Genomic DNA, 55,002 nt, shown 5'->3' on the forward strand with positions numbered 1-55,002 from the left:
GCGCGGTGTGCCCGAGAAGGCCGCGAAGGCGCTGCTGCGGCTCGCGGCGATGCAGAAACAGCCACGTCGGTTGCTCCTGGGGAGCGATGCCTACGCCCTCGCTGGCCTGACGCTGCGCGAGATGGGAGCGAGCGACGAGGCTCTACGGGAGCTCAGCGTCAGCACGGACGCGGAGGGGCTGCCGGACTTCGCGGACACGGAGGTGGGGCGGCGGATGCTGAAGCTTCACGGCCCCTGAGCGGCGGCGTGCGTGAAGAAGGCGGGGACGGAGCGGCCCGAGCAGGTGTTCTCGCCGGGATGCCCGGGCCGGAAGTCCGCCCGTGCCCCCAGGCCGAGTCGCTGCCGCAGCCCCTCCAGCGGCTCCTCCATCAGGGACTCGAGGCGCGCGCCCAGCAGGGCGGTGGCGGCGACGCCGCGGACGAAGTCGTGGGCCTGGATGCGCCCTTCGTAGATGTCGCGCAGGTGCTTGTACTTGTCGCGGAGGATGTCCGGGTGCACGGAGGCCGCCGCCAGGAACAGGGCGAGCGCGGAGGGCGCGAGTCCGAACACGAACGACTGGACGGCGACCTCGTCCGCGTCCGACGTCTCATAGGCGCCCAGGACGTGGAAGAAGTCGTGGCACTTGTTGAGCCGGTGGACGGCGTAGCGGGTGGGCGTCGCCTCCGGGTCGAGCTCGGCCTGGATGGGGAAGAAGTCCGGGGCCAGCCGGTAGTGCGCCATGTAGGCCGCGTAGCAGCGGCCGAACGAGCCTTCCGGCAGGGTGGAGAGGGCCTCGGGCTCGGGGAGGGCCGGGTCCCACAGCTCGGCGTGGAGCTCGCGGAACCCGGGCACCGACAGCAGCAAGGCATCACTGGCGGCGAGCAACTCGGGCTCGGTGAGGAAGGGGATGACCTCCCCCAGCGTCACGCGCTGGTTCACCAGGTCGCGGGCCTGCTCGACGAGCCTGGTCGGCTCTGCCAGAGGCGCCTCGAATGACAGACGGTCCGCACGAGTGTGCATGCCTCCCCCACTTGCACACGATAAGCCATCCCCCCAGCGCCTGTCATTCCGGGGGGATGTGGTGTGTTCAAGAGAGGGTGCTTCGGGCCTACACGTCAAAGCACCTGGCCTGACACGTCAATGGGGGCGTGTTGTCGTGTCAGCCGCGGTGGCCTGACTCTCGAGTGCGTGGGTCAACGCCAGGGACTCCCGCCGGACCTGTCGAGAGCCCACGAGCCACGGCAGGCCCGCGAAGGCATACATCATCGCCAGGAAGCCCCAGAGCCAGGCGGTCCCCCACAGGAACCGGAACGTCGCGAGCGTCCCGAGCACCAACGCGGCGAGGGGCAGGATGACCGAGTCGTGCCACACCAGGCGAGTCACCACCTGGACCTCCTTCTCAGCCACCTTCTCCACGGAGGACTCCACGTGGTTCCTCGGGCGCCACACCCAGCGCTCCCAGGCAGGGATTTGCCGGTGGATCACGAGGCGCTCGCCGCGCCGCTTGCCCGAGTACCACTGGGGCCCTCCGGCTTCGCCAGGCGCCGCGGGCAACCTGAAGGAGCCCTCCCATGCGGCCCACCGCGGGTCCGTCGTCGGGTTCACCTCGAGTCGAACAGTCCGTGTGACGCGCATGTGTGACTCCCTTGTTCGCGCTTCCTGGGCAGGTGTGGAACCCGGCCCTCACTTCGCGGCGGGGTCCAGGTCCGCCGGCAGCCGCATGGAGGACAGCAGCTCGCGGAACACCTGCCAGCGGCGCTCGGGCGAGGTGTCGGCGCCCATGTGGCGCTCGACGTACTGCTTCACCAGGTCCTGGCCCAGGTTGTAGTTGATGACATACGCGCGATACGAGTCGATGAAGGCCATCTTCTGCGTCGCCCGCTCCACGGACACCAGGCCGTAGCGCACGAACCAGTCCCGCGTCGCCTCGCGGCTGAGCTGTCCGTCCAGGTACCGGCGCGCGCCCTCGTTGCTCGCGTAGGACAGCTTCGCCGCCAGCGCCTCCACGGCCACGTAGTTGGCCGCGCGCTTCGGGTCGAGCCCCGCCAGCGGGAAGAGGACGTCCCTCAAGTACGCCTCCGCGTCCGGGAACGCCACGTCGATGCCGTAGTTCGCGCTGCCCTCGGCGATGAGCGACATGGGCGAGTAGAGCGGATACACCGTCAGCTCCACCCACCCGCGTCCGCGCACCAGGTGCTGCTCCAGCAGCGCGTTGTAGACGTGGTGCCCCGGGTAGCCCTCGTGCGCCGCCAGGTCGATGGCGCGCAGGATGTAGAAGGGCAGGTCCGTGTTGATCTGGATGACGCTGGTCGAGTTGCCCTTGTACCAGTTGTAGCCACTCCACGGCTTGTTGGTGACGTACTCCAACGTGAAGTGCTCGTTGGCGGGCAGCTCCACGTGCTGGAGCGTGCGGCGCCGGGCCTCCTGGATGGCGACGCGGAAGACCTCGTCCAGCTTGTCCTTCGGGATGACGAAGTCGTTGCGGAAGCGGTCCAGCCGGTCGACCAGCGGACCCTGGCCGGGCAGGCGCTTGTCCAACTCCACGAGCACCGCCTCGAACTCCGCGTCGGTGTGCCCCGGGTCCTTCGCGCCGTAGAGCGCCTGGCTCTCCTCGTCGAACTTCAGCTTCTCGCCGGACAGCATCCGCACCCGCGCCTCGAGCGAGCGCAGCTGGGTCAGCAGGAAGCGGTGGCGCATCGCGAGCAGCTCATCGGCGGGCACCGGCGTCGCCTCCACCGCGGCCACCATCGCGGCGGCGCGCGCGGCAATCTCGGGCAGGGGCAGCTTCGTGGCCTCGGCCTCCTTCGCCCAGGCCTCCGGCCCGTAATAGGCGTCCACGTAGTTGCCGTCGTGCTGCCCCACGGCGAGGGCCAGCTTCACGTACTGCTCGGCGGGAGCGTCCAGCGGGGAGGGCGTCGTCATGGGGGTTCCTGGGGAGGGCGCCGTGGCTCGCGTCGCGCAGGCGAGCGTCAGCGAGACGAGGACAAGAGCGGTCAGGCGGCGGAGGCTCGAGTGCATGGGGCAGTTGTAGATGGCCCGGGTCATGAGTTCCAGCGCCCGCCCTCATGAAGGCCAGGTCAGTCGGACATGTGTGCCATGCGGCTCCACCGCGCGGAGGTCCAGCGTCCACTGGAACCGGCGCGCCAGCCGCTCCACCAGCGACAGTCCGACACCAAAGCCCCTTTGCTCGGGCTCGCTCCGACCGAAGCCCACCCCTGTGTCGTCGATGCTCCACGCCTCGGGCGTGACGCGGATGACGATGCGCCCCTCTTCCGTATACGCGAGCGCGTTCTTGATGAGGTTGCCCAGCATCACCCGCGCCACGGAGCCGGGCAGCGGCACGACGACCTCGTCCGTCGCCTCGATGACGAGCGCCACGTCGCCTCGGGAGAGGTGGCCACCGTACAGCGCGAGCAGCTCGCGAGAGATGCCCACCAGTCCGCACGTCTCGTCCGAGCGCCCCGGCCGCGCCAGCCAGAGGATGCCCTCCGTCAGCAGGCCCATCTGGAGGACCGCCTGCCGCAGCCGCTCGAAGGTCGCCGAGTCCCTGGGCGGGTCCAGCTCCAGTATCTCCACCGCGCCCTGCGCCACGGCGAGCGGCGTGCGCAGCTCGTGACTGGCGTCCCGGTTGAACGCCCGCTCCCGCTCCAGCAGCTCCTGGATGCGGACATCCCGGGCACTCAAGGCCTGGGACAGGGCCCGCACCTCGGTGACGACGATGTCCTCGGCTCGCGGCGCCTGTCCCGACTGCACCTGCGCGACGAGCCGCTCCAGCGGAACCCCCAGCCGCCTCGCGACCAGCAGGGAGAGCCCGGCGGCGCCCAGCAGGGCCAGCACCGCGCTCACCACCAGCAGACCCGACGTGCGACGCAGCTGGCGCGTGGTGCCGGTCAGCTCCGTCGTGTCGAGCACGCCGTAGCGCGTGAGGCCTGTCGACACGTCCGGTCGCACCGCGACATGGAAGTGGCCGTGTCCGGGAGGAAAGATTTCGTACTCGCCACCCAGCGCGTCCGCCGGCACCTCCGCCTGGAGCCAGGACGGCAGGCTCGCGTGGCCCACATAGGTCCTGATGCCGAGTGGCATCACCCCATCGCCGCCGTGCTCGTCCATCGCGGTGGCGACGAGCCGCGCGAAGAGGGTGTCCTCGAGGTCGTAGCTGAAGAGCGTGAAGAACGCCCCCATGAGGACCAGCGAGAGCGCCGCGGACGACACCATGGCGCCCAGGAGGAGCGCTCGTATCGACCTAGTCCTCACGGGCCTCCAGGCTGTAGCCCTTGTTGCGGTGGGTGGTGATGCAGTCGTCCATCCCCAGCTCGGCGAGCGCGCCTCTCAGCGCATAGACGTGCGTGCGCAGGGCGCTGGACTCCGGCGCGTCGTCGCCCCAGAGCTGATGGGCGAGCGTCGCCGTCGACACGGGCCCGGGCGCGGACTCCATCAGTAGCTTGAGGAGCCGTGCCTCGGTCCGGTTGAGTCGCACGCCGCGCTCGCCGCGCCGGGCCTGTCCTGTGTCGGGCTCCAGGGTGAGCGAGCCCACCGTCAGACGCCGACCGCTCGGAGGGACGGGGCGGCGCGCCAGGGCCTCCAGCCGCAGCCGCAGCTCCCTCAGCGAGAACGGCTTGACGAGGTAGTCATCCGCGCCTGCTCGGAAGCCCTCCTCCTTGTCCTCGAGCGTGTCGCGCGCGGTGAGCATGAGGATGGGCACCAGCCGGGCGGCGAGCTGCCGGTAGCGCTGACACAGCTCGATGCCGCTCATCCCCGGCAGCATCAGGTCCAGCACGATGACGTCGTACTCGTGGCTTAGCGCGAGCGTGAGCCCCTGGGGCCCGGTGGCGGCGAAGTCGAGCTGGAAGTCCGCGCCGAGGAACCTCGCGATGTTGGCCTGGAGGTCACGGTTGTCTTCGACGACGAGCACTCGCATGAGCGGGCAGGGGACCTCGGGATGGCAGGACGGTCGCAGGCTACCGGAGGGAACGTCAATCGAACGTCAACCGCGGGTTGACGCCTGTCCGACACAGCGGAGGGCAGGGTGACGGTGAAGCTCACTTCCAGGAGTCCACCATGTTCCGCTGGCTGTCGCTGTGCGTGCTGCTGCTGTCCGCCTCCCTGGCCCGGGCCGATGCCCCGACGACGTCGCTGGACGTTCGCGGCGCGGATGGAGAGCGCATCCCCACGCGGGTGATCGAGCCCGAAGGGGGGCACGCGAATCCACCCATCGCCGTCCTGGTGCATGGCCTCACGCGCCGCAAGGAGGACTGGCTGTCGGACGCGGGGCCCACGCATGGCGGCGTCTTGAAGGACGAGCTCCTGCGGGCCGGCTACCGCGTCTATCTCTTCGACGCGCGACTGCACGGAGAGCGGGCGAACCCCGAGGCGAAGCCCGGGGCGCTCGCGAAGCTGGCCCACAAGGGCGAGCCCGCGCGGTACGTGAAGATGATCGCCGACACCGTGCGCGATGCCCACGCGCTGCTGTCCGCGGTGCTCGCCCAGGGCAAGCCGCCGCGCGTGCTCGTCGTCGGGTACAGCATGGGGGCCCAGGTGGGGCTCCTGCTGGCGGCGCGCGAGAAGCGCGTCACCCACCTCATCACCATGGTGCCGCCCCACATCGACCCGTCGATGGAGGAGGTCGCCCCGTCGCGGCACATGTCGACGATTCGCCAGGACTGGTTGCTGCTGACCGCGAACCAGGATGACTTCGCGCCCGTCGCCGACAGTCGCGCCCTGTTCGAGTCCGCTCCGTCCGTGCGAAAGACACACAAGACCTTCGACAGCGGGCATGCGCTCCCGAAGGAGTACCTGGACGAGGTGCGTCGCTGGCTCTCCACGAGCCACCGGGCGCCGTCGCCCTGATTCAGTCCGGGCTCGCCTCCCACGACAGCGCGAGCTCGCTCATCCACGCGGCGCCCTGGGCCGAGTCCACGCGCAGGTAGGTCTCGCGAAGCGGGACGCTCGGGGTGCGCTCCTTCGCGTGGAGGTGGGCGAAGAGACGGGCCCAGGATGGGCCCACGGAGTGGGGCGGGCCGGAGTGCGCGAGCGTGACGGCCCGCACCTCGGGCAGCTCCGAGATGGCGACGCCCTCCGGGACGGCCCCGGGGGCCAGAGGCACGCACCAGGACTGGTCCGCGTCGTCCTCGCGGTACTCCGCCTCGTGGAAGAGGCAGAAGGGGGGCCCGGCCACGTGGGGGCCACACGCGGCCAGCAGCCGGGGGAAGAACACCGACGCGTCGGAGTATCGCCCCCGGGCCCGATGCACGGCGACACGAACGGGTGGGAGCCAGCGTTCCAGCAGGGGCGGTGGCGCGCGCAGGTAGGCCTCCGCCCGGGCCTGGTTTTCGAGCAGCGTGTCCAGCGCGAGCACGGAGCGTCGCGCGCTCGCGGCCTCCTCGGCGAGTCGGGCCCGCACGCGCGCGAGCTGCTCCGCGAGCGAGGCGCCCTGTCCCAGCTGGGTGAGCACGCCGTGAATCTCCTCCAGGGAGAGCTTCAGGTCGCGCAGCGCGCGCACGGTGTGGGCGAGCGAGATGTCGTGCTCGGTGTAGTAGCGGTAGCCCGTGGAGGCGTCCACGCGGGAGGGTTCGAGCAGCCCCTTCTCCTGGTACAGGCGCAGCGCCTTCACGGTGAGCCCGGTGATGCGAGACACCTCGCCGATGGAGTACAGCAGTCCGCTCACCGCTCCTCCTCCTGGAGGAAGGCGCGCACGGTGGCCGCGAAGGCCTCGGGCTGCTCCTCGAAGGGGAAGTGCCCGCTGCCCGCCAGCTCCACGAGTCGCGCGTGGGGAATCGCTTCTACCACGCGCGTGGTGGCCGAGCGCGGCTGCAGGTCATGGGCGCCATGGATGACGAGCGTGCGCGCGCGCACCCGGCGCAGCCATTCGCTCCAGTCGTGATGGCGTCCCAGGCTCAGGTAGAGCCCGAGCGAGAGGAAGCCTCCAGCGGCACCAGTGTCGGGAGGCCTCGTGTCGGGGCGCTCGGCGTTCAGGGCCCGGGCATACAGCGGTCCGAAGGCGGCGAAGTGCTCGGCGAGGCGGGCCTCGTCGTCCTTCAGGCGGGCAGGGAAGTCGAAGGTGTGCTTCATCCAGGCCGCGAGCTCCCGCTGGGCTGCTTCGTCCAGACGGGTGCGCACCTGGGTGAACAGGTCATCGCCCTTCGAGGGCATCGTCACCAACGGGGCCGGCGCCACGAGCACGAGCGCGTCCACCCGCTCCGGCCACTCGGCCGCGTACAGCAGGGCAATCAGGGCGCCGAAGGAGTGGCCCACCAACGTGAGTCGCTCCCGGCCGAGCAGGCGCCGGATGCGCTCCACGTCCGCGAGCTGCGCGGCGAGTCCCAGGCGGGCCTCCACCTCCTGCATGGCCCGCCAGGTGCCCCCGGGAGGCGGCAGGGTGATGGGCCGCGAGGAGGCGCCGCTGCCTCGCTGGTCATAGAAGTGCCAACGCAGGGCATCCCTCGTCAGCGCCGCCGCGCGCCAGGGGTTCGCTGGAGGCAGGCCAGGGCCTCCGTGGATGACGAGGACGTCCCGCCCCTCGCCCACGGCGACGTGGTGCAACTGGACATCACCGGTCACCTGCCAGGACGAGGCGTCCGCGCGTTGTCCCGGAGGAACCTCCAGCGTCTCGCCCCGCGCGGTCAGCACCTGCGTCACGGTGCCGGGCTGGAAGAGGGCCCTCCCCATCCACCACCAGGCGCCCGCCGCCGCGCCCGCCAGCAGGATGAGGGTTCCAAGGATTGCCGCCGCCATGCGCTTCCTCCGAGACATGTCCGTGGGTGACATGCCTGGAGGGTGGCGGTCTCCCCCAGGGGGAGAGTCAAGCACGAGGGCTACTGGAGGGTGACGGGCGGCGCCTTCTGCGTCATCTGCTGGGCGTAGTCGGACGCATGGTCCCGCATGTAATCGATGGGGTTCGCGAGTACGCCCAGGCCATTCGTCTTCGAGCGTCCCGTGTAGACGAGCTCTCCGCTCTCGTTGATGTAGTGGACGAAGAGTCCCGCGGTGCCGTCGGCGCCGAAGCGGTCCGTCTCCACGCTCCCGATGGGCGAACCATCAGGGCCCAGGACATCCTTCATGATGGGCGAGCGATACAGGTGCGCGACCGGGATGATGACACCCCTGGCGCCGGACTGTTTCACGTACTCGGCCAGCTCCTTCTTCATCCGCGGCGGGACGATGAAGCGGTCCGCGGCGATGTTCGGGAACGCGTCACACCATTCGCTGTCTCCCTTCAACTTCTTCACCTTCACCTCGGAGACATCCTTGCCATACGCGCTCCAGATGGCGGGCGCGAGATGGTCCTCGAGGTTGCGATACACCTTGTCGTTGCCCTCCGCCGGATACGCGCAGGCGAGCATGGGCGTGAGGGCATACGGGCTGTCCAACGCGTTCCATTTCCCGTCGGTGAAGTAGCGCGGGTTGGACGTCGCGAGGCCTCCGCCACAGCCGGAGAGGAGGGCGAGCGCGACAGTGGCGCACAGTGAAACAGGGACCAGGGATACACGGCGAGCGGGCATGGGAACTCCTCGAGCAAGTCGATGAACTCACGAACAATTCGTGAGCTGCTTCGACGCCCCTCGTCGCGTCCGGGGTTCCATCTATCTGCTGATGACCGGTCGTTCCTGTGCGTTGCTGTTGCACCTGGAGGGCTCTGGTCATGCGATTGTCGGTGGTATCGTGACGTCCGAGGGCTCGTCGTCGGCAGGCTCTAGCAGGCGCATCCGCGCGCGAGGTCAGCGCGGCAGCTCCGCCTTGACGAAGGTGAGCTTCGGGCTGCGAAAGCCCATCCCCACCCACGCGCCGAGCAGCTTGATGAAGAACGCGACGGATTGGTGCCGGCTGTTGGGCACGTCCGTGGGGAGCGCGGGCCCGGGCGGCAGGTCGGAGGTCATCGTCCGCAGCTCCAGCGGAGGCAGGGTTCCGTCGGCCCAGAGGCCCCCATAGAGGCTGAGCCAGTGGCCGCTCTGGAACTCGAGGAACACGGGCGTGTTGCAGCACGTGGCGACGACGCGGCGGGTCTTCGACTCCGGCGTGAGCCGGAACTCCGCGAGGCGGTCCGTGCCCTGGAGGAAGTGGACGCGGTCCTTGCGGTAGAGCACGAAGCGTGACGCGTCCCGAGGCCCCAGCAGCAGCCGTGACGCGGGCAGCGTCTGGAATCTCGCGACGGCCGCGCGACAGCTGTCGCAGCAGCACTCGGCGCTGATGATGGGGGCTTTGTCCACCCGCAGGGAGACTTCCCCGCAGGCGCAGCCGAGCGATGAGGCCTGGGTCATGGTGAGGCTTTCTCCGGGGGGGTGAGCCTGAAGAGCAGGCGGATGTAGCGGTCCAGGTGGTCCAGGCTCTCGCGCGCGAGGGCCGCGTCGTTCCCCGCCTTGGCGAGCACGAAGGCGCCTTGAATCACCGTCTGGGTGTGGCGTGCCAGGCTCGCGGCCGTCCAGCCTCCGGAGACGCGGCGCTTGCGCATGGCGGCGGCGATGTCCGCCTCGAGCGTCTGGGCATGACCGAAGATGCTCGCGGCGCAGGCGTCCCGGATGTCGGGCGCGCTCGCGTGGACCTCCTGCGCCAGCGTGCCCACCAGACAGCAGAACTCGGCGGGGCTCCCGGTGATGATGGACTTGCGGAAGGCCACGTAGGCCAGGACCCGGTCGAGCGGGTCCGCGGGGGCGTGGTAGGGCGCGCTCGCGAAGAAGGCGGTCGTCGTCTCCTTCCAGTGCTCCGCGGCGGCCACGCCGAGCCCCTCCTTGCTCTTGAAGTGATGGAAGAAGGCGCCCTTCGTCACCTCCGCGACCTGGCAGAGCTCCTCGACCGAGGTCGCGGCGAAGCCCTTCGCGCGAATCGTGTCGCGCGCGGCCTCGAGCAGCCGCGTCCGGGCATCCCCGCGTTCTGGCGCGTGTTTCGGTGGGCGTGGCATGGCGATGTCATACCGTACGGTTGGTATGTATGCAAGTCCCGGAGGTCGAGCGTGGGCGGGCCGGCCTGTCGAAGAGGGCTCGCCAGGCGCTACTTTCCAGGGATGCGCGACCTGCAATCCCACCGGTGGATGTGGGTGAAGGCCATCCTCTTCGTCGTCATCGGCTGCGTCTCGTCGGCGCTGCTCCTGATGGAGCTGCCCGAGTGGCGCGTCCTGCTCCTGCTGCTGCTCGCCATCTGGGCCTTCTGTCGTGCCTACTACTTCGCCTTCTACGTGCTCGAGAAGTACATCGACCCGTCGTTCCGCTTCTCCGGGCTCACCTCGCTCCTGCGCCACCTCGTCGACAAGCGCTAGGGATTGGACGTGCTGTCGCTCCCCCCGGTCATGGTCGCGCAATTCTTGCGCGCCATGGCGCGGGTGCGCAGGAATTGCGTGTCGATTGCGCATCTTCATTCCAGGGTTCACGCATGGGCATGAGACCTGTATAGGAAAGGGAGCGAGGTTCCCGCCTGCCCACCCTCTTGATAGTGGTTGTCATCGCCGTGGCGGTCCTGGTCGCCCTGATTGCGTTCGCGGCGGGAGTCCTGACCGCGAGCCACCTGGGGCGGCTGGTGTTGCTCGCGGGTCTGGCCATCCTCCCACTGGTCGTCACCGGCGCGGGCGTCGCCGTGGGCGTGCGTGAGTCGTCGCAGACGCAGTTCTGCCTGGGCTGTCACGAGATGGAGCCGTACGGGCAGAGCCTGTTCGTGGACAACGCCGCGTCGCTGGCGGCGGTGCATTACCAGAAGCGGCTCATCAGCCGGGACACCACCTGCTATGCGTGCCACACGGACTACGCCCTGTTCGGTGACGCGAAGGCGAAGTTCAACGGGCTCAAGCACGTCTGGGTCCACTACTTCGGCACCATTCCCGAGCGACCGAAGCTCTATCAGCCGTATCCCAACTACAACTGCCTGCACTGTCACAGCGACGCCCGGAGCTTCCTGGAGGCGTCCGCGCACCAGGACATCCAGGCGGAGCTCCAGAGCGGCGCGCGCTCGTGTCTCACGTGTCACGACCTCGCGCACGACCTGGAGGGCGTGAAGGCGCGGAACTTCTGGCTGCCGGAGCCACGTCCATGAGCCACGAGAAGCGCATCCGGAGGGCGGCCCTGCTGGTGCTGGCGGGGTTGTGTGTCCAGCTCTTCACCACGCTGTTCTGGTCACCGCTCACCTTCGTGGTGTTCACGGCGGTGGGCGTGCCCCTGGTGTTGCTGGGAGTGGGCCTCTACGTGGTGTCCGTCTGGAAGATCCTCAAGGAGCGCAAGGCGCTATGAGCACTCCGACCTCGGAGCCCTGGCGCGCTCGCGCGGGGGCCGTGCTGCATCGCTGGCGCTGGCGGGTGGTGCTCGCCGTGCCGCTGCTCTTCGCGCCGCCCATCCTCGCGGTCAACGCGCCCCAGGATGTCCGGATTCCTCCCTTGAAGGAACGCAAGGCGCCGGTGCCGGCGCTGTTCTCACACTGGGCCCACGACTCGCAGCGTTGCTACAGCTGCCACCCGGGGGTGTTCCCCCAGGCCCCACTGGGCTTCACCCATCAGGACATGCGCGAGGGCCGCTACTGTGGCAGTTGCCACGATGGACGGGCGGCCAAGGCGCCGAGCTCCATGCGCTGCGAGGCCTGCCATGCGCCTCGCTGACCTGGGCCGTCTCTGCGTGGGGGTGTTCCTGCTGACGGCGGCCATGCCCGCGCGCGCGCAGACGCAGGAGGAGAAGCGCCGCCAGCTCCAGGAGCGGCTGGGCATCCAGCGTCCGCCGACGCCTCCGCCCGCACCAGAAGGCAGCGCTGACGCGGGGACTCCCGAGACCTCCGCGGCACCTGCCGCGCCCACGAAGGCGGCACCAGCACCGGTGCTGACTCCGTCGGGGCCGAGGACGGGAGGGGCGCCGAAGCCGCGCGGACCGACCTTCGCCGCCGACGCCCGGCCCATCCTCGTGGCCCGGTGTCTGTCATGTCATCGCCCGGAGGGCATGGCTGGCAGGTCGAAGTGGGTGCTGCGTGGCGATGGCACGGACTACGAGACCACGCTGCGGTTCGTGAAGCTGGATGCCGCCGCGCAGAGTCCGCTGTTGAAGAAGGGGACCGGCGCGGTCCTGCATGGTGGCAAGAAGTCGCTCGCGGCCGAGTCGCCCGAGTACGCCACGTTGCTGAAGTGGGTCGAATCCGGGGCGCTCCCAGGACAGGCCCCTGCCGGGACCGCGCCGCCCCCCTCGTCGGCGGCGGCAACGACGTTGGGGGCTCCGACTTCCGCGCGCGTGGGGGACGTGGCTTCAGCGACACCTTCGACGGTGGCAACGCCTCCGGGGGGCGCGCGCCTGGGGGAGGTGCCCTCGGCGCCACCCGCGACGGCGGCAATGCCTCCGGGGGCTCCTGCTTCCGCGCGCGTGGGAGAGTTGCCCGTCGCGCCGTCCTCGACGGGGGCAACACCTTCGGAGTCCATGGCCTCCTCGCGCGTGGGGGTGGAGTCCGTGGTGCCCTCCTCGACGGTGGCAGTACCCCCGGGGGCTCCTGCTTCCGCGCGCGTGGGGGATGCGCCGACGCCTCCTTCGTCCACGCCGCTCGCGCCAGGGACGCAGCCCGTGCCGGCGTCTGCCTCCATTTCGGACTCGCTGCGCTTCGCTCCCCTCATCCACGAGCAGCTCCTGGCGGGCTGCGCGAGCTGTCACGCGGCGGATGGGTTCGCCGGGTCCACCCGCTATGTCGCCCACTCGGAGCCCGAGCCCCACCTGCGCACGGTGCTGGCGCTGGTGACGCCCGGCTCGGCCGACACGAGCCTCCTGTATCAACGCGCGCGAGGTGACTCGCATCAGGGCGGCGCGGTGTGGGAGCCCGGGAGCGCGGAGCTCGCGCTCCTGGCCCGGTGGATTGAGGAGGGCGCGCGCGGGACGGAGGCTCCTCCCCTGGCCACCGCCGCGCCCGTTGCTCCGTCCCTGACGCCACCTGCCACCGTGGCCACCGCTGCGCCCGCTTCTCCGTCCTCGACGCCACCCACCGAGCGGCCCGCCGCTTCATCGGGTGGGCCGCCGCCGGGCGTCCAACTCGGGACCTTCCCCGTGCTCGGCTCGCTCACGCTCAACGGGCGCTTCGACCTCAACTACGAGCGCCTCGGCTACAACGACCAGCCCTTCCAGAAGGGCGCCTCGAACGCGCTGCGCAGCTACCACCACTTCCTCTTCCTGACGCGCCAGTCCACCGAGGACCCGGTGACGCTGACGCTGGAGATGTTGTCGCTCCAGTTCTGGGAGGTGGGCTATCGCGTCAGCGGCGAGGACTGGCCGGTGCGGCTCTCCGCCAAGGTGGGCAAGGTGCTGGTGCCCTTCGGCGCCGAGCCGCTGTTCCACCATAGCTACGGCGGCCTCGCGGGCTTCGACCAGAAGGTGCTTCCGCCTGTCTACGCGCGCGAGGGGCTCACGGCGAACGTGCAGCGCCGCGAGGGGCCGTTCCTGCTCTCCGCGGATGTCTACGTCATCGCGGGCTACCAGCTCCGGCGGGCCGATGCAGTACTCAACCTCCAGTCGGACTTCGCTCCGTTGGAAGCGACGCGGCTGGGCGTGGGGACGCGGCTGGGTGGCTCCTGGGGCCCGCTGAGCCTCTGGTACTCGGCCTACTACAATCCGCTGGGATACGGCCGGAGGCTGTTCCTCCAGGCCCTGGACGTCGCGTCGTGGCGCCCTCGCGGGGTGCCGGTGCTGGAGCGCTTCTCACTGGGCGCGGGTCTGCTGCGCGCGGACGTCTCTGGAGGCGAGGCCGAGGGGTACGGCGGTCCCGGCGCGGACTACTACCACTTCGCCAGCTACCTCCAGCTCCGCTTCCATCCCACCGATTGGCTCTACCTCCAGTATCGGCAGGGCCTGCGCACCTTCGGCAATCAGCGCGGGCGGATTCTCGACACCACCGCGCTCACCCGCGAGGACGCCTCCGCGCACAACGTGGGCGCGGTCGCCCGCTGGAAGGGCTTGAGCGTGGGCCTCTTCCAGTTCTGGAACCTGGAGAAGGTGGACGAGGTGCCGGACGACTTCACGCGACTGGTGGTGGCGTATGAGTTCTAGGCTCGGACTCCTGCTCGCGCTCCTGTTCGTCCCGGGCTGCGCGGACTTCCACCGCGGCGACGCGAGCCCCGACGCGGGCACGCCCTCCGGTGGTGACGGCGGCGGTGGTGGCGACGGAGGAGGTGACGCGCCCTCGTTCGCCACGGACGCTCATCCCCTGTTGCTATCGGGCTGTCAGTCCTGCCATCGCGCTGGAGGCGCCGCGGGCAACACGGGCTTCGTGTTGACGGGCGACGCGGACGCGGACTTCCAGGTGTCGAACGCGCTGACGGACACCGCGGCGCCCGCTGGCAGCCGCCTGTTGCGCAAGGCCGCGGGGGCGGGACACGGCGGCGGAGCCATCTACGCCGACGGCACCCCCGAGTATCAGACGCTCCTGGCGTGGATCGCCGGAGGCGCGCTGCCATGACCCACACATCTCCCAGGAGGGACCCGATGAGACGAACGACGTTGCTCCTGGTCGCCGCGCTGCCCTGTCTCCTCGTGGCTTGCGCGAAGCTGGAGAACGCCAACCCGGGCATCACGACCAGCGGGGCGCATTCGGTCCTGCTGGGACAGACGCTCCAGCTCGGCGCCGCCACGCGCGAGGCCACGGATGACGGCTACACGTGGGAGAGCGAGGACCCGGCCATCGCCACGGTGGACGACACGGGATTGGTGACGGGCGTCAGCGTGGGTGAGACGGCGGTGAAGGTCGTCGGGAAGCGCTCGCGGTTGGAGGGGCGTCACGCGGTGGTGGTCGTCGGGCCCTCGGCGGGGGACGCCGGCGTGGACCCGTCGCAGGTGCCCTATTACGTGGCCTGGGCGGGCTCGCCGCACGCGGACACCACGGCGGAGGCCTTCTCTCACTGGAACGAGGAGGGGATGGTGCCCGCGACGTGCGCGCGCTGCCACAGCTCGGAGGGCTACATCGACTTCCTGGGCGGGGACGGCTCCGCCCCAGGACGGGTGGACGCGCCGGGCAGGACGGAGTCCGTGGTGCGGTGCGAGACGTGCCATGACGCCGCGGCTTTGCGGCTGACGGCCGTCACGTTCCCCTCGGGCAAGGAGGTCACCGGGCTGGGCGCGGAGGCGCGGTGCATGGTGTGTCACCAGGGGCGCGCCGCGGGGAAGGACATCGACGCGCAGGTCGCCGACGCGGGAGTGGGGGAGGACACGGCCTCGGCGGCGCTGGGCTTTACCAACATCCATTACTACCCGGCGGCCGCCACGCTCTTCGCCGCCCAGGCGGCCGGTGGCTACCAGTACGCCGGGCAGGTCTACGACACGCGCTTCCGCCATGTGCCGGACTTCGACAAGTGCAACGAGTGCCATGACCCGCACAGCACCCGCGTCCGCTGGGATGCCTGCGCGACGTGCCATCCGGGCGTCACCGATGTCACCCAGGCGTGGAACATCCGGCAGATCGCCTCGCGCAACCAGGACTACGACGGCGACAACAACCGCACCGAGGGCATCTACTTCGAGATTCAGGGGCTGCGCGACAGGCTGCTCGCCACGCTCCAGCGCTATGGCGCCGAGCGGGCCCAGCCCCTCTGCTACGGCAACGCACATCCCTACTGGTTCCGGGATGCAGACGGTGACGGCGCGTGCTCCACGGCCGAGGTCGTGGGCACCAACGCCTACAAGAGCTGGACGCCACGGCTGCAGAAGGCGGCCTTCAATTATCAGCTCGCCCGCGTGGACCCGGGCGCGTTCGCCCACAACGCGAAGTACATCATCCAGCTCCTGCACGACTCGATTCAGTCGCTCAACGGCGCGCTGACGACCCCCTTCGATACGTCGCTGCTGGTGCGCAACGACCCTGGCCACTTCAATGGAGCGAGCAAGGCGGCGCGCAACTGGGACGCGAGCGAGACGGTGCAGGCGAGCTGCTCCCGCTGCCACAGCGGCGCGCAGGGCTACCGGTTCTTCGTGCAGTACGGCGTGGGGCAGGCGGTGCCGGAGACGGCCAACGGACTGGAGTGTGCCACGTGTCACGAGAGCTTCGCGCCGGACTACGACGTGTTCGTCCCCACGCGCACGTGGCTGCCGGATGGCACGACGGTGAGTCTGCCGGGCCAGGACAACCTCTGCGCGAACTGCCACATCGGACGCGCGTCGAAGGCCACGCTCGACAATGCCTTGGCGGCGGGAGGCACGCCCCGCTTCCAGAACGTCCACTACATGCCCGCCGCCGGGACGCGTGAGGGCGCGCTGGCGAAGACAGGGTACGAGTACCCGGGCAAGACGTACGCCGGGCGGCTGTCGCACCTGGGCGGCGTGCAGTGCACCAGCTGCCATGTCCCCGGCGTGAGCAACCACACCTTCCGCATCGCGGACGTGTGGCGCACGCGGTGCGAGACGTGTCACGCCGACCAGGAGTCGGCGGAGCAGATTCGCAACGTCCACCTCCAGGACTACGACGGGGACGGCAACACCACGGAGCTGCTCCGGGCGGAGGTGGATGGCATGGCCGCGCGCCTGCTGGCCGCCATGCGCACGGTGACGAGCAACGGCCTCTGCTACAACGGAGACGTCAATCCGTACTTCTTCAAGGACACGGACAAGGACGGCACGTGCAGCGCGACGGAGGCCGTCTCGTCCAACGCGTTCGCGCCCTTCACCCCGGCGCTCGTGAAGGCCACGCACAACTACCAGCTGAGTCGGAAGGACAAGGGCGCGTGGGCCCACAACTTCAACTACGTGGGCCAGCTGCTCTTCGACAGCGTGGAGGACCTGACGGGGGCTGTGCCCGTGAACATGGTGCGCCCGTAGCCTGGGGCGCGCGGTGACGGGCTGCCAGTTCCGGGGCCAGGAACTCCTGATGCGCCGCTCAGCGCGTCGTGAGCGGGACGACGCGCAGGTTCTTCTCCGCGCCTCCGAGAAGCATGGACGCGCCGTCGGGCGAGAACGCGATGGCTCGGTGCGAGCGGTTTCCCGCCTTGAAGGCGCACCAGCGCCCATCGGTTCCGATTTCGATGACCAGGCCGTTGTTGGTGCCGATGACACCCAGGCCGTCCTCGCGGAAGTGGACGGCGTCCCCGCGGGTGCTCGGCCCCGGGGTCATTCCGCGCGTGAGCTTCTCCAGGGAGTGGCGTGAGAGCTCGTCACCGCTCCTCGCATCCAGCACGAGCGTGTCGTGCTCCACGCCGCCGCCCACCGTCACCAGTCGGTTCGTCGAGGCGTCGAGCGCGATGGCGTAGATGGTGCCCTGCGTGACGAGCCGTGACGGTGGGCGCTGCCAGAGCAGTTGCCCGTCGGAGACCCTCACCGCGGACACGCGGGAGAAGGACGTGGCCGTGTAGAGGATGTCCTTGTCGGGCGACAGTACGGCGCAGGTCTCCTCATCGAGCAGGAGGGAGGGAAGCAACGGCCGACAGTCGAGGGAGGCCAGGGAGACGAGGACCATCGACGGCTCCGGAGTCACCAGGGCGGGCACCGCGGCCGCGAGCGCCGGGTCCACGCGTCGCGTCTCCGTCCGCGTCACTCCTTCCTCCGTGACGGTGGTCCTCCAGTTCGGCGACTGGGCGATGAAGTGCGCATCGTCCACCCAGACGAAGGGGCGCATGACGGGCAGGGTGTGCACGACCTGGAAGGTGTGCAGGTCGATGACCTGGCAGCACGCCGCCTGTCCCGAGAACAACGCGCCACCCGTGAGCAGCCAGCGCCCCCCCGGCGAGAGCGCGCCGGGGCCGCGCAGGCCCGTCAGCTCGGCCTCGACGTCGAAGCGGGGGCCGCTGCGTCGCACCAGCCGACCCAGCTGACTGGCGAGGTTGGGCGCCTCGACGACCAGCAGGGAGCCGCCTGGCTCGAACGCGAGGAACTCGACGTAGGGGACGGTGTCCTTCGCGATGGACGTGGACGCCGCGCGAGGCGGCGCCGGTGCGCGCTGGGGGTGCAGCTCCACGCTGTCGATCATCCGCATGCGCGGACCCTATACCACGGCGGGTCCGCGCCCCTTCCCGTGGGACACCCCGCCTCACACGGGGAAGAGCTCGACGGGCAGCGTCGTCGGCCCTCGAACGATGAGGGACGGCGTCCACTCGAGGCGCTCCGTGCGCAGCTCCATCCGGTCCACGCGGGAGACGAGCTCCTCCAGGGCGATGCGCGCCTCCAGTCGCGTGAGCCTCGCCCCGATGCAGAAGTGGATGCCGTGGCCGAAGGAGAGCTGCTGGGCGTTCTCCCGCTCGAGGATGAACTGGTCCCCGTCGGGAAAGTGCTTCTCGTCACGCGACGCGGAGACCAGCGAGAGCAGGACGGTTGCTCCCTTGGGCAAGGGGACTCCCGCCAGCGTCACGTCCTCGGTGCACGTGCGTATGACGGACAGGATGGGGGGCTCGTAGCGCAGGGTCTCCTCGATGAACCGGGGGATGAGCGTGGGCATCGCTCTCAGCCGGGGCAGCAGCTCCGGCCGCATCGTGAACAGCCGTGCGCAGTGGCTGAGCAGGCTGACCGTCGTCTCCAGTCCGCCGACGAGCAACGCGACGAAGAAGCCCACCAGCTCATCGTCGGTGAGCGCCTCCGTGCCCACCCGGGCCTGGAGGAGCTCGCTGACCATGTCCTCGCGAGGCTCGCGCCTCCGGTCGTCCAGCAGCCGCCGGGAGTAGTCATCCAGCTCTTCGACGGTCGCGCGGCACCGCGCCGTCCCCGCGGCGTCATCCGCCGCGACACCGCTGATGGTCGCGATGTCCGTGGTCCATTGCTTGAGCTGCGCGTGCCTGGATTCGTCCAGGCCGAGCAGATGCCCGATGACACTCGCGGGGATGGGGGTGGAGAGCGCGTCGACGAAGTCGACCCTGCGCTTCTCCAGCATGTCATCCACGCACTTCCGGGCGGTGGCGTGGACGCGAGACTCCAGACGCGCGAGCGCCTTCGGGGTGAAGGCCTGGGTGACGAGGGCTCGCAGCCTCCCGTGGTGGGGCGGGTCCATGAACGCGATGGAGTAGGAGAGCGGGTTGACGCGTCCGAGCCACGGCGGAGAGAAGGCGAAGCGCAGCCCCGACGAGGAGAACAGCTGCGGGGACTTGAGCACGTGCTGGACCTCGTCATGGTGGATGACGGCCCAGATGCCGCCGGGCTCCACCTGGACGACGGGGCCCTGGCGTCGCAGCTCCGCCAGGTGGGGGTGGGGGTTCTCCATGAACTCTCGCGACAGGAAGTTGATACGGGGACTCATGTGGGTGGCCTCCAGGTCCTCGGATGGATGAGGCGGTGAAACCCTGTGCGACGAGCGTCTGGAACACGGTCCTGCGGGGTGCGCCCTCGCCCGCAGGGGACATGAGGCGATGCTGTGACGAAAATTCTCGCCGGAGCCCTGCCTTGGTTGTCTGCCTGTTTGTCTTTGCAGTATTCGAACATGCTGGAGCCGCGTGAATATTGCTCGGCAAAGTGATGGCGACGAAGTCCACCACCGGACACCTTGCCGCGGGACGCGTCGTGCGGGGCGGACTGCGGGCCTCAGGAGGGGAAGAGCTCGATGGGCAGCGTCTTCGGCCCGCGAACGACGAGCGACGTCGTCCAGTCGATGCGCTCCGTGCGCAGCTCCATCCGGCTCACGTGGGGGATGAGCTCCTCCAGGGCGATGCTCGCCTCCATCCGCGCCAGCGTCACCCCCAGGCAGTAGTGGATGCCGTGGCCGAAGCTGAGGTGCTGCGCGTTCTCCCGCCCCAGGATGAACCTGTCGCCGTCGGGGAAGACCTTCTCGTCGCGGGCCGCGGAGGCGAGCGACACCAGCACCACACTTCCCTTGGGCAGCGCCGTGTCCGCCACCGTCACGTCTTGCAGACACGTGCGCAGCAGGGCCACGGCGGAGGGCTCGTAGCGCAGCGTCTCCTCGACGAAGCGGGGGATGAGGTCCGGCGTCTCCCGCAGACGCAGGAGCAGCTCCGGGTGCTGGCAGAGCATCCGGGCGCTCTGGCCGATGAGATAGGTCGTCGTCTCCACCCCGCCGGTGAACAGCACGAAGAAGAAGCTCATCAGCTCCTGTGGAGTCAGGGTCTGTCCGCCCGCGCTGGCCTGGAGCAGATCGCTCATCAAGTCATCGCCGGGCGTCTTGCGCCGCGCGTCCAGGGCGTCCTGGACATACCGCTCCATCTCGTCGAGCGTCCGGCGGCACTGCTCCATCTGCTTCGTGTCCTCCGGGTGGACACCGCCGATGAGCGCGATGTCATGCGACCAGCGCTCGAAGTGCTTCAGCAGCGCGGTGTCCAACCCCAGCAGCCAGCAGACGACGGTGGCGGGAATGGGCACGGCGAGCGCTTCCATGTAGTCCACCGTCCGCCGCTCCAGCATCCGCGCGATGCGCTCGCGGGTGATGGCGCGGATTCGCGGCTCCAATCGCTTGATGGCCGAGGAGGTGAAGTCCCGAAGGATGAGTGCCCGCAGGCGTCCGTGTTGGGGCGGGTCCAGGAAGGGGAGCGACTCCCCCAGGGGATTGGTGCGTCCGAGCCATTCCGGCTGGAACGCCAGGCGCATCCCCGTGGAGGAGAAGAGCTGCGGCGACTTGAGCACGTGTTGTGCTTCGTCGTAGCGGGTGACGGCCCACATGCCGCCCGGGTCCACCTGCACGATGGGACCCTGGCGTCGGAGCTCCGCCAGGTGGGCGTGGAGGTTCGCGATGACTTCGGGAGACAGGCAGTCAAGACGGGTCCTCATGATGCGATGGCCTCCGTATCCGCGGAGCGTCTCCACGGGTCGTGTGGGGGGGGCAGGTGTCTGGCTTGTCTTTGTGAGGGGCGAGCATGTCGTAGTTGAGCAGGAATTGCCCGGAGCGTGAAAAGGCGCGGAGTCCGCCACCGGACACCCGCCGGGCTTCCCTCCCCGCGCAAGGATTGCGTGTCGCGAGTCGCCGTCCCCATCAGTCCCAGTAGCGCAGGTCTCCGGACGGCCCCCTGTTCCGACCCGGGAGGTCCTCCCGGATTGACCCCCACCGCCACCACTGATAGGACAAAGGGGTGCGCGTCGATAATGAATATGAGATTCAATATCGAAATCGACCTGGGAGCTCCGACCCGCACCCCTTGAACATGCCCACACCTCGTCGCTGGCGGGGCGCCCTCGCGCCGACCTCTTCGTTCTCCGCACTCGTGCTCCTGTCCCTGCTGTCGGTGGGAGAGGCGCGAGCCCAGGAGGCGAGTGAGCCCTCGGGGCCCGCTGTCGCCGCGCCGGCCAGCCCGACGCCGCCCGAGGGGGCCAGCGCGCCGGCCCGCGGCGTCGTCCCCCCGGTGCTCCTGTCCAAGCCGGAGGCCGTCTATCCCCCCCAGGCGCTGGCCGCGAAGGTGGAGGGCGCGGTGAAGCTCCTGCTGACGCTGGACGAGGAGGGCCGCGTCACGCGCGCGCAGGTCGTCGAGGGGCTCGGCCACGGGCTCGACGAGGCGGCCGTGGACGCGCTGGCGAAGGCGAGCTTCACACCCGCGATGCAGGACGGCACCCCCGTCGCCTGCCAGTTCGAGTTCATCCACCACTTCGTCCTCGCCGCCCCCGCTCCCCAGGTCGCCGAGGGCCCCGCGCCCCAGCAGCCCGTGGACGAGGCGCCCGTGGCCCAGACGCCCGCGGAGGCCCCCCCGGAGCCGGAGTTGCCCTCCTTCACGTCGATTGTCCGGGGCAAGGCCACCGAGGCGCGCGTGCTGGTGCGTGGCTCGGAGGCGGTGGACGTGGTGGAGCTGGAGAAGGCCCATGAGCGCGCGGAGGACCTCGCGGAGGTGCTGACGCGCGCCTCGGCCGTGCAGGTCCAGAGGACGGGCGGCCTGGGCAGCCGCACGCAGCTGTCCCTGGGCGGCCTCTCCGGCGACCAGGTGCGAGTCCTCCTCGACGGCGTGCCCATCGAGTACTCGCCGTATGTCTACGGGCTGGGGAGCGTCCCGGTCTCCCTCATCCGGCAGATGGAGGTCTTCAACGGCGTCGTCCCGGTGCGCCTGGCGACGGACGCGCTGGGCGGGGCCATCCACCTGCGCTCGGGCCTGGCGGCCCCGGAGACGGGCGCGTCCCTGTCGCTCCAGGCGGGCTCCTTCGGCAGCTACCGCGGCACCGGCCGGGTGACGTGGCGGGCGAACGAGCAGGTCTTCGTGCGCGCCGCGGGGTTCCATGACCGGGCCCGGAACGACTACCGCGTCACCGTCCCCGTGGCCGACCCCGTCACCGGGCGGGTGGGACCTCGCGCGCTGAACCGCAGCCATGACGCCTACCGGGGCTCCGGAGGGAGCCTGGAGCTGGGCGTCGAGTCGCTGCCGGGGCTCGACCGGCTGGTGCTCACCGGCTACCTGGGCCAGTATGACAAGGAAGTCCCGCACGACCAGCTGATGATTCGCCCCTATGGCGCCGTCACCTCCGGGCAGGAGAGCTACGGCGTGGGGCTGCGCTACGAGGTGTCCGCCCACGAGCGGCTCAAGGTGCTGGCCATCGCGGGATACAACCAGCGCATCGGTGAGCTGTACGATGTCTCGGATTGTCTCTACGACTGGTATGGCGTCTGCCAGGGGACCCAGGCACGGGCGGGTGAGATTGGCTCGTCCCCGCTGGAGAACACGCAGAAGCGGCAGACGCTGTTCGGACGTGTGCGATTGCTCGGGACGCTGCTCGACGTGGAGGACCTGGAGCTGTCGCTCGGCGCCGACGACAGCGAGCGGACGGGCGAGAACGCCTACCTCACCCGGCTGGGGCAGGAGGACCCGCTGCGGATTCCGCTCGGGCTCACGTCCGGCTTCGGAGGGCTGTCCCACCGGCAGTCCCTGTGGGAGGGCCGGCTGGAGAACACGCTGTTCGTGAAGGGCTACGTGCAGCGCCTCTCCTCGGGGACGAACGCGCAGCTGTCGGAGACGCGGTGGGCGGGCGGTTACGGCGACACGCTGCGCTTCAGCGTGACGCGCTGGCTCCTGCTCAAGGCGTCCTACGAGCGCACCACGCGGATGCCCCGGGTGGAGGAGCTCTTCGGCGACGGCGGCCTGCTGGTGGAGAGCACGGCGCTGCTCCCCGAGTCGAGCCACAACGCCAACGTGGGCGTGGAGCTGCTCTCGTGGGTGACGCCCGTGGGCCGCTTCGGCGCCAACGCTTCCGCGGGCCTGCGCGACATCGAGAACCTCATCCAGCTGTTCCCCGGCGACACCACGCAGGCCTACGAGAACGTGGACCACGCCCGCTCCGTCACCGCGCACGCGGGGCTGGACTGGGACTCCCCCGGTGACTGGGTGGGGCTCACCGGCGCCGTCACCTGGCTCGACTTCAAGAACCTGGCGCAGGAGGGGCAGTTCGCGCGCTTCAAGGGCGACCGCATGCCCAACCTCCCGTGGCTGCAGGCCACCGGCACCGCGCGGTTCCAGGTGAGCCGGCTGCTCTCCCGCGAGGACGCGCTCGGCCTGGAGTGGACCACCCGCGTCGTCGGCTCGTTCGACCGCTCCTGGGAGAGCGCGGGCAATGGCGGCACGAAGCAGTCGGTGCCGACGCAGGTGCTGCACTCCACCGCGCTCACCTACCGCGCCCGGTTCGAGCGGCGCGCGTATTCCTTCTCCTTCAACCTCCACAACCTCACCGACGCCGCCGCCTTCGACCTCGTCGGTGTCCAGCGGCCGGGGCGCGCCCTGTCCGCGCGCCTCACCGTCGACCTCTGAGCCGCCCTCCGTGTCCCCTTTCAGGATGTCATCGCCAAAGGAAGCCCGATGAAGCTGAAGTCCGCACTGCTCGCTCTCGCCGTGTTCGCCACCGCCTGCTCGGATTCGGATGACCCGACGCCGACCCCGGATTCCGGCAACCCGACGGACCCGGACGCGGGGACGCCGGACCCGCTCTACGCCCTCATCACCCAGGTGCCCATCGCCGGTGGCAACACCCAGAGCTACCTGGTGACGGTGGACGACATCCAGGAGGCGAAGACCGTCGGCATCGCCAACGCCCTCGAGCTGACCGCGGACGCGTACATCGTCGCGGGCTACCCGGGTGCCGGGAAGCTGTTCGTGAGCAGCTCGACCCAGCCGACGATGACGCCCTACACGCTCAACGCCTCCGGGGCGCTCGTGCCGGAGGCCGCGCTGTCCTTCACCGGCTACGGCGTCCGCGCGACCAACGGCTACCAGTCCCAGCACTACTTCGTCAGCGAGTCGAAGGCCTATTACTTCGACCACGTGAACTACAAGCTGGTCATCTGGAACCCGAAGGACCTGTCCCTCATCGGCTCCAAGGACCTGACGGCGCAGCTCAAGGACGGCGAGTTCACGTTCCGCTATTCGCAGAGCCTGGCCGTCACCGCGGGCAATGACGTCATCATCGCCGGTGGCTGGCACGCCGCCGACGTGAAGACGATTCCGGCCAAGACAGCGCTGGTCATCGTGGATACGCAGACGGACGAAGTCACGGTGAAGACCGACACCCGCTGCGGCTGGGCGCGCGACGGCGTCAAGCACACGGACGGGAAGATCTACTACGCCACCGAGTCGCTCGCCGCCGGCGCGCACTTCGTGTCGCCCACGACGGCGGCGAAGCCGTGCATGATTCGCTTCGACCCCGCGACGGGCGAGTTCGACAACTGGTTCACCACGCTCGACGCCTTCGTCTCTCCCGGCACGGACGGAGACATCGCGTCCATGCTGCTGCCCGGCGCGCCCGGCAAGGGCTACGTGCGGGTGATGGACAAGGCGGCCGCGCAGGTCGCGTTCGACGCCGCGGTGGCGGGTGGCCGGCCCTTCCACGGCAGCCATGCCTCGACGGGCGGGTGGTGGAGCCTGTGGGAGGTGACGCTCGGCGACGCTCCGACGGCGACGGCCGTGGTGCGCGACGACCTGGTGCCCACCAACGGCCGCACCATTCCCCAGAACCCGGGCGAGTTCCTGGTGCTGCCCGAGTTCGTCAACGACAACGCCCAGACGCGCTTCCGCATCATGAGCCCGCAGACGGGCCTGGGTGACGCGAAGACCGTCGTCGAGGGCCAGGTGCGCGGCCTGCTGCGCGTCCGCTAGTCCTCGCTGTTCCTCGAGCAGGGCCTCCGCCGTGTCCCGGCGGGGGCCTTTGCTCCCGCTGTCCCTTGCTTCCCCGGGCGCCATGAATCCCTTCGTCCCCCTCGCGCTGCTGCTCTCCCTCGGGGGATGTCTCGGCCTGTACCTGTCCTCGCGCCACCAGCGCCTGCTGCGCGCCGCCTTGCCCGCGCGTCCGGCGCGCTGGGTGGGCTCGCTCCTGGTGCTCGCGGCGCTGCCGCTCCTGGGGCAGTCGCTCCAGCCCTGGGTGGCGCTCTACGTGCTCTTCGTCTGGACGACGCTGCTCCTCATGCTGCTCCCGTACGCGGCGCTGCTCGTCGGGCGAGGGGAGGCTCGGTGATGGCGGGCGGCGATGAGGAGGTCCTCCGGCCGGACTGGCTCTCCAAGACGCTCGCGGGCGTGCTGCTGGGGCTGGTGCTCGCGTTCGGCGTGAGCGGCCTGTTGTCCCTGGCCCTGGCGCCCATGGCGACGAGCCCCCGCAACCAGCTCGTCATGTGGAGCGTGGTGCCGGTGTGGATGGGCGTCGTCGGCGGCTGCTTCTTCTTCAGGACGGGGCCGCGCGCCTGGCTGTGGCTGGGCGGCGCGACGGTGCTCACCTGGGGCGCCTTCCTGCTCCTGCGCAACCCCTGACCCCCGCCGGCACTCCCATGCGCTCCGCCCTCATCAAGGTCTACAAGGTCGTCCACACCTGGGCCGGCATCGTCGCCGGACTGGGGCTCTTCATCTGCTTCTACGCGGGCGCCTTCACCGTCTTCAAGGACCCGCTGGCCCGCTGGGCCACGCCGCCCGCTGAACGCGCCTCCTCGAAGCCCAGGTCCGCCGCGGAGCTGCACGCCCTGGTGACGACCACCCTGGCCCAGCACCCCGAAGTGGCCGAGGAGTTCACCCTCACGCTCGAGGCGGCGCCGGCCCAGGCGCCTTCGCCGATGAGCTGGCACCGCAACGAGGGCGACGAGGACCACGACGTGCTCGGCGAGCGTCGGTTCCACGCCACGCTCCAGGCGAACGGCGCCGCCGTCGTCACCGAGGGACACCCCAGCAAGGTGGGCGAGTTCATCGACGTGCTGCACCGGGTGGTGGGCCTGCCCTTCGACACCGAGGTGGGCCGCGTGCTCACGGGCGTCATCTCGCTGCTCTACGCGCTCGCGCTCTTGTCGGGGCTGGTCATCGTCCTGCCGTCCCTGGTGAAGGACTTCTTCGCGCTGCGCGTGGGCAAGGGCCTCAAGCGGTGGTGGATGGACGCGCACAACGTGGTGGGCATCGCGAGCCTCCCGTTCCACCTCTTGATTGCCATCACCGCGGCGGTGTTCGGCCTCCACGACATCATCTACGACGTGCAGGACCAGCTCATCCACGGCGGGACGCTGCGCGCCGGCTTCAGGCCGGCGGCCGGTGACGTCCGGAGCGCTCCGGACCCCACCACGATGCTGCCGCCCGCGGAGCTGCTCGCCCGGGTGCGGGTCGCCGCTCCCGCGCTGGAGCCGCACTCGCTCCAGTACGTGAAGGTCGCCACGCCTCGCGCCCTGGTGCGCGTGTGGGGGCATGACCCGGCGGCGCTGTCTCCGCGCGCGCTCGGAGGGTTCGTGGCGCTGGACCCGTACAGCGGGAAGGTGCAGTCCACCGACTTCCTCCCGGGCCAGATGTCCGCCCCCGTCACGCTCATCAGCAGCTTCTTCGCGCTGCACTTCGGGACCTTCGGCGGCCCGCCGGTGAAGTGGATCTACTTCCTGCTCGCGCTCAGCGGCGCGTGGCTGTTCTACAGCGGCAACGTGCTCTGGGTGGAGACGCGCCGCAAGAAGGCGCGCGTCGCGGGAGCGCTGCCCGTCCAGCGGCGGGACGTGCGCTGGATGGCGGCCGTCACCGTCGGCATCTGCCTGGGCTGCGTGAGCGGGATTTCCTTCACCCTGGCGCTGGCGAAGTGGCTCGGCGCCCACGTGGCGGACGTGCGGGTCTTCCACCAATACGGCTACTACGCGGTCTTCTTCGCCTCCATCGGCTATGCGCTGGCGCGAGGCGCGGCGCGCGCGTCCATCGACCTCTTGTGGGGCGCGGCGCTCTGCACGCTGGCCATTCCGCTCACCACGGTGGTGGGGTGGCTCGTGCCGGGGCTCGGCCCCTGGGCGACGCTGGACGGGCTGGGCGTGGACCTCACCGCGCTCCTGGGGGCCTTCTGCTTCGCCTGGATGGCGCGGGCGACGTCCCGACGCGCGCATACGGGTCCCCAGGACAGTGTCTGGTCCCTGGGCGCTCCGGCCGCGAGTCCCGGCCAGGAGCCGTCTGTTCCCAAGGAGTGGGCCACCTGATGCGAATCCCCTTGTTCCTCGCGGCGGGGCTGTTGACCGCCAGCTGTTCCTCGGGGCCCACGCCCCGCGCCGATTCGGTGGTCCAGGTGGACTGGGCGCCGGTGACGCTGCCGGGCACGTTCCAGTTCGACCTGGCGTCGACGCACACGGGGCGGACCCACCGGATGTTCGTGGCCATCCCGGAGGGCCCCGCGCCCGCGGCGGGCCACCCCGTCATCTACCTGCTGGATGGGGGCTCGCACTTCCCCACGCTGGAGCGCCTGTCGCGTGCGCTCCCCAGGCTCGCCAAGGGCTTCGGGGTGCCGGCCGCGCCGCCCATCATCGTCGGCCTGGGCTACCCGGGCGACACGGCCGCGAGTGACCAGGCGCGCGGTGAGGACTACACGCCGCCGGCCCCGGACCTGTCGAACACGGGGGACCGGTTCTCGAAGAAGCAGGGCGGGGCGGACCGCTTCCTGGACTTCGTGAAGAAGGAGTTGGAGCCCGTGCTCGCGGCGCGGCTGCCGCTGGACACGTCGCGCACGGCGCTGATGGGCCACTCCTATGGTGGGCTCCTGGTGGTGCACGCGCTCTTCACGCGGCCCACGTCGTTCCAGACGTTCATCGCCGGCAGCCCCTCCCTCTGGTGGAACCACCGCCACGTGCTCACCGGGAAGCCGTCCTTCCTGGCGCACCACGCGGCGACGCCGGTGAGGGCGCGTGTGCTGCTCACGGTGGGGGGGCTCGAGCAGACGCCGCGCAAGAGCCAGGGTGAGCGGGGCATGCTCGCCGTCGAGCGGCGGATGGTCGACAACACCCGCGAGCTGTCCGGCGAGCTGTCCGCCCTGGGCGGCGGGCTGGAGGTGCGGTTCCTGGAGTTCCCGGGCGAGGACCACTACGGCGCCTGGATGCCCATGCTGAGCCGCGGGCTGCTGTTCTTCTCCGCGCCCCCGCTGTTGCCGGGCGCCGAGTGACGCCCAGCGGCGTGTAGTCGTGCCGTTCACGGTGGCCGCCCTCGAGGCGTGAACAAGGTCGGCCACCTTGGCGAAGAAGGACCTGGAGACCCGCGCCCTGGCGCCGTGGTCCGGTCCGTCGCGCCGGGAAATGGGACGTAAATCCGCCCCGTCGGTCATGGGGGCGAAGGGCGTGCTTCCCACGTCCCGATGCCCCGCATGGGGACACCCGCGCCCTTCGTCAGTGGTGAGTCGCCGTGTGCCCGGAGCCGTGTGTCGGCCGGGCATGGCTGCATTGCAATCATGAAGGTTCAGTGAGGTCTCGTGATGAAGACATTGGGAATGGCGGTGGCCGGACTGTTGCTGTCGGGGCCGGTCGCTCAGGCGGAAGAGGGTGGGGCGTCGCGCGAGGTGACTCGCGTGCGGGCGATGCGCGCGGCGGTGGAGCCCATGCTCGCCAAGGAGTTCGGCGCGAAGGCGTTCGTCGCCACGCTGCACGGCCGCGGCGCGCAGACGGTGCTGGGCGTCATCGAGGAGGCACCCCCGCCGGGGACGGACCTGCAGCCGAGGCTGGCGGTGCTGCGCTACGACGAGGCCCGGGGCACCGTGCGCGTGGTGGACCGCGCCTTCAAGTACGCGGAGGCCAGCGCGCTGGGCGACAAGACGCTGCTGCTCACCCCGGAGGGAGATTTGCGGCTGCGCGAGGACTCGGGCCGGGAGCGCCTGCTGGCGCAGCGCGTGCTCGGCGACCTGGCGCCGTCCGTGAAGGGCGATGGCGTGGTGGCCACCCTGTCGCGCACCGGCGCCGAGTCCCATGAGACGGCGGTGGGGTTCGTGGGCGTGGATGGCCGCGTCACCGTGGTGGCGGACGGGCCGGGTCTGGATGCGATGGGCACGATGTCCCCGGACGGGCGCACGGTGGTGTTCGTGTCGGGACGCACCACCATGGCGTCGTGGTTCCGCACCACGCTGGATGGCGCGGAGCCGGTGCAGCTCACCAACGTCGGCCTGAAGGCCGGCGCGCTGCGCGACGGCGTGCCCGCGAACTTCGTGCCGCCTCCCATCAACACCGGGGCCATGGAGTGGTTGTCCGAGGACCGGCTGCGCTACGCGGCCGGCGGCGGCGAGCAGTGGACGCTGGATGTGCGCACCGGTGTGGCGGTGCGGGAAGGAGGTGCCCGGTGAAGACGACGCTCTCGATGAAGCTGCAGGCCCTGCTGGTGGGGGCCTTGCTGGTGGCGCCCGCGTCCGCGCTGGCGGGCACGATGTTCCGCTTCCCCATGTCCATGAACCCCGGCCAGTGCGCCAGCGGCGGCTGCTATGTCGGCGCGTACAAGGACCTGGGGGGCGTGAAGGACTGGACGTGCCAGGGCTGGACCTACTACGGCCACCTGGGCACGGACTTCTCGCTGTCGGGCGGCCTCGCGGCGATGGACGCGGGCGTCTGGGTCATCTCCGCCGCCTCCGGCGTCCTGGAGAGCGCCGTCGACGGGTTCTACGACCGGTGCCTGGCCTGGAACAAGGACGACCCCAACGCCAACTGCGGCATCCGCGCGGCCAACTACATGATTCTCCGGCACTCGGACAACCGCCGCAGCAAGTACTTCCACCTGAAGAAGTTCAGCTTCCAGTACAGCGTGGGCGCGAACATCCCCTGCGGCAACTGGATTGCGAAGGCGGGCTCGTCGGGCGCGTCCACGGGGCCTCACCTGCACTTCGAGTTCTCCGACCCGACGTGGGGAACGGATGACCCGTACGCGGCCACGCCGGGCTGCGGCGGCACCATCTCCCTGTGGACGTCCCAGGGCTCCTACCAGGGCCTGCCGGGCATCACCTGTCAGTAGCCCACGCCCCGCCAAGAGGAACGGCTCATGCGAACGCTCTGGAACCGGACGGCCGCCATCGCGATGGTGGCCGCGCTCGGAGGACTCACCTCGCCCGACGCTCAGGCCTGCACCCGCGATGACTGCGGCTCGGGGGGATTGAACGCCTGCTACAACCTGTCGGGCTGGAAGTGGTGCGGAGTCACCTACAGCGGCTCCCAGCACTGGACTTCGGTCAACGTCTACAACCACTCGTCCATCAGCCAGGTGCCGCAGGCCTGGACGAACCTCAACAACCCGCCCGCGGCGCCGGGGAACACGCTGTACCTCAACACGGACGGCTCCAACCACTCCAACCACGACATCGACTACTGGGACGCCAACACCTCCGACACGTGGTGGGGTTACACGACGTACCCGGGCGGCATCGGCGCCAACAACTGCATCAACCGGGGCGGCGCGATGATCCAGTTCAACCTGAGCCGCGTCACGGCGGACGCCACCTGGCGGTTGTGGCTGGCCGAGCACGAGACGGGGCACGCGGTGGGAATGAAGCATGTCTGTGGTTGCACCCAGGGCCGGGTGATGAACCCCTGCACCGAGTGCTCCAACCCCGCCACGCTCAGCGGCTGCGACGCGCAGGGCCTCAACGCGCTGTATCCCTGACGGGCCGCCAGGAAAGGAGAACGCCATGCATGAATTCAAGAAGGCACGCAGGCTGTTGCTGCTCCCGTGCGTCTGGGGCGCGATGATGGGCTGCGCTCGCGAGGCGCCGTCCGCCGAGGTCGCGCAACCGGTGTCCCAGCCGCTCGAGTCCGTGGAGCACAGCCACCCGATGACGGTGCATTGGGTGACGCACGACAGCTTCAAGGAGATGGTGGGCGAGTCGGGCGTCATCGTCCAGGCCCGGGTGGTGTCGTCGCGTCCGGCGGTTCAGCGCGTCTACGGCTGGAACGAGAAGGCCCAGCGGTACTTCACGCCGGAGGAGGCGGGAGACCGCTACGCGGAGACGCCGCTGACGGTCTCCACGCTGGTGGTGTCGGACGTCGCCCGCGCGAAAGAGGGGCTGGTCGCGCTGGGGGGCGCGAAGCTCGGGCCCGACAGCAAGCTGGAGATCGTCGAGCTGGGGGGACTGGCGCCGGACGGCCACCGGATGGAGCCGGATGACAAGCCCGTGCTGCGGCTGGCGGAGGAGGCCATCTTCTTCCTCATCCCCGCGGCGAAGCACCCGGGCGCGTACCACGTGCTCGGGGGCTGGCAGGGGCGGCTCCGGGTGACGGCGTCGGGTGAAATCCAGGCGCTCGGCTCCGAGGTCCACCCGGGGCTCGCCGACTTCAGCGTGCATGACGGCCGCACGGCCAAGGCGCTGATGGACGAGCTGCGCGGCGCGCCCCGATGACGGCGTCACTGCACGGCTCCGAGCGACTCGCGGAGCCGTGCGATGTCCCGCGACGGCGGGGCGCCGAACATCCGGCTGTACTCGCGGCTGAACTGGGACGGGCTCTCGTAGCCCACGGAGTGCCCGGCCATCGCCGCGTCCATGGCCTCGGCGAGCATCCGGCGACGGGCCTCCTGCAGGCGCAGCTGCTTCTGGTACTGCAGGGGGCTCATCGCCGTGACGGACTTGAAGTGGTGGTGGAGCGCGGACGGGCTCATGTGGACGGTGCGCGCCAGGTCTTCGATTCGCAGGGGCGCGGCGTAGTGCGCCTTGAGCCAGTGGATGGCGCGGGCGATGGCGTCCAGGCGGCTGTCCGCCATGGCGATGCGCCGCAGCCGCGCGGTGTTCTCCCCGGACAGCAGGCGGTAGAGAATCTCCCGGGTGATGAGCGGCGCGAGCACGGGGATGTCGCGCGGGGTGTCCAGGAGCCGCACGAGCCGCGACGTCGCGTCCAGGAGCGGTGCCGCCACCGGGCCCAGCGCGAGCCCCCGGGCCACGCCGCGGTCCTCGGGCGCCTCCAGCGCCGCCTCCATCATCAGGCTGCTGAGCTGGCCGGGCTCCAGGTCCAGCCGGAAGCAGAGGTAGGGCCTGGCGGGCGTCGCCTCGATGACCTGGCCGGTGACGTGGAGGTCCATGGAGGCGACCAGGCACTGGTCCGTCCCGTAGACATAGACGTCGTCACCGAGCAGCACCTGCTTGCGGCCCTGCGCGACGATGCACAGCGCGGCGGCCTGCAGCGCGTGCAGCTCCGGGGTGGGGGCGGAGGCGCGGATGAGCGAGAGCCGGGGGATGGCGGTGGCGTGGATGCCGTCCGCGGGCGTGTGGCGCGCGAGGAGCGTCGCCAGCTCGTCCAGGCTGGGATTCGGGGCGGACGCCGAGGGTGGGGCGCGCTTCATGGCAGGCAGTCAAACGTCCCGTGCAGGATTAGGCAAGAGCCGGCGAGCATCCGGATAACGCCCCCAGGCCCTCGGTTGAGAAGGTGTGCATGTCCCCGGCGCCCTCCTGGCACCGGGCAATCCATCGAGGGACGTGCACATGACGACGAACATCCAGGGCAAGGTGGTGGCCATCACCGGAGCGAGCAGCGGAATCGGCGAGGCGGCGGCCCGCCTGCTTGCCCAGCAGGGCGCGAAGGTGGTGCTGGGCGCGCGCCGGCAGGAGCGGCTGGAGGTGCTGGCGAAGGAGCTGACGGCGGCGGGAGGCGAGGTGCGGGTGCGCGCGGTGGACGTGACGAAGCGCGAGGACGTGGAGGGCTTCGTGCGCTTCACGGTGGAGGCGTTCGGGCGGCTGGACGTGCTCATCAACAACGCGGGGGTGATGCCGCTGTCGCTGCTGGAGAAGCTGAAGGTGGACGAGTGGGACCGGATGATCGACGTGAACATCCGGGGCGTGCTGCACGGAATCGCCGCGGCGCTGCCGGTGATGAAGCGGCAGAAGTCCGGGCAGGTCATCAACCTGTCGTCCATCGGCGGGCACGCGGTGAGTCCGACGGCGGCGGTGTACTGCGCCACGAAGTTCGCGGTGCTGGCCATCTCGGAGGGGCTGCGTCAGGAGGTGGGCGGGGACATCCGCGTGACGGTCATCTCCCCGGGCGTCACCACGTCGGAGCTGGCGGAGAGCATCAGCGACTCGAACGCGCGCGACGTGATGCGCGAGTTCCGCAAGGTGGCGATTCCCGCCGAAGCCGTCGCCCGCTCCATCGCCTACGCCATCAGCCAGCCGGCGGACGTGGACGTGAGCGAAATCATCATCCGCCCGACGGCGAGCCCGTACTGAGCGCCTCACGGGGTGCCTGGATACGGCGCTGGCGCAACCAGGGCTCGAAGCGCATGAGCGAGAGCCCCAGGTCGCTGGCGAGCTCGGGCCGGGCCAGCGCGGGGGCGACGTTCATGTAGGTCAGCCCTCGCGCCACGCCGGGATGGAGGCCCGCGGCGACGGCCTCCTCGATGGTGCTGGACTGGACGGTGTAGGTCTTTGCATCGACGCGGGAGAGGACCTCCGCCATCTGCCGGGGCGTGAGCACGTCGCCCGCGAGCTGCAGCGTCACCCCGTGGAACCGCGCGGGGTTCAGGAGGGCCGCCGCGGACGCGTTGCCCACGTCCTCCGGGGCAATCAAGGGAATGGGCCGGTCCGCCTCGAGCACCGTCACCCACCGGTGCCCGTCGACGAAGGCGGACGTGTCCAGCATCGCGTGGTCCATGAAGGTGGCCGGCAGGATGAGCGTCCAGTGCCTGAACCCGGCGCTCCGGACGCGCTCACAGGTGGCGAGCTTGTTCTCCCAGTAGACCTCGTGCTCCTTCCAGCGTCCCTCCGCCCAACCCTCGATGTTCCGGTGGTCCCCGACGCCGGACGTCGCGGTGTGCACGTACGTCTCCACGCGCTCGGCCAGCGCGGCCTCGATGAGGTTCTTGCCCTGCTGGACCTCCTTGCTGAAGTCGACGCCCGTCGCGGAGACGATGGGGGACTGCATGGAGAAGACCCCCTGGACCCCCGCGCAGGCGGCGCGCAGTGACGCGAGGTCGTCCAGGTCTCCCACCACGAGCTCGGCCCCCGCCGCCGCGAGCGCCCTGGCGTTGGGCCCTTCCGGATTGCGCACCAATACACGCACCGAGGTGCTGCCTTCGGTCAGCAAGGCCCGGGCCGTGGCTCCGCCCTGTCTCCCCGTGGCGGCGGTGACGAGGACAGTCGGGTGGCGGCGCATCGGCGGCTCCTCTCGTAAGTGGGGGACCCCACCGTTTATGGTCGTTGAATACGGAGGGGCCCCCCGTTTGTCAAGGCAGCGGGATTCCGCACCTGCCTCGGCTGGCAGTGCTTGTCTGTAAACAGGGCGGCATCCTCTGGGCCGCCTCGAGCTCTGTCTCAACACGACGTCTGTCGGGTCCGTGAAGGACGGACGGGTCGAAAGCGGGGGACCCCACCGCTTGTCGGCGGATTGAACAGGGTGGGGGCCCCCAAGCTTCTGGAGTGCCCCCGAGCCTGACCTCAGTGCGCGGACTGGAGCCCCACGTCGCGGCCGTTCAGCGGCTGCACGGGGCGGTTGTTCGGGTTGAGGTGCGGCAGCCGCTCGAAGGCGGCGATCTGCGAGTCGGACATCTGGATGGGGTTCTTCATCACGAACCACTGCAGCCCCTCGCTGCACGGGGGGGTGGTGAGTGAGCCCGCGTAGTGGAAGAACGCCCGGTTGAACGGCAGGAGCGCGCTGGCGTTGATGAGCGCGCCCAGCGGCGTGCTGGTCTCACCCTCGTGACGGGGCAGGTGACGGAAGGCGGTGAAGAGCGCCGCGTTCACCAGGCCCTCCTCGATGAGCACGCCCACCACGACCCTGGGCGTCCCCGCCGCGTCGGTGTGCACCAGGTGCACCTCGAGCGGATGGTGCACGCCGTTCTGGGTGTGCTCGCTGGGGGTGTGGAAGTGGAACTGCGCCAGCTTGTACTCCTGGTCGCCCAGGCGCAGGGTGCTGCCCACGTCGTAGTTGAACTGCACCGTGTGGCCGTTGTTCACCATGCGCACCTGGCTGGTGCCGTAGTGGAAGCTGGGCGCCTGCACATTCGATTGCGTGGCCCCGGAGGTGGACAGCGCCACGGGGGATTGCTGGATGCCCGTGGAACACAGCGCGCCACCGGCGACCTCGCCCCAGTGCTCGGGGTCGACGGTCTGCGCATAGCCCCAGTGCGTCTCCTCGGCGAGGGCAGGGGCGGCGAGCAACACGGAGGACAGCAACGCGCCCCGAAGAGCGCGCACAAAGAGGGTGCGAGGGTGTGACATGAGTGATGAGTCCTTGAAGGAAGACGCCAGGAATGGGCGGACGCCCGTCATGCCCGGCGGGATGTCTATGCTAGCGGCCGAGCCGATGTTTTGCCGCAAAATCAATCTAAGTGGTACTGGTTTGGATTTCCTGAAATGAATCGAAATGAAACAGCGTGTTGACAGGAAATCCCCGGATGGATGGAACTCGTGTGTGTGTCCATGTCGAGCGCTGACTGCCATTGCGGGCGAGCGGGAGACACGGGGGGGCCTGGGTCCCGAACCGCCTGGGTGACGGCGGCCCTACGGCAGGTGGCGTCCCCCCGTGCCATTCCGTGGTTGAATGTGGAGGGCTCCCCCGGTTGTGGGGGCGCGTCGCGGTGAGGAGACAGGTGTCGTGGAGCGCGTGAAGTCATTGCGAGTGGATGGCCAGCGCAACCGGGAGCGGATCGTCGCGGCGGCCTCGGCGCTGGTCGCGCGGGATGGCGCGCAGTCGTCGCTCGAGGAGATTGCGCGGCGGGCGGGGGTGGGCTCGGCGACGCTGCACCGACACTTCCCGACGCGGCAGGCGTTGTTGGAGGTGGTGTTCCGGGAGGGCGTCGCGCAGCTGTGTGCGATGGCGTCCGCTCAGCCGGGCAGGAATCCGGCCGCGGAGCTGGCGGCCTGGCTGGAGGAGGTGACGGTCTACACGGCGACGCACCGCGGGCTCGCCGCCGCGCTGCTCGCGGGCCCGGAGGGGCTGTCACCCTGGGAGCTGTGCTGCACGGACATGCTGCTCGAGGTGTTGAACGGGCTGGTGGCGCGGGCGTCCTCGGCGGGCGCGATTCACTCTGGCGCCACGGCGGAGGACCTGCTGCGGCTCGTGAACGCCATCGCGGTCGCCAACGAGCAGGATGCCCCCACGGCGCGCCGGGTGCTGCGTCTGGCGCTTTTGGGCATCCGGCCGTGAGGCGTGACTTCGCTTGGAAGGCGTGATTGTCCGACAGGCCGTGAGGGCTGGACGCTACACTCCGGCCCCATGTCGACCCGTGGTGCAATCGCTGTGTACACGTCGGGCTCGGGGACCCCCGAGCACGTCTCCTCTCGGCCCTGGCGCGGTGTCTATCATCACTGGGATGGCTATCCCACGGGCCTCGGGCAACACCTCCTGGCGTGTGTCGAGCGCGCCCGCGGCGACCTCCAGGCCGTGGTGGCGCGGCTCATCGACGAGGCCCCCTGGGGTTGGTCCACCTGCATGGGTGGGAAGGACGAGACGGAGGAGGAGCGCTATTCGGAGGAGAGCCCGGGCCTACCGGTCGCGCCGGATGAGACCGGGAGCGTGTCCTATGTCTATGTCTTCGATGTGGAGGCGCGTCGGCTCGATGCGTTCTCGACCTACGTCGGCGGGGACGGCAAGCGGTTCAGCTCCGTGCGCTTTTCACCCGAGGGCACGCCGGACCTCCCCGCGCTCGACCTGCTGCCGGAGGAGCTCGTCAGCGAGCCGCCCCTGCCCGGCGAGGAGCTCTCGGCGGAGGCGCTCCAGGCGTTCCTGGAGGGACGGCCCAGGCTCGAGTCGGACAACAAGCTCCTCCATTGGTTCAGCACCGAGGAGCGCCCGGACCGGTCGCTCTGCATCGTCTTCCGGGTGGTCGTCTTCGAGGAGGACGCGGTCCGCGAGGTGGTGGAGCGGGAATGGCGGCTCGTGCCTGCCTCCGCGCGACGCGAGCCGGCGCGGGTCCGCAACTTCATCGAGGCGCTCGTCGAGGTGGTCGGCGAGGACCCGACGTTGTTCGACGCGTTCTGGATCGCCAGTCTGGACCCACTGCGTCGTTCCCAGGCACGTCAGCGTGAGAGCTTCGTGCGAATCCTGAAGGCGCACCGGGCCCGCGACTCCGGCTCCGGGTCGCTCTAGAGTCCTCGCTCGCTGGCTGGAACACGAGGAGGACTTGCATGCGGCACCAGGACCTGGGCTCGAGGCTGGGACTGTGTCTGGCGTTTCTGCTGGCTTCGGGAGCGATGGCCTCGGAGGCCCCCTCGAAGCCGGAGGAGGCCCAGGCACAGCTGAGGCTCCAGCGACTCAGCGCGTTGGGCGAGCTCTGGGGGCAGGTGCGCTATCGCCACCCGTGGATGCTGTCGCGGCGCATCGACTGGGACGCGGCCTTCCTGGCGGCGGTGCCGAAGGTGGAGGCCGCCACCAGCGACGAGGCGTTCGCCGAGGCCGTCCAGTCGATGCTCGGCGCGCTCGAGGACCCCGCCACCCGCGTGAAGAGCGCGCGTCCGCCCGCGGCGCTGGCCCCGCCGACGCTCCGGCCCCTCCTGGGCCTGGAGAAGGACGTGGTCGTCCTGGACCTGCGCAACCTCGCCACGCCCGAGGGCCCCCAGGCCTTCTGGGGCCTGGGCGAGAAGCTCTGGGGGCCCGTGCGCAAGGCGCGCGCCGCCGTCGTCGACATGCGCATGCGAGGCTTCGACGAGGCGGCGGCCTGGAGCGCCTCCAACGCCGCGGACTGGATGCTGCCCCTCTTCATCGACGGCGAGCTGTCCGTGCCGGGCTCGCGCTCCTCGCTCCACGGTGGCTACAAGGCCCAGACGGGAATGGACTCGCCCTACACCACGGCCTTCAACCAGGACGTCAGCTCGGTGGTGGAGGGCAACGCCGGCAAGAAGTTCGCGCGCGTCGTCTTCCTCCTGGATGCGCGGAGCGTCGTCTCGCCGAAGGTGCTGGCGCTGCGCGCCTCGGGACGCGCGCTCTTCGTGGGCGAGGGCCCGGTGACGGACGCGCTGGCCGTGGACACGCAGGAAGTGCCGCTGGGGAGCACGCTCGTCGCCACGGTCCGCACCAGCGAGACGGTGTTGCCGCTGGGGCTCGACGCGGAGGTGCCGGCGCGCGCGGACCTGTCCGCCCCGGACGCGGCCTACACGCGCGCGTTGGCGCTGGCGAATCAGAAGTCCAAGCCCAAGGGCCCGAGCGCCCCGGCGCGGCCCGAGGCCCAGTGGCGCCCGGACAACGCCTACGCGGAGTCCCCGTACCCCTCGCGCGAGCTGCGCCTGCTGGCGGCCGTGCGGCTGTGGAACGTGGTGGAGCTGTTCTTCCCCTATCGCCACCTGATGGACGTGGACTGGAGCCAGGCGCTCCCCGGGATGTTGGAGCGCTTCGAGGCCGCCCAGGACGCGAAGGCGTACGCGCTCGAGGTGGCGAAGTCCGCGCGGGAGCTGCGCGACGGGCACGTCTCGCTCAGCGGCCACCCCACGTTCAGGGAGATCTGGGGCGGCATCGCCGCGCCCGTCGAGGTGCTCGACCTCGATGGGAAGGTGGTCATCACGTCCGTGACCAATGCCTCGCTCGCGCAGGGGCTCCAGGTGGGGGACGTCATCGAGAAGGTGGACGCGGAGCTCCTCGACGAGCGCGTCCGCCGCATCGACGCCGTCCACCAGGCCTCCACCGAGGCGGCGACCCGGCTGTACCACGTCTACCTGGCGCTCGCGGGCCCCCCGGACTCGGAGGCGACCTTCACCGTGCTCAACGAGAAGGGGCGTCGGGAGGTGAAGGTGAAGCGGCCCGCCACGTTCTCCCGGCCGGAGCGCCCCCATGAGCCCTTCAAGCTGCTGGAGGGCAACATCGCCCTCGTGAACCTCTCGCAACTGGGGGCCGACGAGGTGCCGGAGGTCATGCGGAAGGTCCAGACCACCCGGGCCGTGGTGTTCGACCTGCGAGGCTACCCGCGTGGCACCGCGGGGGCGCTGGCGCCGTACCTCAACGTGAAGCGCGCGAAGACCTGGTCCCGCTTCGAGGTGCCCGTCGTCGCGGGCTCCACGTTGGTGAACGGCCGGATGGCCCTGGTGCAGGCGCTGCCCACCGCGGACGTGCCGGTGTACCGGGGCCGCACCGTGACGCTCATCGACGAGCGCGCCGTGAGCCAGGCGGAGCACCTGGGGCTGATGCTGGAGGTCACCAGCGGGACGACCTTCGTCGGGAGCCCCACCGCCGGCGCCAACGGGAACATGACGTACGCGGTGCTGCCCGGCGGCATCTGGATGAGCTTCACGGGCATGGATGCCCGGCACGCGGACGGCGGTCAGCTCCAGCGCAAGGGGCTCACGCCGCACGTGGCGGTGCGCCCCACGCTCGCGGGTGTGCGCGCGGGCCGGGACGAGGTGCTGGAGCGGGCGCTGCGCCTGCTCCAGGAGACGCCGCGCCCCGCCGCCGCGCCCATGTCCCGCCCCGTGCAGCGTCCGTAGTCCCGGGGGCCTCCGTGGAGGGGCCCCGGGCTATCGGAGGGCGGGCCGCGGCGTGGGCTCGTGGGAGAGCCGGGCCTCCAGCCGTGAGCGCCACTTCAGCGCGGGGCGCTCCACGCCGTGGTGCAGCGCGAGGGACGCGAGCAGCACCGCCGCCGCGCCGGCCAGCAACGTGAGCGGGTGGAACGCGTCCAGGCCGTAGGGCTCCAGCGCGACGCGCGCTCCGGCCTGCAGGGCCTTGTGCGTGAGGTAGATGGTGAAGCTCAAGAGCGCGAAGGTCTTCACCCCGGGGATGCGGGCGCACACGCGCGACGCGGTGGGGCTCGCCATGGCCGCGAGCAGCGCCGCGTAGCCCAGCGACGTCAGGGGGAAGGCGAGCATCGTGTGGGCGAGGTAGCGGAAGTGCTCCTCGTTCAGCCAGAACACGACGCCCAGGCACGCAAGGCCCGCTCCGGCCAGGGCGCCCGCGCGCGCCCCTCGGGTCCAGCGCTCCCAGGTCGCGGGGCGGAAGACGCGCAGCGCCGCGAGCATCGCGCCACACAAGAGGCCGTCGAGTCGCGCGTAGGTCGGGTAGTACAGCAGCGTGTCGTAGCCGCGCCACGCGGTGTCCTCGGGCGCGAGCATCGAGAAGTGCCGCTGCCACAGCCATGCCCGCAGGAGCATTCCGCCGAGCATCAACGCCCCAGCGCCCACGAGCAGGTGCGCGGCCCGGACGCGTCCTCGCAGCGCGAGCACGGTGAGCGGGAGCACCAGGTAGAAGTGCTCCTCCACGCACAGCGACCACGCATGGGAGAAGCCATTCAGGCGCAGTCCGAAGTTCTGCGTGAAGGTGAGGAAGCGCCACGCGGGCGTCTCCACCGGACGCTCGCTCCACGCGGGGACGAAGAGGTACAGCGCCAGCACGATGAGGTAGGGCGGCAGGATGCGCAGCGAGCGCCGCAGGTAGAAGCGCTTCAGGGATGGCGCCTCGCCGCGCGACACCGGCTCCATCAGCTGTGAGCCGATGAGAAAGCCGCTCAGCACGAAGAACAGCTCCACGCCCGTCCAGCCGAAGTTGGCGAGCATCCGGTAGGACTCGTGTCCCTCGGGGCGTGGGTAGTGGAAGAGGACGACGATGAAGATGGCCAGGCACCGGAGCAGGTCCAGGCCGGCCAGGTGGCGCGGTTCGGTGGTGTTCAGCGGAGTCGACCTTCAGCGGCGGGGAGGCCTGATTCTAGGCACCCTCCTGTGGGTGTGTCGCCCACATTTCTCCACCGAGCCCTGAGGCAGGTCCGTTGATTCCGTCTGCCTGCCTCGGGACGGAATCAACGGGACTGACACGGCGTGAAGGCTAGTAGCAGAGCCACTTGTTGAAGGGCGTGCGCTGACACTCGCACTCGCCCAGGTTGCCGTCGGACCAGGTGCAGGAGGTGAACGCTCCGGGGCGACAGAAGGTCCCGACGAGGGCCTCGCAGCTGCCGGCCAGCTCCGACGACGCCTGCTCGGTGGCCTCGGGCGCCATCGGCTCACCCGTCTCCACGCCCCCACAGGCCGTCAGTCCGAACGCCACCGCGATTGCCAGGATTGCTCGCATGACCATCTCCAGTTGATTCGCTAGAAATACTCGAAATGCTGGGATAGCTTAGGCGAGCCCAGGCGGGTTGACGACGCCTAGGCCCCGTACATCGACTCGATGAGCGCCGAGTGTTTGCGGGTGACGGCGTGGCGCTTGACCTTGAGCGACGCGGTGAGCTCGCCGCCATCCACCGTGAACGGGCCCGGGGAGACACGGAATGTCTTGATGCGCTCGAAGGACGCCAGGCCCGCGTTGGTCTCTTCCACCAGGGCCTTCAGGATGTCGTTGATGCGCGGGTGCGCGGGGTCGGCGGGGATGCCCTCTCGCCGGGCCACCATGGCGAGTATCTCCGGGTCGAGCGCGAACATGGCCGTGCAGTAGTTGCGTCCGTCGCCGAGCACGACGGCCTCCTGGACCAGCGGGTGTCGCTTGAGCTGCGCCTCGATTTTCAGCGGCGCCACGTACTTCCCGCCGCTCGTCTTGAGCAGCTCCTTCTTGCGCCCCGTCACCCGGACGAAGCCCTCCGCGTCGATGGAGGCGAGGTCTCCGGTCCGGAACCACCCGTCGTCATCGAACGCCTCCGCCGTGGCCTCCGGCCTGTTCAGGTAGCCCCGCGAGATGTTCGGTCCGCGCGCGAGCAGCTCGCCATCCGCGTCCACCTTGAGCTGGCAGCGGGAGAACGCGCGTCCCACCGTGCCAGGGCGCACGTCCTCCCTGGGATTGATGGTGAGCCCGGGACACGTCTCCGTCAGCCCATAGGCCTCCAGGATGGTCAGCCCGAGCGAGAGGAAGAACAGCTGCACGTCGACGCGAAGCGCGGCTGCGCCGGACAGGAGCACGGAGGCGTGGTCCAGGCCCAGGCGCGCGCGCAGCTTCGACAGCACGAGCCGGTCCGCCAGGGCCCGCTGCGCCTCCAGCCACAGGGGCCGGGACTTGCCGTGGGTCGCGGCGCGACGCCCCACGCCCAGGGCCCAGTCCAGCATCCAGCGGCGCAAGCCCTGCTCGCCCTCGATGGTGCTGGTGACCTTCGCCATCATCTTCTCGAAGACGCGCGGGGCCGCGGGGAAGAAGCCCGGGCGCGAGGCGACCAGGTCCGCCGCCAGCGTGGGCACCGACGACATCACCAGCGGCGCGCCGAAGAAGGGGCCCGCGAACTCCACCATGCGTCCGAAGGAGTGCGCGGCGGGGAGGAAGAGGAACAGGCCGTGCGTGAGCACGTTGTCATCCAGGAGCCGCGCGGTGCCGACGTCCTCGAGCATCGCCAGCATGTTGTTGTGGGTTTGAATCACCGCCTTCGGCGCGCCGGTGGTCCCCGACGTGTACGTGAAGGTCGCGACGTGCTCGCGTCGAATCAGCGACGCCCTGCGGCGCACCTCGTCCTCCAGCTCCGCCCGTCGGGTGCGCCCGCGAGCCTCGAGCGCCTCCAGGCTCTCCCAGTCATCGGCGGGAGCAAGCCCCGCCGGGTGGATGACCACCACCCTGGCGCGCGCGGCGAGCGCGTCGGGTGGGTAGTGCCGGTCGAAGAAGGTGAAGCCCGCACGGAAGGCGCGCACCTTGTCGAGCTGGTTCGCGTCGTCCACGACGATGAGCTGCGCGGCGGTGTCCACGTGCATGTAGCCCACCTCCTCGGGCAGCAGGCTGGCGTAGACGGGCACCGTCTTGAGGCCGACGCGCAGGGCCGCGAAGTCGACGAGACAGGACGCCATCGAGGTGTTGCCGACGAGGGTGATGCACGCGCCGTCGTCCACCGTGCCCGCGCTCAACAGCCCCGCGGCGAGTGCCTCGATTCGCGGCAGCAGCTCCGACCAGCGGTGGTCCACATAGGTGTCGTCATGTCTGACGCGGAACGCGACGCGATGCGGCGACGCGTTCGCCCGGTCGAGAATCATCTGGGGGAGGGACGGGTGGACCTCGGCCATGGGGCCTCCTCGGTGCGTGGCGGGCAGGGGAGCGGCTTGTTTCACGAAGCCACGCTAGGTGCGGCGCCACGGGCCGGCTTGTATGATTCTGCAGATGCGGAGCCACTTGTTGCTGGGCGGAGGTCGAGCGCTCTACGTCGGCCGCTTCCACGAGTTGCCCCGGCATCGGTTCGCCGCCAACGCCGTGCTCGTGGGATTGGATGATGCGTTCGAGCTCGTCGACGGCGACGGTCGTGTCGGGCAGCACGAGGCCACCTTCGTGCGGGGGTGGCAATGGCACGCGCTCGACTTCCAGGGTGGGCGCGCCGCGGTGCTGTTCCTGGAGCCCGGCGTGAAGCTGCGCCATCAGGTCGACGCGAGCGCGGTGCGCGCGGCCGTGGAGACCGCCCTCGGTGCGCGACACCCGCAGCCCTGGACGGAGCTCTTCCAGCAGGCGCTGCACCTGGGGCCTTGCCCGCGGGAGGTCGACGCGCGCATCGCGCGGGTCGCCGCGTGGCTTGCTGCTCCCACGCGGGAGTCGGCGCCCGCGGACGCGGTGGGGTTGGCGCGGCGGGTGGGGGCTTCGACCTCGCTCGTCGAGCACCGGTTCAGCGAGCAGGTCGGCGTGCCGATGGGGGCGTATCGCGCGTGGCACCGGATGCAGGCGGCCGCGGCGCTCGCGCTCCGGGGGAGGAGCCTCACCGAGGTCGCGCACGCCGCGGGCTTCTACGACTCGGCGCACTTCTCCCGGCTGTTCCGAGGGATGTTCGGCCTGCCGCCCTCGAAGGTCTTCACCGACGGCCTCACGGGGACCCTCTTCGAGACGCGCGTCAGCGGTGCGCCGTGAAGCGCCCTCGGGCCAGGAAGACGTGCTCGTCGTCGATGAGGACCCGGGTGCCCGCGTCCTTGCGCCACACGTCGATGAGCTCGCTCACCCGCTCGGGCGTGAGGGGCCAGACGTCGCCATGGGGTGGCTTCTCGATGAAGACCCATTCGTGGACGCGCCCCTCGTCGGGCTGGGGACCTCCCACGGCGTAGAGGTCGTCGCGGTCCGCCAGCGGCGCGACGAGGTTACTGCCGAGCAGCGCCGAGCCCTCGCGGTGCTGCTGGAGCAGGTCCACGCCCCGCGCCAGGCTCGCCAGCCGCTCCGGTGTCGCGGGGCAGTGACGCGGAGCCGTCATCGGGGAGGTGAGGGTGCTCGTGAGCTTCCGGAGGTTCGGCTCGTTGCTGGCGAGGAGGATGACGCCCGTGGAGGCGAGGACCCACGCGGGCGGCCTCCGGGCACGGAGGACGGGCAGGAAGCCCATGAGCGCCGCGGCCACGAGCGACACGCCGTAGTGGAACCGCCAGGACATGGCGAGGAAGCGGATGCCCAGCATCGGCAGGAGCACCAGCAGCCAGGCCCAGTCCGGCCTCACGCGCTCGCGCCATGCCCAGAGTCCCAGCGGGACGAACAGCAGCACCAGGGTGCCCATGCGTGACAGGTGGGGCGGCGCCAGCCGGAGCGAGAGGTAGTGCGGCCACCCTCCCTCCATTCCCTGGCTCAGCCGGAAGCCGTAGTCCACGGTGGGGCCCAGCAGCCAGGGGCGCAGCCCGTAGACGCCCGCGAGCCAGGCGAGTGACAGCGCGCCCACGCCCGCCGCGAGGCGGCGCTCGCCCCGCAGGAGCAGCGCGAGCGTCAACATGACGCCGCCGAACGCGAACTCCTCCTTGCAGGAGAAGAGGAGGACCAGCGAGGCGAGCAGCAGCCCCGGGCGTCGTAGATGGAAGGCCACGCCTGTCAGCACCCAGGGCAGCACGGACCACGTCGTGGGGTGGGCGGGGAACTTCAGGGCCTCCACCACGCTGGGGCTCAAGAGCAGGAGCGCTGTGAGCAGGACGATGGCGCGGCGGCTCAGCAGTCCCTTTGCCTGGAGCCAGAGCAGGGGCGCCACGGTGAGCAGCACGAAGAGGGCCTCGACGACCAGCGCCGCCCACATGGGCGGGAGGAGCCGCGCCAGCGGATGTGCCACCCAGAGGATGGGGTCGAAGTGGTCATTGAAGATGAACACCTGGCGCGCGCTGATCCACGGGTTGGGCTGGGCCAACGACAGACGCGCCACTGCCTGGGAATAGATGCCCAGGTCGAAGTTCGGGAAACAGGCCCGCGCGGCCTGAAGCCAGACGGGGGTGACGACGAGCAGCAGCCAGAGGAGGACCACGAGCGGCAGCGCGAGCGGTGCCAGTCGAGGTCGCGGGCGCTCGGGGCCCGAATCAGGTGTGGAGGCAACCATGGTGGAGCTGGCGCTTGCCAATAGCGCGTCATGACTGGCTCCGCCAGTGTTCACGCCCTGGGGCCCGCCTGGCCCGTGGGCAGGTCACCCACGGGCCGGAATGGAAGACAGCCGCTAACGCAGCCGTCGCCGCAGGCTCAACGGCAGGAGCAGCACGAGGAGCAGCGGCCACAGACCCGGGCTGGCGCCGCAACCGCCGCTGTCCTTGTCGGGGGAGCCCGTGTCCGGGTTCGTGCCCGCGTCCGTCACGCCGCCGCCCGCGTCCGGAGTGCCTCCGCCCGCGTCCGGGGTTCCTCCGCCCGCGTCCGGCGTGCCCGCGTCCGGCGTGCCCGCGTCAGGCTGCTGCGTGACGGGCGCGCAGTCGCCGAGCGAGTGCTCCAGCGCCCCCAGCGTGGAGTTGCCGGACGTGGGCCGGGGCCGCTGGCAGAAATCCTCGGTGACGGAGGCGCTGGGGGCGGCGGCGCCCACCAACTGCGTCACCGGGCCCTTCAGCGTCAGGTCGCCCTGGACCGGCGCCACGTACCAGGACGTCCACGTGCCCGTGGCCACGTTCGTCAGGTTCGTCCCCGCGGTGAAGCGGCCGTTGTCGCGGTTTCGGATGACGGACGACAACACGTTGCCGTGGGCCTCGCCGGTGGAGGACGCGTAGCGGAAGTCCACGCCCGTCGTGGCGATGAAGGTGTTGAACAGCACCTGCGTGCGCGCGGCCCGGTTCAGGTAGACGGCGACATCCGAGCAGTTGGCGACGATGTTGTTCCGGATGATGCCATCCGAGTGCTCGGGGTCACACGGCACCGTCGCGTCGAAGGCCGGCGCACAGAACGCCGCGCCCGTGCCTCCGCCGCCGAAGGACAGGCCGATTCGCGTGTCCGAGGCCGGCCGGTCCCGGGCGCACAGGACGCGGTTTCGCTCGAAGAGCCCCCGCTTGCCGCCGCTCTTCATGAAAGCGCCGTAGGAGATGCCTCCCTGCTTGGAGAAGTCGTGCACCTCGTTGTCGCGCACCACCCAGTCGTCGCCCGTGTCGATGTTGAGCTTGTTGACGGGCGTCCCCGTCACGCGCGGGCGGGTGTCGTAGATGTCGTTGCGCTCGATGAGCCCCCGGTGGGGCATCTCGAAGACGCCGCTGGTGTTCTTCGTCGCGTTGGCCTTGAGCTGGGAGTTGAAGTCGCGCACGCGGCTGTTGCGCAGCACGAAGCCCTCCGCGTGGCCGGTGACGTGGAACGCGTGCTCGCAGTCCTGGTCGCGGGCGCAGATGCCCTCGATGGTGAGCCCGTCGAAGACCCAGGCGCGCCCCGACACCTTGAAGCCCTCGGTGGCGTTGAAGCGGATGAGCGCCGCGTGCCGGTTCGCCGCTCGCACGGTGATGGGCTGGGCATCCGTGCCCTCCGCCGCGCAGTTGAGGTTCGCATTCACCGTGTAGGTGCCATCCGCGAGCACGATGTCGTCCCCCGCCTTCGCGGAGGACAGCGCGGCTTGCAGCTCCGCCACGGTGGTCACGTTCTTCGTGGCGGCGACGCCCGACAGCGGCAGGAGGAGGACGACGAGGGGGACGGTTCTCATCCAGGGGACTCCAAGCGAGGGGGGCTCGGAGTCTACCCCGTCACGGGGTGGGTGGCGTCGCGCGCGAACATCCGCGCGAGCCACGAGTCCCGCGCCGCGATGCACGCCCGCGCCAGCGCCGACTGGGGGGCGATGTCGTAGAAGCCGTGGAACGCGCCACCCCAGACGTGCAGCTCGCACTCGCCCCCCGCCGCCAGGATCCGGTTCGCGTAGGTGACGGCTTCATCCCGGAACGTCTCCGCGCCTCCCACGTCGATGAAGGTGGGCGGCAGCCGGCTCAGGTCGGAGGCCCGCGCGGGCGCGGAGTAGGGGGACACCTCCGGACCGCCGAGCCGGTCTCCCAGCACGGCGCGCCACGCGGTCAGGTTGCTGGTCCGGTCCCAGACGCCGACGCCGTCGTACCGATGCGCGGAGGTCGTCTCGTTGCGGTCGTCCAGCATGGGACATTGCAGCAACTGGCCGAGCAGCCGAGGCCCCTGCCTGTCCCGGGCGAGCAGCGTGGTCCCTGCCGCGAGCCCGCCCCCGCCGCTGCCGCCGAAGATGACGAGCTGGTGGGGATTGAAGCGCAGCGACTTCGCGTTCGCGGCCATCCATTCCAGGCCCGCGTAGCAGTCCTCCACCAGCGTGGGCGCGGGGTGCTCGGGTGCCCGCCGGTACTCGACGCTCACGCAGACGGCGTCATGGCGCAGCGCCCAGTCCACCAGCGGCCGGGCTCCGGCGAAGCGGGTCCCCATCACCATGCCACCACCATGGATGTGGTAGACGGCGGGCCCGGCCACCGAGTGCCCCTTGCGGGAGATGACGGAGACGACGATGTCGTCGCCTCGATATCCCGGGATGGTGTGGTCGACGCAGTCGACCTGCGCGTCCCCGATGAGCGCCTCCCGCGTCACGTCGCTCAGTCGGCGGAAGTGCTCGAGCTGCTCCAGCGTCATCTTCAAGGGGACGTACCCCTCGAGCGGGGCGAGGAGCGGGGCGAGCTGCGGGTCGAAATCAGGATGAGTCATGCGTGCTGCATACTCCGGACCGGTGCGCGCGTGGAAAGCCCGTAGCACCGTCACCCGTTCGAAGTGGGGCTTGCTCCACACTGCCTCGGCCTGGTGTTCCGGCTCACCCGCATCCCGGGGGCAATGGCAGACGTCACCTCCAGTCTCGCGTCGCCCCCAACTGGATGCACCCGACACGGCGCGGAAGAGGGCTTGTCCGTGCCGAATGGCAATCACAGCCTCTGTGCAGGGCGCACTGACGCGAACTCGCGTCCGCGAGGCGCCGAACACGCGAAAGACCGCGGAAAGGACTTCCTCCATGCATCAGCTCCCCCTCGAAGAGGCGGGGTTCCACGCCGGCCATGTCCACGAATGGCGACTGCGCCCCGCCGCGAACACGCTCGCCTCGCTCTCGGCCGGTGACCGGCCCGCCTCCTACAACCAGGAGAAGCACTTCGCGGCCGCGGTGTCGGCCCGGCAGGAGCACGTCTCGGAGGACTACTGGATTGGCCTGTCGTTCCGCATCCCCGGCCCGCTCGACCTGGCCGCGCTGGAGGCGGCGCTGCTGCACTTCGTGAAGCGGCACGAGGTGCTGCGCTGCGGGTTCGAGCAGCTCATCGCCGGGGACCTGCGCTGCGACGTCATGACGCCCGCGCAGGTCCGGCTGGAGCACACCGACGTGGGGCACCTCGCGTCGGGCGAGGCGGTGACGGCCCACATCCAGGCCACGTTCAACCGGGACATCGACACGCTGTCGTGGCCGCTGTTCGTGATGGGCGTGGTGGTGGAGCCGTCGCAGGCCACCGTCTACATGGGGTTCGACCACATCCTGTGTGATGGCCTCTCCCTGGTCTTCGCGGTGGAGGACGTGCAGCGCGACTACGCCGCCCTGGCCGCGGGCCTGACGCCGGTCCCCGAGGTGGCGGGGAGCTACCTCGACTTCGGGGACGTGCAGCGCCACCGCTATTCGAAGCTGACCGCGGACAGCCCCGAGCTGGACTACTGGCGTGCCTTCATCGCGGACGCGGGGGACCTGTTCCCCCACATCCCGCTCGACCTGGGCCTCGAGTCAGGCCGCATGTACCCGGCCCGCAACAGCACCGTGCGATTGCTCGACGACGCGGGGGCGCAGGCGTTCGAGCGCCTCTGCCAGGAGCGCGGCGTGAAGCTGTTCATCGGCATGCTGGCCGTCGTGGGCATGGCCCTGCGGGACATCTCGGGCGCCCAGGTGTACCGGGGGTTCATGCCCATTGGTGAGCGCAAGGACCCCCGCTGGCGCAAGTCCTTCGGTTGGTTCGTCAACACCCTGGCCATCCGCTTCCCCATCGCCGACGGGATGACGTTCCCGGAGGTCGTCGAGGGGGTCCAGACAAGCTTCAAGGAGCTGCTGCGCAACGTCGACGTGCCCTTCGTGAAGGTCTGGGAGCTGCTCGCGCCGCAGTACTTCCACCTGCGGACGTGGCCGTTCCCGGTCAACTTCTTCTCCTTCCTCGACTACCGGAAGCTGCCCGGCGCGGACATGCTCGACGTCTGGCGGCCGAAGACGATGCCCGAGTCCTCGCACTCCAACACGGGCAACATGTGGTTCCTCCGCAACGCGGAGGGGCTCTTCCTCCACTCCATCATCTGCGATGTGCCCAAGAGCGTGGACGCGTTCGACCGCTACCGCGCCGCCATCAGCTCCACGCTCGAGGACCTCCTCCGCGGCTCCGTCCGCGGTGGCGTCACGCCCCGGGAAGGCGGTCAGCCCTCCGCCTCGCGCTGACGGCGAGCGGGCGCGCTCACCGGGTGGCGGCGGCGTCGGGCAGCGTGGCCGGGCTGCCGCCCCGCATCGAGCGCGCCGCGACCACGGCCAGCGCCAGGAAGATGAGGATGAGCGCCCGAGGGAATGCCTGGGTGCCGAACACGTCCTGCAGCACGCCGATGGCCGAGGAGCCGGCGACACCCCCGACCCCGCCCGCCATCGTCATGGCGGCGCTGCAGCTGAGCAGCTGCGCCCCGCTGAAGCGGTCGCCGATGGACGCCAGCGCCACCGTCGTCGTGCCGTAGGCGCACGCGCCCCAGACGAACAGGAACAGGAACAGCAGGGGCGTCGCGACGCCGATGACCCACGGCAGCGCGGCGCCGCCCAGCACGGTGAGCAACGCGCAGCCCATCATCACCGGGCGTCGGCCCCAGCGGTCGGACGCCCAGCCGATGGGCGGCTGCAGCACCACGTTGCCGACGTTCAGCACGCTCAGCCCGATGCCCATCACCGCGGTGCTCGTGCCATGCGCTGCCCCGAACCGGGGCAGGAACGCGAGGGACGCGTGGTCGAACGCGCCGAACGACGCGGCCGCCAGCAGCGCCGCCGGAATCAAGCCGAGCGCCCCGAGCACCGGCGCGCGCGCCGTGCCGTGGAAGTCCGGCAGCCGCTGGCGGACGAGCAACACCCCCAGCGCGCACGCGATGAACGCGGCGCCGAGCAGCGCGAAGCAGTGGGGCGAGCGGAAGTCCACCAGCGCCACCACCAGCGGCCCACACGCGAAGCCCGCGGACAGGAACGACGTGTAGATGCCGAACACCCGGCCCCGGCGCCCCGAGGGCGTGAGCTGCGCGAGCCAGGCCTTGTTGACGATGTAGAAGCCGCCCACCGCCAGGCCCCACAGCAGGCGCGCGACAATCCACAGCAGCGGCTGGGGCACGAGCGCCATCGCCACCATCGCCGTCAGGCCGAGCAGGCAGCTGGCGACGCCGATGCGCACCGCGCCGAACCGCTCGGCCGCCCACGGAATCACGAACGACGAGGCAATCAGCCCCAGCGGGCTGCACGCCGCGGAGATGCCAATCACGCTGTCGGCCACGCCCTGGCGGGCCAGCAGCACGCCGAGCAACACGGGCGTGCCCCCCACCGCGACGGCGAACATGCCGACCAGGAACGAAATCGTGAAGATGCTCCGCCACGCGGCGGCGTCCGGGAGGGGTGGACTCATGACGCCGGGTGGCGCGCGACCAGGACCGGCAGCATCGCGCCGCCCTTGTAGAGGCTCATGATGGGACTCTGGTTGGCCCGCGACAGGAAGCCCACCGCCTTGCCGCCGAAGATGAACATGTTGAGGTCCGCGATGCGCTGGGTGATTTCGCCCGTCGTCGGGTCCGGACAGTGGACGACGTGGCCCTGGATGTACTCCTGGGCCACGTACGAGGCGTCGGACGCCGCGGTCTCGACGGCGCGCCGCCAGTCCTCCTCCCGCGCCTTGTTCCCAATCACGATGCCGTCGCCCCACGTGGCGTTGGTCGGCTTGAGCAGGAAGCGGGACCTGTTGCGCTGGAGGTAGTCGCACAGGTCCACCGCGTCGCCCTCCATGGAGATGGAGCGCCCGGGCGCCACCACGCGCGTCCACGGCACGTGGCGCTGGAACAGCTGGCGGTCCGCCGGTGAGAAGTGGTCGCCGAACCGCGGGTCGCTCAGGAGCGCCAGGATGGACTTGTCCGCGTAGAGCCACTGGCAGGCCAGCGGGTTCACGCTGACCACGTCTCCGTCCGCCACCGCGCGCAGGTAGGGGGCGGCGTCGGGGCACCGGACCAGGTCGCGCAGGTCCCACTTGTTGTAGACGAGGTCGATGCGCGTCCCCCGGTGCGTCACGTGGCCCGCCCCCGGCGCCAGCTCCCGCAGGTCGATGAACTCGCAGTGGATGCCGCGCTCGTCGAAGCCCTGGATGATGAGGTCGGTCTCGCTGGTGAAGCGGCCGTTGTAGTTGACGATGCGGACCTCGCTCGGCTCACGTCCCTTGTCCGCGCGATAGGTGTCCAGCATCTCCGAGATGAACAGGTTGCGCGTCTCCACGATGGGCTGGGGGACCCACTCCACGTCGCGCCCCCACGCGGCCAGGATGGGGTTGGGCCGCGAGCGCCACAGCCGCGTCGCCATGCCGGACGCGAACAGGTTCGCGGGACAGTCGGTGTTGGTCTCCAGGATGAGGTAGCGGCCGTCCGGCGCCACCAGGCCGTCGAAGCGGCAGATGCGCGTGAGCGGCCGGAACCCGGGCGCCGCGAGCAGGTAGTCACGCACCGGCTCATAGCCGCGATAGAGCCCGCGGACCTCGTCGTCGTGGCGGTACAGCTCCAGCACGTCGTCGAACACGCGGATGAAGCGCTCGCCGGCGAGCTTCAGCTCCGCGGCCCAGTCCGCGTCGATGAGGGTCGGCCGCAGGCACACCGGATAGGCGTGGTTGGCGTCGAACTGGAGCCGGTGGTCGAGCGCCGTCGCGCGCAGGTCGCGCTGTGCCGCCGCGATGTGCTCACGCTCGTCGGCCGAGGCCCGGGCCAGCAGCGCGTCGAGCTCCGCGTCGTAGGGACACAGCGCCAGACCGCCGCCATCTTTCTGAAAGGGAGAAGCCACCTTGGACATCGTCGACCCCAGGGTTCAAGTCAGGATGCGGATTCCCGACGGCGTGCGAATCGTCGCGGTATAGCGGAGCGCCTCGCCGTGCTTCACGGCGGGCGCGCCAGGGATGTCGAGTGCCTCGTACAGCCGGGCGATGCCGGCCGGGTCCGGGTGCTCGAGCGTGAAGGCCAGAAGCTCACAGCCCCGCTCGGTCTGGGGCGCGAGCGTCGGGCGTGCCCCCTTGCGGTCGATGAGCGAGGGCACGACGCCCCCCATCGGCAGCGAGCCGTCCACGGGCACGGCGAAGAAGTAGCTGGACGCGCCGGCGTGGAACTCGCGCGGCTCACCGAAGACGCCCGGGTGCCGGGCCAGGTCCCGGGCGAAGTGGTCGGTGCTCGCCACCCAGCCCCGCAGGCGCCTGCCGCCGTCCCACGCCCGCCGCACCGCCGCGCGGTCGTCCAGCCCGAACCACCGGGGGTGCGCGGGGGGCGGCGCCTCCTCGTCGATGGCAATCACCTCCAGATAGGCGGCCTCACCCAGCCGGAGCAGGTGATTGTGCGTGCCCATGTGGATGTGCTTGCGGCCGAAGGGGATGTCGAGGCCCAGGCACTCCCGGAGGTGTGAGATGCCTTCGACGAGCGAGGGTGCGATGACGGAGAGGTGGTCGAGTCGAGGCATGGTGTCGCGGGGTCAGCCCTGGACCAGCATCGGGTCGGTCGACTGGACGATGGCGGTCGAGAAGCGGTTGTAGCCGAACAGTCGCACGAGGATGCGCCGGTTGTCCTTGATGCTGTCGCGGCAGTGCAGGGCCTTGGTGTTGTTGATGAGGATGGCCTTGCTGGAGTCCAGCGTCACCTGGAGCCGCTCGGCGTTCGCGATGCCGGCCTGCAGCGCGGCGAGGGCCCTGTGCGCGGTCTCCGGCGCCCCGGCGCACGCGGAGAAGCGATAGGCGCTGAACCGGAACGCGTAGTCGCCGTGTGGGTTGTAGTCCACGATGGAGACGTCGCGGCCGTCCTCGTCACCGGGGACGTAGGAGTCGGGCCGGGTGAATTGATAGTGCTTGCGGGTCAACGCGTCGACCACCGGCTCTCCCAGGGCCTCCAGCACCGGCGTCACCGGGATGACCTGGGTCGGCTCCTGGAGCGGATTCCACCGCGCCGTCAGAATCAGCGTCGAGGGCGCCGGGGAGCGCCGCTGCGTCGCGTGGAACGAGCAGTAATACGGCGGCTCGGTGTGGGCGCCGAGCGCGAGCCCGGAGTGGGAGGAGAGCTCCACGTCCTCGGGCGCGGGCTCCTCTGGAATCTTGTGCTGGCCGCCCCCCTTGAAGTTGCCGACGATGCGGACCATTTCATTGTAATCCAAATCGTACGCGAAGGCGCGATTGTCACAGAGGTTCAACAGGAGCTGGCTGCGTGACGCGAGCACCTGGCAATCGAAGTCGACCTTCAAGGACTCGAGCGACGGCCTCGTCTCGGGGACGCCCTCGCCCACCTCTCGCATGCCCTCGACCACCAGCAGGGTGGTGCGATTGCTGGCATAGCCATCCACCACGGCGCGCTGCCCGGGGTCCAGCAGCTCTCGCAGCGCGCTCGCGCTGGCCTCGGCGCGCTCACGGACCCCCGCGGCTTGTGGTCCCCCTGCCCGAGCCAACCGCACGGCCTGTTGATGCAGGTATTCCGCCTGCGAAGGCAGCCATTTCAGCACCGCCACTTCGGTGTGAGGACTTGCGGATTTTCCGTCTGACCTCGCGACACGAGTCATCTCGGCCCCCGACTCAGCTTCGAGCTGGGGCGCGCAGATACTACCGGTATGTCTAGTAGTCCATATTAATCTTGAATTGATAGGGATGGGGTGCGGAGACCACCCCAGTCTCCTGGAAGCTGAAAGGAGTTGGTGGGCGCTTCAGGGCAGACACGCAACAGTCCGAGCGAAGAGTTCCACTGCACCAACCTCCTGGCGAGGCACGGAGGCGGGGGCCTCAGCCCGGGTCCTCCTCCTCGTAGCAGACGCCGATTTCGCGCAGCTCGACGGTGGACCACTCGGCCGCGGGACACTGGCTGGCGATGGCGAGCGCTTCTTCCCGGCTCGCGCAGTCGAAGAGGACGTAGCCTCCGACGACCTCCTTGGATTCGGCGAAGGGGCCATCACGCAGGGTGCGCTGGTGGTCCCGGACCTCGATCCGGACCCCCTCCGAGACGGACCGGAGGGAGTCGCTGCCCTTCCAGAGCCCGCGCGCCTGGAGGTCCTGGACGAAGCCCACCATCCGCTCCATCTCGCGGCGGCCTTCTTCCGGCGTCCGGCTCCGCTTGCGCTTGCTCTCCTCCATGACCAACAGCATGTACGTCATCACCGACTCCGTGCGTGGGGGGGGGGCGCCCAGCGTCCTCCATCCGCCGCCCGGGCTGAAGCGTTTCCTGGCGCTGGACTCGGGCGCGGCCCGAGGGCCAGGCTCGTGGGATGCCCCTCGAGAACCTCATGCGCATCCACGACCCGGAGTCCCTCGCGAGAGGAGAGCGGGCCTTCAGCCCCGAGTTCGCGGCGATGAGCCAGCGGGTGCTGCACGTCACCGGGCTGACGTCACGCCTCAACGTCCTACCGTTCGACGACGAGGCGGGCAAGGCGGCGCTGCTCGAGCAGATTCTCGGGCGGCCGCTGCCCAAGCGGGTCACCGTCTATCCGCCGTTCTACACGGACCATGGGCTGCGGCTGGAGCTGGCCGAGCGGGTGTTCATCAACCAGGGTTGCACGTTCCTCGACCATGCCGGCATCCGGCTGGGCGAAGGGGTGATGGTCGGCCCGAAGGTCACCTTCATCACGATGAGCCACCCGGTGGACCCGGGGGACCGGCGGCTGTACCTCACGGGCGCGCCCATCGAGGTGGCCCAGAACGCGTGGATTGGCGCGGGGGCGACGATTCTTCCCGGGGTCCGGATTGGTCGCGACGCGGTGGTCGCGGCCGGAGCCATCGTCTGCGACGACGTGCCGGACGCGAGCCTGGTGACGGGCCCGAAGGC

At 70.2% G+C, this 55,002-nt stretch carries 53 protein-coding genes (2 of these 53 only partly in view); 26 read left to right on the top strand and 27 right to left on the bottom strand.

Annotated elements, in window-relative coordinates:
- Positions 1 to 238, top strand: partial view of an SDR family NAD(P)-dependent oxidoreductase gene (locus tag AC6JA9_RS10985; protein ID WP_497959638.1) — the end only. Its footprint begins 665 nt before the window's first position; 238 of the gene's 903 nt are visible here — the last part of the coding sequence; its start codon lies beyond the left edge, outside the window; its stop codon occupies positions 236 to 238.
- On the opposite strand, the gene AC6JA9_RS10990 is transcribed toward AC6JA9_RS10985, so the two are convergent.
- The 5 genes from AC6JA9_RS10990 to AC6JA9_RS11010 all read right to left on the bottom strand — a co-directional run bounded on the left by AC6JA9_RS10990 (position 226) and on the right by AC6JA9_RS11010 (position 4,897).
- Positions 226 to 999 carry a Coq4 family protein gene (locus AC6JA9_RS10990; protein ID WP_223750269.1) on the bottom strand — a complete coding sequence of 258 codons (774 nt, stop codon included), beginning with the start codon at positions 997 to 999 and terminating at the stop codon, positions 226 to 228. The two genes, AC6JA9_RS10985 and AC6JA9_RS10990, sit on opposite strands and share 13 nt — an antisense overlap.
- Before the next feature lie 117 nt (positions 1,000 to 1,116).
- Positions 1,117 to 1,395: a hypothetical protein gene (locus tag AC6JA9_RS10995; RefSeq protein ID WP_223750270.1), complete on the bottom strand. Its 279-nt coding sequence runs from the start codon at positions 1,393 to 1,395 to the stop codon at positions 1,117 to 1,119.
- Between the two features lie 267 nt (positions 1,396 to 1,662).
- Entirely contained in the window at positions 1,663 to 2,901 is a 1,239-nt protein-coding gene (locus AC6JA9_RS11000; protein ID WP_473571069.1) for a hypothetical protein, read from the bottom strand.
- A 141-nt stretch (positions 2,902 to 3,042) separates the two neighbouring features.
- Positions 3,043 to 4,233, bottom strand: coding sequence for a sensor histidine kinase (locus AC6JA9_RS11005; RefSeq protein ID WP_497959639.1), 1,191 nt, complete (start codon positions 4,231 to 4,233; stop codon positions 3,043 to 3,045).
- Positions 4,223 to 4,897, bottom strand: a complete 675-nt coding sequence (locus AC6JA9_RS11010) for a response regulator transcription factor (protein WP_223750273.1) — start codon at positions 4,895 to 4,897, stop codon at positions 4,223 to 4,225. Before AC6JA9_RS11010 ends, AC6JA9_RS11005 begins: the two co-directional genes overlap by 11 nt.
- A gap of 140 nt (positions 4,898 to 5,037) precedes the next feature.
- Between AC6JA9_RS11010 and AC6JA9_RS11015 the strand changes: the two genes are divergently transcribed.
- Entirely contained in the window at positions 5,038 to 5,826 is a 789-nt protein-coding gene (locus AC6JA9_RS11015) for an alpha/beta hydrolase (protein WP_497959640.1), read from the top strand.
- A gap of 1 nt (position 5,827) precedes the next feature.
- Here the strand turns inward: AC6JA9_RS11015 and AC6JA9_RS11020 are convergent, their stop codons facing one another.
- The 5 genes from AC6JA9_RS11020 to AC6JA9_RS11040 form a co-directional block, all read right to left on the bottom strand.
- A complete protein-coding gene (locus AC6JA9_RS11020; RefSeq protein ID WP_497959641.1) occupies positions 5,828 to 6,643 on the bottom strand; it encodes a MerR family transcriptional regulator in 816 nt (271 codons plus the stop codon).
- On the bottom strand, positions 6,640 to 7,710 hold the full coding sequence (locus AC6JA9_RS11025; protein WP_267697335.1) for an alpha/beta fold hydrolase: 1,071 nt from the start codon (positions 7,708 to 7,710) through the stop codon (positions 6,640 to 6,642). Before AC6JA9_RS11025 ends, AC6JA9_RS11020 begins: the two co-directional genes overlap by 4 nt.
- Before the next feature lie 80 nt (positions 7,711 to 7,790).
- Complete coding sequence (locus AC6JA9_RS11030; protein ID WP_267697334.1) at positions 7,791 to 8,477, bottom strand: hypothetical protein; 687 nt, start codon at positions 8,475 to 8,477, stop codon at positions 7,791 to 7,793.
- 216 nt (positions 8,478 to 8,693) lie between these two features.
- Positions 8,694 to 9,233, bottom strand: coding sequence for a GFA family protein (locus AC6JA9_RS11035; protein WP_223785495.1), 540 nt, complete (start codon positions 9,231 to 9,233; stop codon positions 8,694 to 8,696).
- The gene (locus AC6JA9_RS11040) at positions 9,230 to 9,871 is read right to left on the bottom strand and encodes a TetR/AcrR family transcriptional regulator (RefSeq protein WP_473571073.1); all 642 of its coding nucleotides are present in this window, start codon (positions 9,869 to 9,871) and stop codon (positions 9,230 to 9,232) included. Before AC6JA9_RS11040 ends, AC6JA9_RS11035 begins: the two co-directional genes overlap by 4 nt.
- A gap of 102 nt (positions 9,872 to 9,973) precedes the next feature.
- Between AC6JA9_RS11040 and AC6JA9_RS11045 the strand changes: the two genes are divergently transcribed.
- From AC6JA9_RS11045 to AC6JA9_RS11075, 7 genes are all read left to right on the top strand, one after another.
- Positions 9,974 to 10,225, top strand: coding sequence for a hypothetical protein (locus AC6JA9_RS11045; RefSeq protein WP_141322985.1), 252 nt, complete (start codon positions 9,974 to 9,976; stop codon positions 10,223 to 10,225).
- Positions 10,226 to 10,413: 188 nt separating this feature from the next.
- Positions 10,414 to 10,992: a NapC/NirT family cytochrome c gene (locus AC6JA9_RS11050; protein ID WP_194868998.1), complete on the top strand. Its 579-nt coding sequence runs from the start codon at positions 10,414 to 10,416 to the stop codon at positions 10,990 to 10,992.
- Positions 10,989 to 11,186 carry a hypothetical protein gene (locus AC6JA9_RS11055; protein WP_223750280.1) on the top strand — a complete coding sequence of 66 codons (198 nt, stop codon included), beginning with the start codon at positions 10,989 to 10,991 and terminating at the stop codon, positions 11,184 to 11,186. The genes AC6JA9_RS11050 and AC6JA9_RS11055 overlap by 4 nt, the downstream gene beginning before the upstream one ends.
- Positions 11,183 to 11,548 carry a c(7)-type cytochrome triheme domain-containing protein gene (locus AC6JA9_RS11060; RefSeq protein ID WP_223785496.1) on the top strand — a complete coding sequence of 122 codons (366 nt, stop codon included), beginning with the start codon at positions 11,183 to 11,185 and terminating at the stop codon, positions 11,546 to 11,548. The genes AC6JA9_RS11055 and AC6JA9_RS11060 overlap by 4 nt, the downstream gene beginning before the upstream one ends.
- Before the next feature lie 940 nt (positions 11,549 to 12,488).
- Positions 12,489 to 13,958, top strand: a complete 1,470-nt coding sequence (locus AC6JA9_RS11065) for a hypothetical protein (RefSeq protein WP_497959642.1) — start codon at positions 12,489 to 12,491, stop codon at positions 13,956 to 13,958.
- The gene (locus AC6JA9_RS11070) at positions 13,948 to 14,367 is read left to right on the top strand and encodes a hypothetical protein (protein WP_223785498.1); all 420 of its coding nucleotides are present in this window, start codon (positions 13,948 to 13,950) and stop codon (positions 14,365 to 14,367) included. The genes AC6JA9_RS11065 and AC6JA9_RS11070 overlap by 11 nt, the downstream gene beginning before the upstream one ends.
- Before the next feature lie 26 nt (positions 14,368 to 14,393).
- A complete protein-coding gene (locus tag AC6JA9_RS11075; RefSeq protein WP_497959643.1) occupies positions 14,394 to 16,715 on the top strand; it encodes an Ig-like domain-containing protein in 2,322 nt (773 codons plus the stop codon).
- A 58-nt stretch (positions 16,716 to 16,773) separates the two neighbouring features.
- Here the strand turns inward: AC6JA9_RS11075 and AC6JA9_RS11080 are convergent, their stop codons facing one another.
- The 3 genes from AC6JA9_RS11080 to AC6JA9_RS11090 form a co-directional block, all read right to left on the bottom strand.
- Positions 16,774 to 17,865 carry a WD40 repeat domain-containing protein gene (locus tag AC6JA9_RS11080; RefSeq protein ID WP_497959644.1) on the bottom strand — a complete coding sequence of 364 codons (1,092 nt, stop codon included), beginning with the start codon at positions 17,863 to 17,865 and terminating at the stop codon, positions 16,774 to 16,776.
- Positions 17,866 to 17,919: 54 nt separating this feature from the next.
- A complete protein-coding gene (locus tag AC6JA9_RS11085; RefSeq protein ID WP_497959645.1) occupies positions 17,920 to 19,116 on the bottom strand; it encodes a cytochrome P450 in 1,197 nt (398 codons plus the stop codon).
- Positions 19,117 to 19,397: 281 nt separating this feature from the next.
- Positions 19,398 to 20,594 carry a cytochrome P450 gene (locus tag AC6JA9_RS11090; RefSeq protein ID WP_223750287.1) on the bottom strand — a complete coding sequence of 399 codons (1,197 nt, stop codon included), beginning with the start codon at positions 20,592 to 20,594 and terminating at the stop codon, positions 19,398 to 19,400.
- 371 nt (positions 20,595 to 20,965) lie between these two features.
- Between AC6JA9_RS11090 and mxcH the strand changes: the two genes are divergently transcribed.
- The 10 genes from mxcH to AC6JA9_RS11140 all read left to right on the top strand — a co-directional run bounded on the left by mxcH (position 20,966) and on the right by AC6JA9_RS11140 (position 31,355).
- Positions 20,966 to 23,542, top strand: coding sequence for a TonB-dependent siderophore myxochelin receptor MxcH (gene mxcH / locus AC6JA9_RS11095; RefSeq protein WP_497959646.1), 2,577 nt, complete (start codon positions 20,966 to 20,968; stop codon positions 23,540 to 23,542).
- 48 nt (positions 23,543 to 23,590) lie between these two features.
- Positions 23,591 to 24,883: a DUF4374 domain-containing protein gene (locus AC6JA9_RS11100; RefSeq protein WP_408891283.1), complete on the top strand. Its 1,293-nt coding sequence runs from the start codon at positions 23,591 to 23,593 to the stop codon at positions 24,881 to 24,883.
- An 82-nt stretch (positions 24,884 to 24,965) separates the two neighbouring features.
- Complete coding sequence (locus AC6JA9_RS11105) at positions 24,966 to 25,238, top strand: hypothetical protein (RefSeq protein ID WP_223750290.1); 273 nt, start codon at positions 24,966 to 24,968, stop codon at positions 25,236 to 25,238.
- Positions 25,238 to 25,528, top strand: a complete 291-nt coding sequence (locus tag AC6JA9_RS11110; protein ID WP_223750291.1) for a hypothetical protein — start codon at positions 25,238 to 25,240, stop codon at positions 25,526 to 25,528. The genes AC6JA9_RS11105 and AC6JA9_RS11110 overlap by 1 nt, the downstream gene beginning before the upstream one ends.
- A 17-nt stretch (positions 25,529 to 25,545) precedes the next feature.
- Positions 25,546 to 27,201 carry a PepSY-associated TM helix domain-containing protein gene (locus AC6JA9_RS11115; RefSeq protein WP_497959647.1) on the top strand — a complete coding sequence of 552 codons (1,656 nt, stop codon included), beginning with the start codon at positions 25,546 to 25,548 and terminating at the stop codon, positions 27,199 to 27,201.
- A complete protein-coding gene (locus AC6JA9_RS11120; RefSeq protein WP_223750293.1) occupies positions 27,201 to 28,154 on the top strand; it encodes an alpha/beta hydrolase in 954 nt (317 codons plus the stop codon). The genes AC6JA9_RS11115 and AC6JA9_RS11120 overlap by 1 nt, the downstream gene beginning before the upstream one ends.
- Positions 28,155 to 28,460: 306 nt before the next feature.
- Positions 28,461 to 29,318 carry a TolB family protein gene (locus AC6JA9_RS11125; RefSeq protein WP_223750294.1) on the top strand — a complete coding sequence of 286 codons (858 nt, stop codon included), beginning with the start codon at positions 28,461 to 28,463 and terminating at the stop codon, positions 29,316 to 29,318.
- Positions 29,315 to 29,977, top strand: coding sequence for a M23 family metallopeptidase (locus AC6JA9_RS11130; RefSeq protein WP_223750295.1), 663 nt, complete (start codon positions 29,315 to 29,317; stop codon positions 29,975 to 29,977). The genes AC6JA9_RS11125 and AC6JA9_RS11130 overlap by 4 nt, the downstream gene beginning before the upstream one ends.
- Before the next feature lie 27 nt (positions 29,978 to 30,004).
- Entirely contained in the window at positions 30,005 to 30,622 is a 618-nt protein-coding gene (locus AC6JA9_RS11135; protein ID WP_497959648.1) for a hypothetical protein, read from the top strand.
- 25 nt (positions 30,623 to 30,647) lie between these two features.
- Entirely contained in the window at positions 30,648 to 31,355 is a 708-nt protein-coding gene (locus AC6JA9_RS11140) for a hypothetical protein (RefSeq protein ID WP_223750297.1), read from the top strand.
- Positions 31,356 to 31,360: 5 nt separating this feature from the next.
- Here AC6JA9_RS11140 and AC6JA9_RS11145 read toward each other — a convergent pair whose 3' ends face one another.
- Positions 31,361 to 32,290 (bottom strand): AraC family transcriptional regulator, encoded by a 930-nt coding sequence (locus AC6JA9_RS11145; protein WP_223750298.1) that lies wholly within the window; start codon positions 32,288 to 32,290, stop codon positions 31,361 to 31,363.
- Positions 32,291 to 32,429: 139 nt separating this feature from the next.
- On the opposite strand from AC6JA9_RS11145, the gene AC6JA9_RS11150 reads away from it, so the two are divergent.
- Positions 32,430 to 33,170: an SDR family oxidoreductase gene (locus tag AC6JA9_RS11150; protein WP_223750299.1), complete on the top strand. Its 741-nt coding sequence runs from the start codon at positions 32,430 to 32,432 to the stop codon at positions 33,168 to 33,170.
- Here AC6JA9_RS11150 and AC6JA9_RS11155 read toward each other — a convergent pair.
- Both AC6JA9_RS11155 and AC6JA9_RS11160 read right to left on the bottom strand, forming a co-directional pair.
- Complete coding sequence (locus tag AC6JA9_RS11155; protein ID WP_223750300.1) at positions 33,142 to 34,095, bottom strand: NmrA family NAD(P)-binding protein; 954 nt, start codon at positions 34,093 to 34,095, stop codon at positions 33,142 to 33,144. The genes AC6JA9_RS11150 and AC6JA9_RS11155 overlap by 29 nt on opposite strands.
- A gap of 281 nt (positions 34,096 to 34,376) precedes the next feature.
- The gene (locus AC6JA9_RS11160) at positions 34,377 to 35,159 is read right to left on the bottom strand and encodes a carbonic anhydrase (RefSeq protein WP_223785506.1); all 783 of its coding nucleotides are present in this window, start codon (positions 35,157 to 35,159) and stop codon (positions 34,377 to 34,379) included.
- A gap of 385 nt (positions 35,160 to 35,544) precedes the next feature.
- On the opposite strand from AC6JA9_RS11160, the gene AC6JA9_RS11165 reads away from it, so the two are divergent.
- The 3 genes from AC6JA9_RS11165 to AC6JA9_RS11175 all read left to right on the top strand — a co-directional run bounded on the left by AC6JA9_RS11165 (position 35,545) and on the right by AC6JA9_RS11175 (position 39,353).
- Positions 35,545 to 36,087 carry a TetR/AcrR family transcriptional regulator gene (locus AC6JA9_RS11165; RefSeq protein WP_497959649.1) on the top strand — a complete coding sequence of 181 codons (543 nt, stop codon included), beginning with the start codon at positions 35,545 to 35,547 and terminating at the stop codon, positions 36,085 to 36,087.
- A gap of 93 nt (positions 36,088 to 36,180) precedes the next feature.
- On the top strand, positions 36,181 to 37,029 hold the full coding sequence (locus tag AC6JA9_RS11170; protein ID WP_497959650.1) for a hypothetical protein: 849 nt from the start codon (positions 36,181 to 36,183) through the stop codon (positions 37,027 to 37,029).
- Between the two features lie 38 nt (positions 37,030 to 37,067).
- Entirely contained in the window at positions 37,068 to 39,353 is a 2,286-nt protein-coding gene (locus tag AC6JA9_RS11175; RefSeq protein WP_497959651.1) for a S41 family peptidase, read from the top strand.
- A gap of 30 nt (positions 39,354 to 39,383) precedes the next feature.
- Here the strand turns inward: AC6JA9_RS11175 and AC6JA9_RS11180 are convergent, their stop codons facing one another.
- From AC6JA9_RS11180 to AC6JA9_RS11190, 3 genes are all read right to left on the bottom strand, one after another.
- Positions 39,384 to 40,529 (bottom strand): acyltransferase family protein, encoded by a 1,146-nt coding sequence (locus tag AC6JA9_RS11180; RefSeq protein WP_370642026.1) that lies wholly within the window; start codon positions 40,527 to 40,529, stop codon positions 39,384 to 39,386.
- Between the two features lie 151 nt (positions 40,530 to 40,680).
- The gene (locus AC6JA9_RS11185; protein WP_046712023.1) at positions 40,681 to 40,923 is read right to left on the bottom strand and encodes a hypothetical protein; all 243 of its coding nucleotides are present in this window, start codon (positions 40,921 to 40,923) and stop codon (positions 40,681 to 40,683) included.
- 77 nt (positions 40,924 to 41,000) lie between these two features.
- Complete coding sequence (locus AC6JA9_RS11190) at positions 41,001 to 42,824, bottom strand: AMP-dependent synthetase/ligase (RefSeq protein ID WP_497959652.1); 1,824 nt, start codon at positions 42,822 to 42,824, stop codon at positions 41,001 to 41,003.
- A gap of 82 nt (positions 42,825 to 42,906) precedes the next feature.
- On the opposite strand from AC6JA9_RS11190, the gene AC6JA9_RS11195 reads away from it, so the two are divergent.
- Positions 42,907 to 43,650, top strand: a complete 744-nt coding sequence (locus AC6JA9_RS11195; protein WP_223750306.1) for an AraC family transcriptional regulator — start codon at positions 42,907 to 42,909, stop codon at positions 43,648 to 43,650.
- Here AC6JA9_RS11195 and AC6JA9_RS11200 read toward each other — a convergent pair.
- The 3 genes from AC6JA9_RS11200 to AC6JA9_RS11210 are packed head-to-tail and all read right to left on the bottom strand — an operon-like array spanning position 43,634 to position 47,643.
- The gene (locus AC6JA9_RS11200; RefSeq protein ID WP_497959653.1) at positions 43,634 to 45,130 is read right to left on the bottom strand and encodes a DUF2079 domain-containing protein; all 1,497 of its coding nucleotides are present in this window, start codon (positions 45,128 to 45,130) and stop codon (positions 43,634 to 43,636) included. The two genes, AC6JA9_RS11195 and AC6JA9_RS11200, sit on opposite strands and share 17 nt — an antisense overlap.
- A 60-nt stretch (positions 45,131 to 45,190) precedes the next feature.
- Complete coding sequence (locus AC6JA9_RS11205; RefSeq protein ID WP_223750308.1) at positions 45,191 to 46,636, bottom strand: chondroitinase-B domain-containing protein; 1,446 nt, start codon at positions 46,634 to 46,636, stop codon at positions 45,191 to 45,193.
- 32 nt (positions 46,637 to 46,668) lie between these two features.
- A complete protein-coding gene (locus AC6JA9_RS11210) occupies positions 46,669 to 47,643 on the bottom strand; it encodes an alpha/beta hydrolase fold domain-containing protein (protein ID WP_223750309.1) in 975 nt (324 codons plus the stop codon).
- 298 nt (positions 47,644 to 47,941) lie between these two features.
- On the opposite strand from AC6JA9_RS11210, the gene AC6JA9_RS11215 reads away from it, so the two are divergent.
- On the top strand, positions 47,942 to 49,387 hold the full coding sequence (locus tag AC6JA9_RS11215) for a condensation domain-containing protein (RefSeq protein WP_497959654.1): 1,446 nt from the start codon (positions 47,942 to 47,944) through the stop codon (positions 49,385 to 49,387).
- A gap of 16 nt (positions 49,388 to 49,403) precedes the next feature.
- Here the strand turns inward: AC6JA9_RS11215 and AC6JA9_RS11220 are convergent, their stop codons facing one another.
- From AC6JA9_RS11220 to AC6JA9_RS11240, 5 genes are all read right to left on the bottom strand, one after another.
- Positions 49,404 to 50,594 (bottom strand): MFS transporter, encoded by a 1,191-nt coding sequence (locus AC6JA9_RS11220; protein WP_223750311.1) that lies wholly within the window; start codon positions 50,592 to 50,594, stop codon positions 49,404 to 49,406.
- The gene (locus AC6JA9_RS11225) at positions 50,591 to 52,003 is read right to left on the bottom strand and encodes an ATP-grasp domain-containing protein (RefSeq protein WP_408891276.1); all 1,413 of its coding nucleotides are present in this window, start codon (positions 52,001 to 52,003) and stop codon (positions 50,591 to 50,593) included. Before AC6JA9_RS11225 ends, AC6JA9_RS11220 begins: the two co-directional genes overlap by 4 nt.
- A 24-nt stretch (positions 52,004 to 52,027) precedes the next feature.
- Entirely contained in the window at positions 52,028 to 52,666 is a 639-nt protein-coding gene (locus tag AC6JA9_RS11230; RefSeq protein ID WP_223750313.1) for a VOC family protein, read from the bottom strand.
- Between the two features lie 12 nt (positions 52,667 to 52,678).
- Entirely contained in the window at positions 52,679 to 53,692 is a 1,014-nt protein-coding gene (locus AC6JA9_RS11235) for a Fe(II)-2OG oxygenase family protein (RefSeq protein WP_223750314.1), read from the bottom strand.
- A 274-nt stretch (positions 53,693 to 53,966) separates the two neighbouring features.
- Complete coding sequence (locus AC6JA9_RS11240) at positions 53,967 to 54,335, bottom strand: YciI family protein (RefSeq protein WP_223750315.1); 369 nt, start codon at positions 54,333 to 54,335, stop codon at positions 53,967 to 53,969.
- Positions 54,336 to 54,445: 110 nt separating this feature from the next.
- Between AC6JA9_RS11240 and AC6JA9_RS11245 the strand changes: the two genes are divergently transcribed.
- A protein-coding gene (locus tag AC6JA9_RS11245; RefSeq protein ID WP_463751735.1) for a sugar O-acetyltransferase crosses the window boundary here: on the top strand, positions 54,446 to 55,002 show its 5' portion. It continues 22 nt past the right edge of the window; only the first 557 of its 579 coding nucleotides appear in the window; its start codon is at positions 54,446 to 54,448; its stop codon lies off the right edge, out of view.

The sequence above is a fragment of the Myxococcus sp. MH1 genome (genome assembly GCF_059738865.1).

What these genes read in the sequence shown, in the direction of transcription:
- AC6JA9_RS11000 (WP_473571069.1), bottom strand. Translation starts at nt 2,901, where the DNA reads ATGACGACGCCCTCCCCGCTGGACGCTCCCGCCGAGCAGTACGTGAAG.
- AC6JA9_RS11135 (WP_497959648.1), top strand. Translation starts at nt 30,005, where the DNA reads ATGCGAACGCTCTGGAACCGGACGGCCGCCATCGCGATGGTGGCCGCG.
- AC6JA9_RS11015 (WP_497959640.1), top strand. Translation starts at nt 5,038, where the DNA reads ATGTTCCGCTGGCTGTCGCTGTGCGTGCTGCTGCTGTCCGCCTCCCTG.
- AC6JA9_RS11110 (WP_223750291.1), top strand. Translation starts at nt 25,238, where the DNA reads ATGGCGGGCGGCGATGAGGAGGTCCTCCGGCCGGACTGGCTCTCCAAG.
- AC6JA9_RS11025 (WP_267697335.1), bottom strand. Translation starts at nt 7,710, where the DNA reads ATGGCGGCGGCAATCCTTGGAACCCTCATCCTGCTGGCGGGCGCGGCG.
- AC6JA9_RS11215 (WP_497959654.1), top strand. Translation starts at nt 47,942, where the DNA reads ATGCATCAGCTCCCCCTCGAAGAGGCGGGGTTCCACGCCGGCCATGTC.
- AC6JA9_RS11160 (WP_223785506.1), bottom strand. Translation starts at nt 35,159, where the DNA reads ATGTCACACCCTCGCACCCTCTTTGTGCGCGCTCTTCGGGGCGCGTTG.
- AC6JA9_RS11075 (WP_497959643.1), top strand. Translation starts at nt 14,394, where the DNA reads ATGAGACGAACGACGTTGCTCCTGGTCGCCGCGCTGCCCTGTCTCCTC.
- AC6JA9_RS11145 (WP_223750298.1), bottom strand. Translation starts at nt 32,290, where the DNA reads ATGAAGCGCGCCCCACCCTCGGCGTCCGCCCCGAATCCCAGCCTGGAC.
- AC6JA9_RS11220 (WP_223750311.1), bottom strand. Translation starts at nt 50,594, where the DNA reads ATGAGTCCACCCCTCCCGGACGCCGCCGCGTGGCGGAGCATCTTCACG.
- AC6JA9_RS11115 (WP_497959647.1), top strand. Translation starts at nt 25,546, where the DNA reads ATGCGCTCCGCCCTCATCAAGGTCTACAAGGTCGTCCACACCTGGGCC.
- AC6JA9_RS11150 (WP_223750299.1), top strand. Translation starts at nt 32,430, where the DNA reads ATGACGACGAACATCCAGGGCAAGGTGGTGGCCATCACCGGAGCGAGC.
- AC6JA9_RS11210 (WP_223750309.1), bottom strand. Translation starts at nt 47,643, where the DNA reads ATGACTCATCCTGATTTCGACCCGCAGCTCGCCCCGCTCCTCGCCCCG.
- AC6JA9_RS11175 (WP_497959651.1), top strand. Translation starts at nt 37,068, where the DNA reads ATGCGGCACCAGGACCTGGGCTCGAGGCTGGGACTGTGTCTGGCGTTT.
- AC6JA9_RS11125 (WP_223750294.1), top strand. Translation starts at nt 28,461, where the DNA reads ATGAAGACATTGGGAATGGCGGTGGCCGGACTGTTGCTGTCGGGGCCG.
- AC6JA9_RS11105 (WP_223750290.1), top strand. Translation starts at nt 24,966, where the DNA reads ATGAATCCCTTCGTCCCCCTCGCGCTGCTGCTCTCCCTCGGGGGATGT.
- AC6JA9_RS11240 (WP_223750315.1), bottom strand. Translation starts at nt 54,335, where the DNA reads ATGACGTACATGCTGTTGGTCATGGAGGAGAGCAAGCGCAAGCGGAGC.
- AC6JA9_RS11035 (WP_223785495.1), bottom strand. Translation starts at nt 9,233, where the DNA reads ATGACCCAGGCCTCATCGCTCGGCTGCGCCTGCGGGGAAGTCTCCCTG.
- AC6JA9_RS11140 (WP_223750297.1), top strand. Translation starts at nt 30,648, where the DNA reads ATGCATGAATTCAAGAAGGCACGCAGGCTGTTGCTGCTCCCGTGCGTC.
- AC6JA9_RS10990 (WP_223750269.1), bottom strand. Translation starts at nt 999, where the DNA reads ATGCACACTCGTGCGGACCGTCTGTCATTCGAGGCGCCTCTGGCAGAG.
- AC6JA9_RS11045 (WP_141322985.1), top strand. Translation starts at nt 9,974, where the DNA reads ATGCGCGACCTGCAATCCCACCGGTGGATGTGGGTGAAGGCCATCCTC.
- AC6JA9_RS11190 (WP_497959652.1), bottom strand. Translation starts at nt 42,824, where the DNA reads ATGGCCGAGGTCCACCCGTCCCTCCCCCAGATGATTCTCGACCGGGCG.
- AC6JA9_RS11230 (WP_223750313.1), bottom strand. Translation starts at nt 52,666, where the DNA reads ATGCCTCGACTCGACCACCTCTCCGTCATCGCACCCTCGCTCGTCGAA.
- AC6JA9_RS11090 (WP_223750287.1), bottom strand. Translation starts at nt 20,594, where the DNA reads ATGAGGACCCGTCTTGACTGCCTGTCTCCCGAAGTCATCGCGAACCTC.
- AC6JA9_RS11120 (WP_223750293.1), top strand. Translation starts at nt 27,201, where the DNA reads ATGCGAATCCCCTTGTTCCTCGCGGCGGGGCTGTTGACCGCCAGCTGT.
- AC6JA9_RS11085 (WP_497959645.1), bottom strand. Translation starts at nt 19,116, where the DNA reads ATGAGTCCCCGTATCAACTTCCTGTCGCGAGAGTTCATGGAGAACCCC.
- AC6JA9_RS11070 (WP_223785498.1), top strand. Translation starts at nt 13,948, where the DNA reads ATGAGTTCTAGGCTCGGACTCCTGCTCGCGCTCCTGTTCGTCCCGGGC.
- AC6JA9_RS11155 (WP_223750300.1), bottom strand. Translation starts at nt 34,095, where the DNA reads ATGCGCCGCCACCCGACTGTCCTCGTCACCGCCGCCACGGGGAGACAG.
- mxcH (WP_497959646.1), top strand. Translation starts at nt 20,966, where the DNA reads ATGCCCACACCTCGTCGCTGGCGGGGCGCCCTCGCGCCGACCTCTTCG.
- AC6JA9_RS11195 (WP_223750306.1), top strand. Translation starts at nt 42,907, where the DNA reads ATGATTCTGCAGATGCGGAGCCACTTGTTGCTGGGCGGAGGTCGAGCG.
- AC6JA9_RS11010 (WP_223750273.1), bottom strand. Translation starts at nt 4,897, where the DNA reads ATGCGAGTGCTCGTCGTCGAAGACAACCGTGACCTCCAGGCCAACATC.
- AC6JA9_RS11100 (WP_408891283.1), top strand. Translation starts at nt 23,591, where the DNA reads ATGAAGCTGAAGTCCGCACTGCTCGCTCTCGCCGTGTTCGCCACCGCC.
- AC6JA9_RS11040 (WP_473571073.1), bottom strand. Translation starts at nt 9,871, where the DNA reads ATGCCACGCCCACCGAAACACGCGCCAGAACGCGGGGATGCCCGGACG.
- AC6JA9_RS11055 (WP_223750280.1), top strand. Translation starts at nt 10,989, where the DNA reads ATGAGCCACGAGAAGCGCATCCGGAGGGCGGCCCTGCTGGTGCTGGCG.
- AC6JA9_RS11205 (WP_223750308.1), bottom strand. Translation starts at nt 46,636, where the DNA reads ATGAGAACCGTCCCCCTCGTCGTCCTCCTCCTGCCGCTGTCGGGCGTC.
- AC6JA9_RS11080 (WP_497959644.1), bottom strand. Translation starts at nt 17,865, where the DNA reads ATGCGGATGATCGACAGCGTGGAGCTGCACCCCCAGCGCGCACCGGCG.
- AC6JA9_RS11185 (WP_046712023.1), bottom strand. Translation starts at nt 40,923, where the DNA reads ATGCGAGCAATCCTGGCAATCGCGGTGGCGTTCGGACTGACGGCCTGT.
- AC6JA9_RS11060 (WP_223785496.1), top strand. Translation starts at nt 11,183, where the DNA reads ATGAGCACTCCGACCTCGGAGCCCTGGCGCGCTCGCGCGGGGGCCGTG.
- AC6JA9_RS11030 (WP_267697334.1), bottom strand. Translation starts at nt 8,477, where the DNA reads ATGCCCGCTCGCCGTGTATCCCTGGTCCCTGTTTCACTGTGCGCCACT.